This is a genomic window from Bacillus sp. 220_BSPC, assembly GCF_001054655.1.
GTDB classification, from domain to species: Bacteria; Bacillota; Bacilli; order Bacillales; family DSM-1321; genus Peribacillus; species Peribacillus frigoritolerans.
Genome location: NZ_JVPL01000166.1, coordinates 1 through 55866 on the forward strand (window position 1 = coordinate 1; position 55866 = coordinate 55866).

Consider the following 55866-nt stretch of genomic DNA (forward strand, 5'->3'; position numbering starts at 1 on the left):
TAAACTGTACCCTATAGAGTAGACACCTAAAAAAGTCTCCTATAGGGTACTTTTTTGTATAATTAAGAAACACAACGAGAAAACACAACATGGGACTGGAGAAGGTTATGAGTAAAAAGCTTTTTACAGAGAAAGAAATCAAACTACTATCATCTAATAATTATGTTAAATCTGTAAGTTCAAAAGGAATTACTTATACTGATGAATTTAAGCATATATTTATAGCGGAAAAACAGAAAGGCAAGTTCGTAAGGCAAATATTTGAAGAATTTGGGTTTGATGTAGAGGTTTTGGGGACGGAAAGAATTAAATCAGCGAGTAAGAGATGGCAAGCAGTTTACGAGAAGAACGGGATTATTGGTTTATGTGACACTAGAGCAGGAAATTCAGGGCGCCAAAAGGAAAGAAAACTTACCCTAGAGGAGAAAAATGCTCGCTTAGAAGCACAAATCAACTTACTAAAGGCAGAAAACGAACTGTTAAAAAAGATTCGTTTTGCAGAAAGGGGGATGAAGAAGTAGTTCTTCCTCCTTTCCAAAAATATATCCTAATTCGCTCCGTGATTGAAAAATATCAACTAAAACATATGGTGAAATACCTTTGTAAAATAGTCGGTGTTTCAAGAAGTGGTTATTATAATTACTTCTCAGTGAAATCACAGGAAAAAAGAATTCGAAAAGATGAAAAGGATGAGGTAGTGAAAGAAATCATCATAAAAGCATTCCATTTCAAAAATCGTAAGAAAGGGGCTCGTCAGATCAAAATGACTTTGGCGGGTCAATTTAATGTTGTCTATAATTTGAAGCGTATCCGGCGAATCATGAAGAAGTACAGCATTATATGCCCTATTCGGAAGGCAAATCCGTACAGACGAATGATGAAAGCCACTCACGAGCACCGTGTGGTGCCGAATCTTTTGAAGAGGGAATTCAAACAGGAAGTTCCAGGTAAAATACTACTGACAGATATCACATATTTGTTCTATGGCCAAGGAAAGAAAGCTTATCTATCAACGATTAAGGATGCTTCGACCAATGAAATTGTGGCTTACCATGTATCAGATCGCATTACCATGGACCTGGCTACGGAAACCCTCCTCAAGTTAAAGAAAAATCGAAGATTTCACAAAGCAAAGAATGCCTTTATCCACTCTGATCAGGGAACTCATTATACCCATCCGGACTTTCAGAAATTAGTAAAAAAACTGGGATTAGGCCAGTCGATGTCAAGGCGCGGGAACTGCTGGGATAATGCACCTCAAGAATCTTTTTTTGGCCATTTTAAAGATGAAGCCTCTATTAAAGCATGTTCAACTTTAGATGAATTAAAAAAAGAAATTAAGCAATATATGACGTATTACAATCACTACAGATACCAATGGAATTTAAAAAAGATGACTCCTGTTCAATACAGAAATCATCTTTTTCAAGCTGCCTAGGCTTTTTTTAAACTGTCCTTTACAAAGGGTACATTTCATAAGGGAGACGGATCATTTTAATTCAGCAAAGACCATTCGATCTTTTTCATTAATGTCATTTATGATGGATACTTCCGCGGCAGGAAAGGTTCGCTTCAATAAATCGGCAACCGCCGCACCCTGTCCTGCACCCACTTCAAAACCGATCAGTCCAGGCACCTTCATGACCAAAGGTAACTGTTCCATAAAGCGGCGGTAAAAATCCAGCCCATCGATACCGGCAAACAACGCACGATGTGGTTCATGACCAGTCACGACCACTGACATGGATTTATGATCATCTTCTGGTATATATGGCGGATTCGATAAAAGAATGTCCACCTTCTCGTTCATATTCATGAACGGCGAAAGCAAATCACCTTGCATGAACTCCACTTCGGCACCAAGTGATTCGGCATTTTTCCTCGCCACCTCAAGCGATGGTTCCGCTATGTCCGTGGCCGTCACCATCAGGTTTGATTTTTCAAGTTTCATCGTTATGGCAATTGCGCCGCTGCCAGTCCCAATATCAGCTAAACGGAGCTTCCGTCCCTCCATAAAAATGGCCGGGAGTTTACGTAATGTATAATAAATCAATTCTTCTGTTTCCGGTCTCGGTATGAGCACTTCTTCATTCACAAAAAAGGTCCGTCCATAAAATTCTTCACTGCCGATTATATATTGGATGGGCGTCCCCTCAGCATGCAGCTCAATAGCGTCCTTAAATTGCCCAAAATCCGCTTCACTAAGCTCATCATGGAGGTTGGCCAGCATTTGGGAGCGAGTTTGTTTTAAAAAGTGCTGTAACAGGATTTCCCCAGCATTGGCATCACGATCATTTTCCTTTAAAAAAGAAGAAGCCCATTTAAGGGCTTCAAACACTTTCACGGCAGAATTACTCATCTGCATTTTCCAGCCTTGAAGATTGGTCTTCCATGATTAATGCATCAACGACTTCATCCAGTTTACCTTCCATGATTTGATCCAGTTTTTGAATCGTTAAACCAATGCGGTGGTCGGTAACGCGGTTTTGCGGGAAGTTATAAGTGCGAATCCTTTCAGATCGATCGCCCGTTCCAACGGCCAGCTTCCTATTTTGATCATATTCCGCCTGTATTTCGCGATTGATTTTATCGAAGACCCTGGCACGCAAAACCTTCATTGCTTTTTCTTTGTTCTTGATTTGTGATTTTTCATCTTGACAGGATACAACCGTATTAGTCGGAATATGAGTCAAGCGCACCGCTGACATTGTCGTATTGACACTTTGCCCTCCAGGACCGCTTGATGCAAAGGTATCGACACGAATATCCTTATCATGGATTTCAACTTCCACTTCCTCAGCTTCAGGTAAAACGGCAACCGTGGCTGTGGATGTATGAATCCGCCCGCCTGATTCCGTTTCAGGTACTCGCTGAACGCGATGAGCTCCATTTTCGAATTTCAACTTTGAATAAGCGCCATTGCCATTAATCATGAATATGATTTCCTTGTAGCCTCCAAGACCAGTAGGATTAGCTTCAATTACTTCAGTCCGCCAGCCCTGCACCTCGGCAAAACGGCTATACATCCGGTATAGACTGCCTGCAAATAAGGCCGCCTCATCTCCGCCAGCCGCTCCGCGGATCTCCATGATTACGTTTTTATCATCGTTGGGGTCTTTCGGAATAAGCAATATTTTCAGCTTATCCTCAAGTCCTTGTATGGTCTCATCAAGTTCATTGATCTCTTCTTTTACCATTTCACGCATTTCCGCATCAAGTTTCTCCTCCAGCATCGCCTTTGCTTCCTGAAGTTGCTCACGAACCGCTTTATATTCTTTATAAGTCGATGCGGTCTCTTGAATGCTGGATTGCTCCTTGGAATATTCCCTTAGCTTCTTGGAGTCATTAATGATCTCCGGGTCACTTAATAGTTCATTCAATCTTTCATATCTATCTTCTACTGCTTGCAAACGATCAAACAAATTATTCACCTCATAAATTTTCCAAAACATCTGAAACGAATTGGAAGTAATCCATCTTTTATTACTATAAATAAGTAGCTCAGTGCCCCAGCTCAGTTCACTTCTAGGTTAATTATAGTATAGGTGAATAATCAACGTCAAAGAGATTCAAAAATGTCGTGCCGTTACTTGTTTAATTCGACATCTACATTATATTGAGGCACAACCCTGTTTATCATGCCTTGTATTCGCTGCATTTCCTTATTTCTTTCTTTTTCGGTCTTGATTTTGCCTTTATCATGGACCGTAACGTGTATGGTATTTCCATTAAACCAAACGGAACCGGCCTCATAATCAGTTTCCGATTCGATCACCCCGCGGATTTCATCAATTTGCTGCCCCATGGATGGAGAATTATTGGATGTATGATGCGGTGTGTTGAGAACCTGATCTGATGGTCGTTCCGCTTCATTATCCCAATCATTATTGGATACTTGATTTAAACCATTGCCAACCCTGCCATCCCGGGATTGATCCCCATATTCCGAATCATTATTTATTGCATTGTCATTTTGACCGCATGCCGTTAGTGAAGCAAGCAAAAAGGCCGTCATAATAAGCAGTTTTGATTTCATATTTTTTCCCTCCATTTTGACTGGTTAAGAAGAACATTTCCTCGTTAGCCTACCCAAAATGGGGCAATATTTATCTTTTATTTCCCTTCCATGTATTGGTCAGGCCACCTAATAACTCGATAGTCTTTTCCACTTTTCCGCATAAAAAAAGCACCCAGTGATCTCATTGGATCATAGGGCACCATCATTCAAATATGTTCTTTAATCCCGACAGCCTGCTTACCCGGAACTTCGTGATGATGGCGGCAGCGGGGCTCGTACGATTCCGATGCACCCACAAGGATGATCGGCTCATCATAGGAGGCCGGCTCTCCATCTATCAAGCGCTGTGTCCTGCTCGCAGGTGATCCGCATACTTCACACACTGCCTGCAGCTTAGTCACCGATTCTGCAAGCGATAATAGAACAGGCATAGGACCGAATGGTTCACCTCTGAAATCTTGATCGAGTCCAGCCATAATCACTCGATAACCGCTGTCCGCAAGATGCTGGGCAACCCCGATAATTTCATGATCAAAAAATTGCACTTCATCTATTGCAATGATATCCAGGGGCTTGTCCAAATACTTAAAAATATCCGTTGAATGGGCAATCGGTTTTGCCATCACAGAAGAGCCATTGTGTGATACGACAGCCTCTTCCGCATAGCGATTATCAATAGCTGGTTTAAATACAGCTATCTGCTCTTTAGCAAATTGAGCACGGCTGACTCGTTTAATCAATTCTTCAGATTTACCTGAAAACATGCTTCCGCAAATAAGCTCGATCCAGCCTGTTTGTTTCATTACATACATGGAAACAGCTACTCCCTTCCACCTGTCGATCCATTGGCCATAATTGAAGTCGACCTGGCTTTGTATAAATTCTTACTTGTTTATGGAAAAGAAAAAACAGGCAAGAAAAATACTTGCCTGTTTTTTAAAAAGTCCGGCTTATTTAATACCGTATTTTTTGTTGAAACGATCAACACGTCCGCCAGCTTCAGCGAATTTTTGACGACCAGTATAGAATGGATGGCACTCTGAACAAGTCTCAACTTTGATCTCTTCTTTAACTGAACCAGTTTCAAAAGTGTTTCCGCAAGAGCAAATTACTTTTGAAAGCTTATAATTTGGATGAATTCCAGTTTTCATTCTTTTCAGCTCCTTATGCCCTGAATCATTCGAAACAGAGTTATATACTTCAAGTTGAGGGAAAAGCACCCTCACATTTATTGTAAAAACACATGAACTCATTATAACAACTTAAAACTAGTTGTGCAACTGTTTGTTTCTTACAGGGTTTAAGAACGTTTTACGCTCGCTGGACCCTTTTTCATTTCTGACATCTCTTCATCCAGCTTACTGAAAAATTCTTCATTGCCTTTTGTCTGTTTTAGACGGCGAAGGAATTTCTCCGAGAAATCAGGCGAATCTGACATCGTTTTCCTAATGGCCCATAGTTTATCCAGGCGATCTTTCGGAATTAGCAATTCTTCTTTACGTGTACCTGAGCGACGAATATCGATTGCCGGGAAGATCCGTCTTTCGGCAAGGGCACGATCTAGATGCAGCTCCATATTGCCCGTACCTTTAAATTCTTCATAAATGACATCGTCCATTCTTGAACCAGTATCTACCAAGGCTGTAGCAAGGATCGTCAGGCTGCCGCCTTCCTCGATATTCCTCGCCGCACCGAAAAAGCGTTTCGGACGATGGAATGCAGCAGGGTCAATCCCCCCTGATAGTGTACGCCCGCTCGGCGGAATGACAAGGTTGTAAGCGCGGGCTAGGCGAGTGATGCTGTCCATTAAAATGATGACATCCCGTTTATGCTCCACAAGTCGCATGGCTCGTTCTAACACCAGCTCAGCCACCTTGATATGGTTTTCCGGCACTTCATCGAAAGTTGAACTTACCACGTCTCCTGCGACGGAACGTTCAATGTCTGTCACTTCTTCCGGGCGTTCATCGATCAACAGCACAATCAATTCCGATTCGGGATGGTTTGTGGTTATCGCATTGGCAATTTCCTTGATTAGCATCGTTTTACCGGCTTTTGGAGGTGCAACAATCAGACCACGCTGTCCGAAACCGACCGGTGCCAGGACATCCATAATCCTGGTCGATAAGTTCTTCGGTGTCGTTTCCAGTTTAATTTGCCTGTTAGGATACAGCGGTGTTAAACCTGGAAAGTGGACACGCTCTTTAGCTGATTCCGGATTATCGCCATTGACCGCTTCAACATGCAGCAATCCATAATAGCGCTCGTTTTCTTTTGGAGGCCTTACCTTACCGGACACTTTATCTCCATTTCGCAAATCGAATCTGCGAATCTGTGAAGCCGAAATATAAATATCCTCCGAGCTTGGAGAATAATTAATTGGACGCAGGAAACCGAAGCCCTCGGAAGGGATGATCTCTAAAACGCCCTCCATGAATAGGAGACCATCCTGCTCAGCTTGCGCTTTCAGGATAGCGAAAATAAGTTCCTTTTTGGAAAGTTTGCTGTAATAGGAAACTTTATATTCACGAGCGTGCTCATAGAGATCCTTAAGTTTCATGTTTTCTAAATTAGAAATAGTTAAATTCATTATGACACCACACTTTTATTAATTAAACGTTTTCACCCATACTGAAAAAGAATTGGTTTGTTAGATGGAAGAAAAACCGCAATCCATGTACCCGACCAGAGTTTTCTTAGAAAGGATGATACATTTTTACATGTAAAGAAGAAAATTATTTGAAGGCTTCTTGAAGTTTGGAGTGAAAGGGCAGATTTTAAATTATTAATAGTAGACCAAGCTTTATTTTACTTTTTTTATTTTAATTATTCAACTTAAATTTTTTTAAAGAGAAAGCGAGCGATGAAACCGCTCGCTTTTTAAAAGTGATTTTTCTAAAAAACGCTATCAGTCAATCAAACCATTCGGTTTAATCTTAAGACTGTGACGCCCATCAATGAATCGAACGGTACCAGATTTAGCACGCATGACTACGGATTGCGTTTCGCCGTAATGCCCTTTAAATTGTACACCGCGTAAAAGTTCTCCGTCAGTCACACCTGTTGCAGCAAAAATTGCGTCATCTCCGCGAACAAGATCTTCCATTCTGAGGACTTTTCCTAATTCAAGGCCCATTTTCCCACACCGTTCCACTTCTTCATCAGTATGAGGAACGAGCTTACCTTGAATTTCCCCTCCAAGGCATTTCAAGGCAACGGCTGCAATGACTCCCTCTGGAGCTCCGCCAGATCCGAATAAGATGTCAACACCGGTAAGATCGAAGGCCGTATTTATCGCTCCTGCGACATCTCCATCGTTGATCAATTTGATACGTGCCCCTGCCTCACGAAGTTCATGAATGATCTTCGAATGACGATCGCGGTTCAATACTGTTGCAACCACGTCTTGGATATCTTTATTTTTTGCCTTGGCTACCGCTTTCAGGTTGTCCAACACGGAAGCATTGATATCAATCTGACCAACCGCCTCGGGTCCGACAGCTATTTTATCCATATACATATCCGGGGCATGAAGCAAGTTCCCCTTATCGGCTATCGCCAATACAGCCAATGCATTCCAGCCGCCAGATGCAACGATGTTCGTTCCTTCTAATGGATCAACCGCAACATCCACTAGCGGCCCAAGACCAGTGCCAAGTTTTTCGCCAATATAAAGCATTGGCGCCTCATCCATTTCCCCTTCACCGATTACAACCGTTCCTTGCATGGGAATGGTATTGAAAACATCCCGCATCGCAGTTGTTGCTGCATCATCCGCTTCGTCTTTCTTTCCTCTTCCCATCCAACGAGCTGAATTTAGGGCCGCCGCCTCTGTTACGCGGACTAGCTCCATCGATAAACTTCTTTCCATTTCCGGTTCCCCCTCATGTACACTAGCATGATTTATTTATATATTAGTATAACACATTATATCATATATAGTAACACAATGAGGTAACAAGAAAAGGGATCAGCTTTTAAGCTGCTCCACTTCTTCTTGCGTCATTTCTTCACGCCAAATCGTCGCTCCCAAACCTGAAAGTTTTTCAACAAGATGGCTATATCCGCGATCTATATGTTCAAGCCCGGTCACTTCTGTAATCCCTTCAGCCATTAAACCGGCAATTACCAGAGCTGCTCCGGCACGTAAATCGCTTGCCTTCACTTTTGCCCCGTGAAGTTGGACAGGACCATCGACGATGCCTGCTCTGCCCTCGACTTTGATCTTCGCATTCATGCGTCGCAGTTCATCAATATGCTTAAATCGTGCCCCGTATATCGTATCGGTCACCATGCTAGAACCGCTTGCTTTTGTTAAAAGGGAAGTGAAAGGTTGCTGAAGATCTGTTGGGAATCCAGGGTAAACCAACGTCTTGATATCAACGGATTTATAATTTTCTCCCGGTGAGACAAATATCTGGTCATCACCCGCTTCAATATTAATCCCCATTTCCCTTAATTTGGAAGTCAATGACTCCAAATGCTGGGGAATGACATTATCGATCAGAATCCCTTCACCGACAGCAGCGGCTAAAATCATGAAAGTACCGGCTTCAATCCGATCCGGTATGATCGTATGCTTGCAACCATGCAAACTTTCCACACCATCAATACGAATGATATCCGTTCCAGCACCCTTGATTTTTGCTCCCATATTGGTCAACAATGTGGCGACATCGATGATTTCCGGTTCTTTCGCAGCGTTTTCAATCACAGTGCGGCCTTTGGCCAAAACAGCGGCAAGCATGATGTTGATCGTTGCCCCTACACTAACGACATCCAAATATATGCGTGCTCCCCGGAGCTCGTCCGCCCTAAGGTAAATGGCTCCTTGTTCATTCGTCACTTGTGCGCCAAGTGCTTCGAACCCCTTAATATGCTGATCTATCGGACGGGGTCCCAAATGGCAGCCTCCAGGCAAGCCGATCACTGCCTTTTTGAATTTACCAAGCATTGCCCCCATTAAATAATACGAAGCACGTAACTTCTTGACCCTGCCATTCGGAAGAGGCATTGAAATCATCCTGCTGGGGTTGACTGTCATCTGCCCTTCATCAAAGGACACCTCACCGCCGATTTCCTCCATTAACTCTTTCAGCATCTGTACATCCGAGATATCCGGCAGGCCTTCAATCGTTACGGGAGAGTCCGCTAAAATTGTTGCCGGAATAAGGGCAACCGCACTATTTTTTGCTCCGCTGACACGAATGCTTCCCTTCAGAGGATAGCCACCGGCAATTTTAAGTTTTTCCATAATATACTCCCTTCCACGCTAAGCACTTAGAAGCTACTTCCAAAAAGTAATATTTTACCACAAGAAAATTGCATAATCCGACAACATTTACTATCTAGTTCTTTAGTTTACACAAAAGTAGAAAATTCATGTAAAAAAAGATAAAAATTTCTAATTTATGTTAATTTTATTAAAACAGTGCAATCTATAGCGACTTAGCGGCAAGGCATTATGCTTCTGTACGTGAATTCCAATCATTCAAGAAAGCTTCAATCCCTTTATCCGTTAATGGGTGGTGGAATAATTGCATTAAAACTTTATAAGGGATCGTTGCAATATGTGCTCCTTTAAGAGCCGCTTCTGTAATATGCATCGGATGGCGGATGGAAGCTGCAATGATCTCAGCATTGATATCATGGATTGCAAATATGTCAGCAATATCCGAAATTAAATCCAAACCATTTTGGCCGATATCGTCCAAGCGTCCTAAAAATGGCGATACATAAGTTGCTCCTGCCCTAGCTGCCAATAATGCTTGGTTGGCACTGAAAATAAGCGTGACATTTGTTTTGACACCTTGTTTTGTAAGTGCTGAAACAGCCTTCAAGCCATCTGGAGTCATTGGCACTTTGATCGTGATATTAGGTGCAATCGCAACAAGCTCCTTGGCTTCTGCCATCATTCCTTCAAAATCAAGCGCAATGACTTCAGCAGAAACGGATTCCTTAACAAGGCTTGTGATTTCTTTTAGCCGGTCATGGAAAGAAACTCCCTTTTCCCTGGCAACAAGTGATGGGTTAGTCGTAACACCTGCTAGTACGCCAAGTTCGTGCGCTTGTTTGATTTCTTCCATATTTGCTGTATCTATAAAGAATTTCATAAAATATCCTCCGTATGTAATCGATTTTTTATTTCTCTATTGAATTCTAATTGTTCGAAAAATAGAGATCGGATTAAGCCTGCATCTAAAAGAAACCATTAGGGGGGAGCCCCCCAATGGGAATATTGCCTTACATTTAAAGGGATGGAACCCTTTTGAAATTATGCTTTGCCGTTTGAACCGAATTCACGAATTTTGCCGATGACCGTTTCTTTGATGGCTTCACGGCCAGGAACCATGTATTTACGAGGATCGTACACTTCAGAATCGTTATTCAGGATTTCACGAACCGCTTTTGTGAACACAATTTGATTTTCCGTATTCACATTGATTTTTGATGTTCCAAGAGAAATCGCTTTTTGGATATCTTTCGTAGGGATGCCTGTACCGCCATGAAGAACAAGAGGTTTGTTCGTTAAATCCCGTACTTCTTCCATTTCTTTATAGCCTAGGTTAGGTTCACCTTTGTATGGTCCGTGAACGGATCCCAAAGCTGGAGCAAAACAGTCGACATTCGTTTCTTTAACCAACTGTTCACATTCTTGAGGGTCTGCATATACGACTCCATCAGCGATTATATCATCTTCTTGTCCGCCAACCGTGCCCACTTCCGCTTCAACCGAAACATTCCGTGCATGAGCGAATTCGACAACCTTCTTGGTTGTTTCGATATTTTCTTCAATTGGATGATGTGAAGCATCGATCATTACTGAAGTGAATCCCGCTTCGATGGCTTCCTTACATTTATCATAACTTGAACCATGGTCAAGGTGAATGGCCACAGGAACAGTGATTTTCATGTCTTCCAACAAACCTTGAACCATCATGACAGTTGTTTTAAAACCACCCATATGACGGGCAGCACCTTCGGAAACACCAAGGATGACTGGAGATTTTTCTTGTTCAGCAGCAGCTAGGATAGCTTGAGTCCATTCAAGGTTATTGATATTGAATTGACCTACTGCATATTTTTCATCAAGGGCTTTATTCAGCATATCTTTCATAGAAACTAAAGGCATTTGATTTCCTCCTACTAGTGGATGTTTATTTTTAAAGTTAATTCTTTCTAGATATTCCCTAAAACCAAAGTAGCATACGCTTTATAAATCAGAATATCTCTCCTCTTTTAGCATATCAATACATCAAAAAAACAGCAACAATTACAACTGTACCATGTCTCAAATTTTATTCCAAAAAAACACGGCCCATCTAAAAAAAGATAGCCGCGGCAATTTCCCCGTCAATAATATTAAATTTTCAAGACCGTTAACTCGATTGAATCGGCAAGTATTCACGAACGGCTTTTCTAATATCATCAATATCAAACGGCTTTGCAAAGTGTGTCATTGCCCCTAAATCCTTTGCTTCTTGAATCATATCAAGTTCACCATATGCCGTCATGATTATGACCCGGATGTCCGGATCGACGACTTTCATCCTTTTCAAGATCTCAATGCCATCCATTCCCGGAATTTTCATATCCAGCAATACAAGATCGGGTGAATGATTATTTAGCACTTCCAAGGCTTGAATGCCATTAGCTGCTTGAAATGTTTCATACCCTTCTTTATGTAACACCTCGTTCAATAAAATACGAATCCCGAATTGATCATCAACAATCAATATTTTCCCTGGCATTTTATCACCTCTCCCCTTCCCGATTCATCCATTAAATATATTAGCCTATTCGGCCTATTACCCGAAAAAGGGTAGTTACATAGATTGCGTTAAATTACTTGAGCAACGCATTTATTCATTCATGATATCTATGTTCATATTCGATAATTGTAACAAAATTCCTGCTGTATGGCTAAAAGGAATTTTAATTTTTTTGTTTTTTCGACCGATTTAGTCAATTCAGCCCTTTGGACCAAAAACCCTGAAACCTGTCAATGCAAAGGAAAGTCCTTTATAATAAGTATATTATTTTTTAAAGGAGTCCCTGATCATGTTAAAAATTTTCTCGACACAGATAAGCGGTTTATTTAAAAAAATGATTGAAAATGAAGCCTTTGAAATGGAGGATGCCGGACGCCTGCTGGCTCAGGCTGTGGTTGGGGACGGTTCTGTGTTCATTCACGGTTTTGGTGAAATGCAGGGCGTCACTGCCGAGGCATTGAATGGGGAAGAACCCTTTCCTAAGGCAAAAAGCTATGATTTAAGTGAAACAATTTCCAAGGAAGATCGATTTCTTATATTCAGCCGCCATTCGGACGATTCAGAAGCATTGATGCTGGCAAGACAACTCAAGGAAAAGGATATCCCATTTGTTGCGGTTTCTACATCCGTCCCTTCCGAAGAAGATTCTCTTTTGGAGTTGGCTGACGTACATATTGATTTACGCATCCAACGGGGATTGATTCCCGATGAAACCGGAAATCGATATGGGTACCCTACCCTCCTTACCGCTCTTTTCGCTTATCATGGAATTAAATTCACTCTTGAAGAAATCATAAAAGAATATGAAGATGAAGAATGATGAATTCATCTAAAAAAGGTTCGGAAAAATATATCTTTCATCAAATGATGTTCCCGAACCCACTGACCACTCTCTAAATGTTAAAACAAACTTGATTGGAGCGGGTGTGCGGGACTCATGCGGGAAAGCGCGTCTAAGAGGTGCTTGGAGTGGCCATCAACCTCCCAAAGTACAAACCACAAAAAAAACTGTAGGCAAACTCGATTTTCTTCAAGTTTGCCTACAGTCTGAAACAGCCACAGGGGCTGTTTTTTTGTTTATTAACGATTTTCGCCGTTCTTTAATGACATACCGACAAAGTCGCGGAATAGCGGCTGTGGACGGTTAGGACGTGACGTGAATTCCGGATGGAATTGGGAAGCCACAAACCAAGGATGATCTTTCAGTTCAATGATTTCGACTAGACGGCCATCTGGACTTGTACCGGAGAACACGAATCCTGCCTCTTCCATAGCTTGACGGTAGTGGTTATTGAATTCATAACGGTGACGGTGACGTTCATAAACAACCTCGTCATTATAAGCTTCGTATGCTTTAGTACCTTCGATAAGCTTACATGGATACAGACCAAGACGCAGTGTTCCGCCCAAATCTTCTACATCCTTCTGCTCAGGAAGAAGATCGATGATTGGATCAGGAGTATCCTCCTTAATTTCAGCTGAATGTGCTTCTGGCAATCCCAGGACGTTGCGTGCATACTCAATGGACGCCAACTGCATGCCTAAGCAAATTCCGAAGAAAGGTTTTTTTGTCGTGCGGGCAAATTCAGTCGCTGCAATTTTCCCTTCGATTCCACGATCTCCAAAACCTCCAGGTACAAGGATTCCATCTGCATCTTGAAGAAGTTCTGCAACATTTTCTTTAGTTACATCTTCGGAATTCACCCAGTCGATTTCAACATCTGCATCAAATGCGTAACCAGCATGCTTAAGTGCTTCCACTACAGAAAGATAAGCATCTTGCAATTCAACATATTTTCCGACTAAGGCGATTTTCGTTTTCTTTGATAAAGAAGTAACCTTTTTGACTAGTTCCTTCCAATCTTCCATATCCGCTTCGCCACAGTCCAATTGCAAGTGATCACAAACGATTTGGTCCATATTTTGTGCTTGAAGCGCTAGAGGGATCGAGTAAAGTGTATCCGCATCAAGACATTCGATAACAGAATTTTTATCGATATCGCAGAATAAAGCGATTTTATCCTTCATATCTTGTGAAATCGGGCTTTCTGTACGTGCAACGATGATATTTGGCTGAATGCCAAGACTGCGTAATTCTTTTACACTATGCTGTGTCGGTTTTGTTTTCATTTCACCTGCAGCTTTGATGTAAGGAACCAATGTACAGTGGATATACATAACATTATTGATGCCGATATCACTCTTGATTTGGCGAATCGCTTCAAGGAATGGAAGAGACTCGATATCCCCTACAGTACCGCCAATTTCAGTGATGACTATGTCGGCATTCGTTTCATTGCCTGAACGGAAAACCCGTTCTTTAATTTCATTCGTGATATGGGGAATGACTTGAACCGTTCCACCTAGATAATCTCCGCGGCGTTCTTTTCTCAGGACGGTTGAATAAATTCTGCCTGTAGTCACATTGCTGTGTTTACCAAGGTTGATATCGATGAAACGCTCATAGTGCCCCAAATCCAAATCCGTTTCAGCACCATCATCCGTTACAAACACTTCACCATGTTGATATGGACTCATCGTACCAGGATCCAAGTTGATATAAGGGTCAAACTTCTGGATCGTAACATTCAATCCCCTATTTTTTAATAATCTTCCTAAAGAAGCGGCCGTAATCCCTTTTCCCAAGGAAGAAACTACTCCACCTGTCACAAAAATATATTTTGTCATCTTATATCCTCCTAATAGAATGATTTCTTCCAATTCAGTTCTTCCCATCATTAGATCGGAACCTGAATCAAATCTTCCGCCAAAAGGGCGGTTAAAAGCTAAAAACCGTAACCAGTACAAACCATTAATCACTTAAAGGTCTTTAGTGAGAGTCATGCAGGATACATGAACAAGAATAAATTTCCTTAAATGACAGTTAACATAAATATGTTCTCTATAGTTTTTACAATTCTACGAGAAATCATTTTTAAAAATAAAAAAATGATGTCATTTATTCATTCCATCATTAAAAACAAAAACGCTCCGCTTACAAAAAAGTAAGGGAGCGATATAATTTAATCATTGTGTCCTTTTTTAAGGAGCCCAAAAATGATTCTACAAATTTCGCCTTAAAAAGTCAAGGGCGATTATTTATTTCTCATCCTCTTCATTCAAGTCATCCAAGTCATCTTCGTCTTCATCTTCGTCCTCATCATCTTCCAGGACAAATGCATCATCTTCGATTATTTCTTCTTCCAGATCGTCGTCATCATCCACGTCATCATCCAAAAGCACTTCGTCGATGACTGGAGTACCTAGAATATCATCATCGTCGTCATCTTCATCCTCGTCCAGATCATCGATATCTTCTTCAAAGTCAAGGTCTTCGTCTTCAAGTTCATCGAAATCATCGATGACGACAGCAGCCTTTTTGGCTTTCTTTTTCTTTTTAGGTTTTACAACATGTACGACTTCTTCCTCGATTTGGTCAACCGGGTACCAAGTTTTCAATCCCCAGCGGTTGTCTCCAAGTGAAGTGAAACGGCCATCCACATTTAAATCCGTATAGAATTGGGCAATTTTCTTTTCCACTTCCGCTTTGGATAAATGGTGCAGCGAAGCTAATTCACTAATTAAGTCTTTAAATGGAATCGGTTCATTTCTTTCAACTAACAAATCATATGCCATCTCTATTAAGGACATTTCCAATAATTGCTCTTTTGAGTATTGTTTTAAACTCAAATTCCGCACTTCCCTTCTCTATTCAAACACTGAATTCCGTGTTTTTTCACATAAAAAAATAATCTAAAACAGTAGTTCGATAAAATAACGACAATTCCTGCTAGACATATACTCCATTATAAACAATCTAAATGGGTTTATGCTAGTTCTATATGATACTTTCACAGATTTACCTTATTGTCTATCATTCACAGGAAACCAAAAGCTAAAGATCATTCCTTTTTTTTCTTTTTCGATTTCTGACGATAGGCTGCCGTAAAAAAGACAACAGTCAGGATAAAAAAAGAAATGGCACCCAGTTGATGCTCATACAGCTCAAATAAAAAAATGATGGCAAGAATGTAACCTATGATCAACCCAATCATTTTCAGGTTCATTTTCTCAACTCCAATAGGGCTGATTCTTCATTTTTGCCCCTTTTCCAAATAATTATAAGGTAAAATCTTCATTTTGTTAAAAAAGACGGGAATTATTAAAAAAAAGGGCCCCTAAACGTTCGGAGCCCCCTTCTTTAGTTTACATATTTCTTCGGTATTGACCGCCGACATCATATAACGCCCTCGTTATCTGACCCAGACTGGCCACCCTCACGCAGTTCATGAGCTCAGCAAAGATATTTTCCCCATTCATGGCTGCCAATTTCAGTTTAGTTAACGCTTCATCCGTGAACTCCTTATTTCTTTCCTGGAATGCCCGGAGATTTATGATTTGCCCTTCCTTTTCTTCCTTGGTTGCACGGGCAATTTCCATGCTGTTCACCGCTTCTTCGGAAGGAGGATTTGGATTCAAATACGTATTGACACCGATGATCGGCAATTCTCCCGTATGCTTTTTCATTTCGTAATGCATCGATTCATCCTGGATTTTCCCGCGCTGATACTGCGTCTCCATTGCACCCAGCACACCGCCTCGATCATTGATGCGATCGAACTCCTGCAGGACGGCCTCTTCGACCAGATCCGTCAATTCCTCCACGATGAAGGCACCTTGCATCGGGTTTTCATTTTTTGAGAGACCATGTTCCTTCGTAATGATCATTTGGATGGCCATTGCCCGGCGAACGGATTCTTCAGTAGGCGTCGTGATGGCTTCATCATACGCATTAGTATGCAGGGAATTACAGTTGTCCTGCAGTGCCATTAAAGCTTGAAGTGTCGTTCTGATATCATTAAAATCAATTTCTTGGGCATGAAGCGAGCGCCCGGAGGTCTGTATATGATATTTGAGCTTCTGGCTGCGGTCGTTCGCACCATATTTATCCCGCATGACTGTCGCCCAGATCCTTCTTGCCACCCTCCCGATCACCGTATATTCCGGGTCGAGCCCATTTGAGAAGAAGAACGACAAATTCGGGGCAAAGTCATCAATATTCATTCCGCGGCTTAAATAATATTCGATGTAAGTAAAGCCATTCGCTAATGTAAAAGCCAGCTGTGAAATTGGGTTGGCACCCGCTTCTGCAATGTGATAGCCAGAAATGGATACAGAGTAATAGTTCCTGACTTTGCGATCGATGAAATAGGCTTGAATGTCGCCCATTAACCTTAAAGCAAATTCCGTAGAGAAGATGCATGTATTCTGGCCTTGGTCCTCTTTCAGAATATCCGCCTGAACAGTACCGCGTACCGTCTGAAGCGTATAAGCCTGCACTTCTTCAGCTTCGGCATCTGTAAGGGGACGGCCTAGCTCTTCTTCTTTCCGTTGAATCTGCTGATCGACTGCCGTATTCATATACATGGCCAAAATGATTGGTGCCGGTCCATTGATGGTCATGGATACAGAGGTTGAGGGGTGGCAAAGATCAAAACCTGCATACAGCTTTTTCATGTCATCCAACGTGCAGATGCTGACTCCGCTTTCCCCTACCTTTCCATAGATATCAGGCCGGTGATCAGGGTCCTCGCCATATAAAGTTACAGAGTCGAAAGCCGTGCTAAGCCGTTTAGCAGTATCATCCTTTGATAAATAATGAAAACGCCTGTTGGTACGGTCGGGCGATCCTTCACCGGCAAATTGCCGCTTCGGGTCTTCCCCTTCACGCTTGAACGGAAAAACTCCCGCTGTGTAAGGAAAGAAGCCCGGAACGTTCTCACGGAATACCCATCCCAAAATCTCTCCATAATCCACATATTTCGGCAGTGATACTCTCGGGATCATTAAACCTGATAAACTTTTCGTTTTCAGCTTTGTGACGATTTCTTTATCCCTGACTTTCGTTACAAACTGCTCTCCTGCATACTTTTCTTTTAAATCCATCCATCCAGAAAGGATTTTTTTAGATTCAGGTGATAAATTCGAAGCGGTTTCCTTTTTCAGTTTTTCTAAAGAAGCCACCATATCGCCGTCGTTATCATGTTCCTTAACTGCATCAATGGCTCCTTCAAGCTGGAAAAGCCTCCGGGCAATACGCACTTGTTCAGCGGCACGCTTATGATACGATCTGACCGTATCACTGATTTCACGTAAATAATACCGGCGGTCAGTGGGAATGATGACATTTTGTTTGTAAACATCCGCTTCTTTCGAAAAGGCCGTACTCCAAGCCGTTCCTGATTTTTCATTAAGCCTTTCAATCAGTGCGGCAAATAATGCATTGGTGCCTGGGTCATTGAATTGGGAAGCGATTGTACCGTATACTGGCATTTCAGATGGATCTTGATCAAAAAGCGTACGGCTTCTTTGGTATTGCTTTTGAACTTGGTTTTTTGCATCCTCGGAACCTTTGCGCTCGTATTTGTTAATGACTATCAAGTCTGCATAATCAATCATATCGATTTTTTCAAGTTGCGAAGGAGCACCGAATTCACTCGTCATTACATACATGGAAACATCGCATATTTCGGCAATTTCTGCATCACCCTGACCGATCCCGCTCGTTTCAACGATGATTAAATCGAAGCCTGCTGCCTTCACGACGGAAATGGCATCCTTTATCGCCAAAGACAGCTCACTTTTTGAATGGCGCGTGGCTAGGCTCCGCATATAAACACGATCTGAAAAGATCGAGTTCATTCTGATCCTGTCACCAAGAAGGGCACCGCCCGTTTTCTGTTTGGTCGGGTCTACAGATAGAATGGCGACTCTCTCGTCCGGAATTTCGTTAATGAACCTTCGTATCAATTCATCAGTCAATGAACTTTTTCCAGCTCCGCCAGTCCCCGTGATTCCCAGAACAGGAACCTTCTTTTCGGAAGTCTTGATCTGCTCAAAAAGACTCTCCACCGCTGCCGCTGATTCCTGTGAAACATCGAGTCTATTTTCGGCAAAGGTAATGAATTGGGCAATGGCATTCGTTCCCCCGGCAATCAATTCATCAAAACGTTCCTGTAAAGATGGTTTGACTGTCGAGAAATCACACTCCTCCATCAAAACGTTTATCATTCCTTGAAGCCCATATTCCCTCCCTTCATCAGGCGAAAAGATACGGGCAATTCCATAATCATGGAGTTCTTTAATTTCCCTAGGGATGATGACCCCGCCACCGCCGGCAAAAATCCGAATGTGCCCGGCTCCCTTTTCCATCAGCAGGTCATACATATATTTAAAATATTCCACATGTCCGCCTTGGTAAGATGACATGGCTATGCCTTGGACATCTTCCTGGATGGCCGCATTCACGATTTCTTCCACCGAACGATTATGACCTAGGTGAATAACTTCCGCCCCGCTGGACTGAAGGATTCTCCTCATTATATTGATGGATGCATCATGTCCATCAAATAAACTCGAAGCTGTAACGAATCTAATATGGTTCTTCGGTTTATACACCTCAACTGTACTCATGTAGCTCCCCCTTATTGAAACTTATTTATATCAGTGCACTTTGGAACCCGATACATTTTGAATCAATAATTGCGTCTGCAGTTCAACATACTCTTGAAGCGTGTACTGTTTATGCAAAGCCCATCTTCTAAAACTCCACATCTGTCCCTGTACGAAAATGTTATGTGAAACAAGGCTTATTTGTTTTTCCGTTAATGATAGCTCCCCATTCTCAACACATTTCGTTATCACTTTTTCGAACATGCCCACCATCCGAAGTTCTTTATTCAGAACATATGGTAAAGCATCTTTCGTCAGGGCCTTCACTTCCTGATACATGACAAGCACTTCGTCCTGCATATCATCCATCACTTTATAAAAATAGGCGATCGTCAGCTTCAAGCTTTCAAGTGTCCCATCACTCTGTTCTATTTCCTTCTGAAGCTTTTCCTGGACTTCATCATAGATAAAGTCACAAACGAGATATAATATATCTTCCTTGGTCCGGATATACTCGTATAATGTGCCGATGCTAAAGCCTGCAGCTTTGGCAATTTCCCTGGTAGTCGTACGATGAAATCCCTTTTCTTTAAAAAGGGTTACAGCTCCTTTAATCATTTGCGTACGCCTTTTTTCAACCAGCCGCTCATCCTTTACAGATGCAAGAACCTCTCTTTTTTCCATTTCCAAACTCCTTTTGAAAGCCCATTATTCATTAATCAAAGACATTCTGAAGAAATTGAAAAGGGAATTCCGGTAAAGGCAGAGCCTCATCGGAAAACCGCAGTTTCAACCCTATTTAGTAACCATCCGTGAGATGACCAGCTTTTGAATTTCCTGTGTCCCTTCGTAAATCTGGGTTATTTTCGCATCGCGCATATACCGCTCCACTGGATAATCTTTTGTATATCCATAGCCCCCGAAAACCTGCACGGCCTCCGTCGTCACTTTCATTGCTGTATCTCCAGCAAAGAGTTTGGACATGGCCGACTCTTTCCCATAAGGAAGGCCCACTGATTCCAACCAGGCAGCCTGATAGGTTAATAGCCTTGAAGCCTCGACACCCGTTGCCATATCCGCCAATTTAAAACCGATTCCTTGCTGTGCAGAAATTGGCTTGCCGAATTGGACGCGCTCTTTTGCATAATCAACCGCGGCATCCAATGCACCTTGGGCTATCCCTACAGCCTGGGCTGCAATTCCATTACGGCCGCCATCAAGCGTCATCATCGCGATTTTAAAGCCTTCCCCTTCTTTTCCAAGGAGATTTTCTTTAGGAACACGGCACTCATCAAAGATGATTTCCGTAGTCGGTGATGAACGGATTCCAAGCTTCTTCTCTTTTTTACCAACACTGAAGCCCGGGAAGTCCTTTTCAATGATAAAAGCACTCGTTCCTTTTTGCTTCGATTCAGGATCTGTCAAGGCAAAGACGACATATGTATCCGCAATCCCGCCGTTCGTAATGAAGATTTTGGAACCGCTGATAACATATTCATCACCCACAAGCTTTGCAGTCGTTCTCATCCCGCCAGCGTCTGAGCCTGAGCTAGGCTCAGTCAGGCCATATGCACCGATTTTTTCACCCTGTGCCATCGGGCGAAGGTATTTTTGTTTTTGTTCTTCAGTGCCAAACTTATATATTGGCCATCCTGCGAGTGAAGTATGGGCTGATAATGTCACCCCAGTAGAAGCGCAAACGCGGGAAAGTTCCTCAATCGCTATGCAATACGCTAAGTAATCACTTCCGATTCCGCCGTATTCCTCAGGCCACGGAATCCCTGTCAATCCAAGTTCAGCCATTTTATCGAAGATTTCACGGTCGAATCGTTCTTCTTCATCCCTCTCGGCAGCAGTCGGAGCCACTTCATTCTGGGCAAAGTCGCGCACCATTTTCCTGATCATTTCATGTTCTTCCGTTAGTTTAAATTGCATGACAATGCCTCCTAAATATCTCGTAATTATAGATTTTTACTGATGACCATTCTCTGTATTTCGCTTGTACCCTCATAAATTTCAGTTACCTTCGCATCCCTGAAATATCGTTCGACCGGATAATCCGTTGTATATCCATAGCCTCCGAACACCTGGACTGCTTCTATCGCCACCTCAACGGCCGTCCTCGAAGCGAATAGCTTAGCCATTGCAGCCTCTTTACCGCAATTCAACCCCTGCGAGCGTAAATATGCCGCCCGATAGACGAGTAGCCTCGAAGCTTCTATGCCCGTTGCCATTTCGGCCAGTTTGAAACCAATCCCTTGCTGTTCTGCAATGGGTTTTCCGAATTGCTCCCTGCTTTTTGCATATCGGACAGCATGTTCCATGGCACCCTCAGCAATTCCCAGCGCTTGAGCGGCAATCCCGATCCTTCCAGCATCCAAGTTGGCCATGGCGATCTTAAAGCCTTCACCTTCTTTGCCAAGGAGATTGGCTGCAGGGACTTTCATATCCTCGAATGTTACCTGCACGGTGCTCGAGCCATGAAGGCCCATTTTACGTTCGTCTTTTCCGATGATTAAACCTGGCGTCCCTTTTTCCACGACAAAAGCAGAGATTCCCTTGCTTCCCTTTTGAGGGTCGGTCGAGGCAAAAACAATGAACACATCCGCTTCCCCGCCATTGGTGATAAAAACCTTGGACCCATTTATTCGATATTGTCCGCCTTCCTTTACTGCCACTGCCTTCGATTTCAAACTCGCAGCATCAGAACCTGAGCTTTGCTCAGTCAAACAAAAGGCCCCTAAATTTTTACCAGCGGCTAACTTAGGCACATACTTTCGCTTCTGCTCTTCCGTTCCAAAATAAACGATTGGATTTGTGCCAACAGATGTATGAACGGACAGTATGACACCGAGAGTGGGACTTACTTTGGAAATCTCATTGATGGCAATGATATAAGACATGAAGTCCATACCCGCGCCACCGTATTCTTCTGAAATCGGAATTCCCATCAAACCAAGCTCACCCATTTTTTGAAGAATCGTTTTTGGAAACACGCCTGTTTCCATTGCCTCGATATGAGGAGTGATCTCTTTCTCCGCAAAAGCGCTTACCATTTTCCGCATCATTTCATGTTCTTCGGTAAACTTGAAATCCATCCTTCATCCCCCCTGGCTGCACATCTTTCCATGATTAGTTATATTCATAAAAGCCCCGTCCTGATTTCTTGCCTAACCACCCAGCCTTTACATATTTCCTTAACAGCGGACACGGTCGGTATTTATCGTCTCCCAGTCCTTGGTGAAGGGTTTCCATTATATACAAGCATGTATCCAGGCCGATGAAGTCAGCTAGCGTAAGCGGGCCCATCGGATGGTTCATGCCCAGTTTCATTACGTCATCGATCGCTTCTTTAGTAGCGACGCCCTCATAAAGTGTATAGATGGCCTCATTGATCATCGGCATCAAGATCCGATTCGCTACAAAACCTGGAAAATCATTGACTTCCACCGGTACCTTATTCAAGGATTCAGCCATCTTTTCAACCTCTTGATAAACTTCATCCGCTGTAGCAAGGCCGCGGATGACCTCAACCAGCTTCATGACTGGAACCGGGTTCATAAAGTGCATGCCAATTACCTTTTCCGGCCTTTTCGTGGCAGCGGCTATCTCGGTAATCGGTAGCGAAGAAGTATTGGATGCAAGAATGACGTGCCGGGGCGTGATTTCATCCAACTCGGCGAATATTCTTGTTTTTATTTCCATGTTTTCCACTGCCGCTTCAATCACCAAATCTACTGCAGCTGCATTTTTCAAATTCGTTGAGGAAGTAAGCCGGGAAAGGATTGCATCCTTCTCCTCGGATTCCATTTTCCCTTTTTCAACCTGCCGCGATAGGTTTTTGGCAATAGTCCCTAAACCCTTTTCTACATACTCATCTTTTAAATCGTGTAAAAGAACTTCATAACCGCTCATTGCACAGACCTGGGCAATGCCAGATCCCATCTGTCCCGCACCAATGACCATCACTTTTTGAATGCCCATGGGAATATCCCTCCTCATTTATCTATGAAACTATTATCCTTGCTTAGGCACTTCTATTAAAATGGCATCTCCCTGACCGCCGCCACTGCAGATCGCTGCGATGCCCAATCCCCCTCCGCGGCGTTTCAGTTCATGCATCAGCGTAATGATGATGCGGGCACCACTTGCCCCGATCGGGTGACCTAATGCTACAGCCCCTCCGTTTACATTCACTTTTCCCGGCTCGATGTTGGCAATTTTCCCGCTGGCCAATGCAACCGCAGCAAATGCTTCATTCACTTCAAATAAATCAATTTCCTCTATCGATTTACCTGTCTTCTTCAGAAGTTCATTTATGACCAGACCTGGCGTTTTAGGGAAGTCCTTTGCTTCCACTGCCACTTCTGCATGAGCTAAAATATAGGCAAAAGGCGTTTTCCCTTCTTTTTCAGCACGTTCCTCACTCATCAATACGAGTGCACCTGCCCCGTCATTGACACCGGGTGCATTACCAGCCGTAATGGTCCCCGCATTATTGAAAGCTGGACCTAGTTTAGCCAACTTTCCGGCAGATGTATCTTTTCTTGGGGCTTCATCATGTTCGATGGTAATTGGTTCGCCTTTTCGGACCGGCACCTGTACGGAAATGATTTCTTCTGCGAGAATTCCGCCATCGATTGCTTTTATCGCTTTTTGGTGACTCTCATAAGCCCAGTTATCTTGTTCCTCACGGGTGATTTCAAGATCCTCGGCTGTACTGTTACCGTAGGTCCCCATATGGACGCCCGTAAAACTGCAGCTAAGTCCATCCGATATCATCGTATCCTTCAGTTCCCCATCACCCATCCTTAGGCCCCACCTTGCTTTCGGTAGGATATAAGGTGCATTGCTCATCGATTCCATTCCGCCGGCAACAATGATTTCTTCTTCACCTAAGCGAATGATCTGATCAGCCAATGTGACACTGCGAAGTCCTGATGCGCATACTTTATTAATGGTTTCCGTTTTCACTTCCCAAGGCAATCCAGCATGACGGGCTGCCTGGCGGGACGGTATTTGGCCTTGGCCTGCTTGAAGCACATTCCCCATGATGACCTCGTCCACTTGGCTTCCTTCAATCCCTGCCCGAACAAGTGCCTCTTTGATTGCTATTCCACCAAGTTGTGATGCCGTCAAACTGCTAAGACCACCGCCGAATTTACCAAAAGGTGTTCTCACACCGCTAATAATCACTGTTTTCGCCATCATTATTTCCCCCTATAAGTAACATTGATTGAACGCTCGCTCAATTTGGAGTTAAAAAAATAGTGTTGTAAGCGCTTAATATTATATTATATTACACATTTTTCTCAAAAATGAAAATATTCAGCTTATAAATATTGAAAATATTGCCTGCTCCCATTTGAATCTCATTTAGAGGAAGCAGGCTATTCCATTTAAAATTAAGAGGCAATCGATTTATTTTCACCAATGACCGCTTTTTCGAGTAGTTCAGCTACATCATACGTTTTAACATTTTCCTCAACTTCTTTTGCTTTCGTCCCATCAGATAGCATGGTCAGGCAATAAGGACATCCTGAGCTGATCACTGTTGGACTGACGGCCAGCGCTTGTTCGGTACGGGCCACATTAATGCGGTTTCCAGTTTCTTCTTCCATCCACATCAAACCGCCTCCAGCCCCGCAGCACATACCCTTCTCACGGTTACGCTCCATCTCAATAAGTTTCACTCCATCAATGGATTGTAAGATTTCACGCGGCGGGCTGTAAACTTCATTGTACCTTCCCAAGTAACAGGAATCGTGGAATGTAATCGTCTCATTCACCGGATACTGCGGTACCAGCCTGCCTTCACTGACAAGTTTTGCCAACAGCTCAGTATGGTGATACACTTCCGCTTCCAAGCCAAAATCCGGATATTCATTCTTAAAGATATTGTATGCATGCGGATCGATCGTCACGATTTTCGTTATTTCATTCTTCTGGAATTCTTCTATATTTTTCATGGCAAGTTCCTGAAAAACAAACTCATTACCCAATCGACGTGGAGTATCCCCTGAGTTTTTCTCCTTATTTCCGAGAATTGCAAATGTGACGCCCGCTTCATTCAATAATTTAGCAAAGGAAAGGGCAATCTTCTGGCTTCGGTTATCGTACGACCCCATTGACCCCACCCAAAATAAATACTCGAATTCTTCGTCTGCCTTTTTTAATTCCTTCACGGTTGGGACGCTGACATCTTCCCGAAGGCTTCGCCAATCTTCTCTCTCTTTACGATTCAATCCCCACGGGTTCCCTTGACGCTCGATATTGGTCATGGCACGCTGTGCATCGGGATCAAGTCTGCCCTCAGTAAGCACTAGATAACGGCGCATATCAATGATTTTGTCGACATGTTCATTCATTACCGGGCATTGATCTTCACAGTTCCGGCATGTGGTGCAAGCCCAAAGTTCTTCTTCCGTAATGACTTCGCCAATCAGGCTCGGACTGTATGCTTCTGTTGCTGCAGCTGATTCCTGCGCCCCCTGCGCGGCACCAGCCAAAGCGATCTTATTTCCCTTCGTATTTCCAAAAACAAAAGATGGAACCCATGGCTGCTTCGTTGTAACGGCAGCGCCTGTATTTGTTAAATGGTCACGCATCTTGATTATGATATCCATCGGGGACAGCATTTTCCCGGTACCTGTAGCCGGGCACATATTCGTACAGCGACCGCACTCCACACAGGCATAGAGGTCCACCATTTGATATTGCGTCAAGTCCTCGATATATTTGGCACCGTAATATTGATTGCCTTCTTTGTCGAGAATCTCTTCTTCCAAATCAACCGGTTTCAATTTCCCCGGATTGTCCAGGCGATTAAGGAATACATTTATCGGACCGGCAATCAAATGAGCGTGCTTAGATTGCGGGATATAAACAAGGAAAGATAATATGATCAGTAAATGCAGCCACCAAGCTACATAAAAAACGACGGTTGCCGCTGTTGTCCCCATCCAGCCGAATAGAAATGCGATGCTCGATGCGACTGGCTCTGACCAGGTTGCATCGTGTCCATGCCAGATCATTCCCATACCATTCCCCAGTAATACGGTGATCATGATACCGGTAATGAAGATGACAACCAAACCTGCTTTGAAATCCCTTTTCAAGCGAACGAGCTTTTCGACATAACGGCGGTATGCCGCCCATAGGATTGCAACAAGAACGGTAAGCGTCACAATTTCCTGGAAGAAAGTAAAGGCCGGATAAACAGGGCCGAACGGTAAATGCCACCCCGGCCTTAAGCCTTTAACGAAAAAATCAAGTGCGCCAAATTGCACTAATATGAAACCATAAAATAACAAGGCATGAATGATCCCGCTCTTTTTATCTTTAAAGAGTTTCTTCTGTCCAAATACATAAATCCCTATTTTGACAAGACGGTCTTTCACACGGTTATCGAATTCCACTTTTTTGCCAAGTTTTATATAAGCAATACGAGTCTTTATCAAATAGACAAACAAACCGGCGGCGTAAGCGGTTACAAGCAGGAATGCAACTAAGTTGATCCACAGTAAACCATTCATTTCCATGCAGTCTTTCCCCCTCTTTAGTAAATTGCAAAATGCCAGGTACCATTATGGGAAATTTGGCATTTTTCTGAAATTTGATTAATTCCATTATATAATGAATGAGCATTCAGTCAACTTTTTTCTTTTAAAAACCATTTAATTTTTCTGCCCCTTAATTATATAATTCGACAAATCCATGCATTACCCTTCTGCATTCAAAAAAAATGAAGACCCTTTCCCCCTTTTTAATGGTTACTGACAGGGAATTAGAGCCAAACTAAATATAATCATTTAGGGGGGATTTTTTTTGAAGATAATCACTACGATTGCCTCTATATTTTTATTGATCTTCTCTTGGTGCTGGGTTGATCTTAGGGTAGGGCATAAGCGTTATTTGAAGCACGCAACCAACATTAAATATCCGCCTCGGAATAGCGAAATGACTGTATTCACATCAGGGAAAATCCTGTTTGAAGATTATATCAAGGAAGTCAGGCAAGCTCAGGATTCCATCCATATCCTTTTTTATATAGTAAAAAATGATAAATTCAGCAAGGACTTTTTGAAGTTACTGCAGTCAAAAGCGGAAGAGGGCGTGGAAGTGCGGCTTTTAGTCGATTGGATAGGGAGTAAAAAGATGTCCCGCCAAACCATTCAGGAGCTGACTGAAAGCGGCGTTCATTTTTCTTTCAGCTTTAAACCGAAACTCCCCTTCCTTTTCTATACCATACAAAAAAGAAATCACCGTAAGATCTCGGTGATAGATGGAAAAATCGGCTATCTTGGCGGCTTTAATATCGGTAAGGAGTATATAAACCAAGGGGAGAAGCTGAACCCATGGAGGGATTACCATTTAAAAATGACCGGGGAAGGTGTAAAGGACCTTCAGGAAGTCTTCCTCTCGGATTGGCTCTATGATACAAACGAGGATTACAGAGGAACGCCTGCCTATTTTCCGACATTGACTCCCGGGACGCAGGCCCATCAGTTTGTCGTCACGAATGGCAGTGATCTTGAACAGTCACTGACACACATGATTCGTCAAGCGACTAAAAAAATCATTATCGGGACTCCATACTTCATTCCCAGTGAAACTTTATTTCAGGAATTAAGGGATGCCCTTGCACGCAATGTTTCCGTTACGGTCATCGTACCTGAAATTTCAGACCACGCCCTTGTAAAGGAAGCTTCTTTTCCCTATTTTCGGGTACTATTAAAAGACGGGGCGGAAATCATGCAATTTCAAAGAGGGTTCTACCATTCTAAAGTGATATTGATCGATGATATAATGTGTGATATCGGTACGGCTAATTTTGATAAACGCAGTTGTTTTTTAAATAGTGAAATGAACTGCATCGTATTTGACCGGACATTTATAAAAGATGTAGAAAAGGAATTGGCAGTGGACCTGGCCGAATCCAAGCCGCTGAACGGGGACGCTCTTTCCAGTATGAATGTAGTCCGTTCAGCAAAAGAATCGCTGGCTTCCATCCTTTCTCCTTTTCTTTGACAACCCTTTGCTCAAGGAGAAAAATATAATGAAAATAAGATTTGGGTTCGTATCCAATGCCACCTGTTTATGGGAGGCTTCTCCGGCTAAGACACTTACTTTCAAGCGATATAGCACACTTGGCGCAGAAAAAGGAATGGAAAAGCTCCTGGATGTGACAAGGCAGAACATTGAAAATACCTTAAGGGTCCTTCAATATAACACGGCACACCAAATAGAAGTATACCGGATGTCCAGTTCCATTGTTCCTTTAGCCACACATCCCGAAATAGAATGGGATTTCGTTACTCCTTTTAAGAAAGAGTGGAAACAGCTTGGCGATTGGGCCACTGCACACAAGATGAGGCTCAGCTTTCATCCCAATCAGTTTACGCTGTTCACCAGCCCTAAGCCCGAGATCACACAAAATGCAGTGAAAGATATGGAGTTCCATTATAAAATGCTTGATGCAATGGGCATTGCGGACACCTCTTTCATCAATATCCATGTCGGTGGGGCCTATGGTGATAAAGAGTCCGCCCTTGTAAGGGTTCATGACAACCTTAAATCGCTGCCTATGCACATCAAGGAAAGAATGACTTTGGAGAATGATGATAAAACCTATACAGCATCTGAAACCCTCGGCGTATGTAAAAGGGAGGGCATCCCGCTTGTATTCGATTATCACCATCATCTCGCAAACCTTTCGGATGAGTCGCTTAACGAGCTGCTCACCGAGGTGTTCACCACTTGGAATCAAGCAGGGGCGGTACCAAAGGTCCATATTTCATCCCCAAAATCGGCAGGTGAATTTCGCTCGCATGCAGATTATATCGATTTGGACTTCATCATGCCCCTTTTTAAAGTGCTTAAGGATCTTGGACAGGACGCGGATTTCATGATCGAGGCCAAGATGAAGGATCGGGCAATGTTACAGCTGATTGAAGATATGGCTAAAATTCGAGGTGTAAAAAGGGTGAGCGGCGGAGCCATTGAGTGCTAAATAACCTAAAAAAACGGCTGTTTCGCTCGAAACAGCCGCTTTTTCCATTACATTTTTTCCGGTGCCGAAACCCCGATGATGGCCAATGCATTCTTTAACGTAATTTGGACGGATTTGACCAGTCCAAGACGCGCCTTACTTCTTTCCATTTCTTCCACATCCAGAACCTTATCTGCATTGTAGAAACTGTGGAATGTAGAGGCCAGGTCGAATATATAGTTCGTCATACGGTGAGGCATCCGTTTTTCGGCTGCTTCCGCTATTGCCTGCGGGAATTCTCCTAATTTCTTCAAAAGCTCCACTTCTTTTTCAGTAGATAGGGCAGAGAAATCATTGACTCCTTCATAGCTGATCCCTTGTTCCACACCTTGGCGTAAAATGCTGGAAATACGGGCGTGGGCATACTGTGCATAATAAACCGGGTTTTCATTGGACTGTGATACTGCAAGATCCAAATCGAAATCCATATGAGTATCCGCACTTCTCATTGCAAAGAAATAACGTGTTGCATCCAGACCCACTTCATCAATCAGGTCACGCATCGTAACTGCTTTACCGGTACGTTTACTCATCTTCATTTTCTCGCCATCCTTGTACAGGTGAACAAGCTGGATGATTTCCACTTCAAGCTGCTCGCGGTTGTACCCTAATGCTTCGATCGCCGCTTTCATGCGCGGTATATACCCGTGGTGGTCTGCACCCCAGATATTGATCAGCGTTTCAAAGCCGCGCTCCAATTTATTACGGTGATAGGCAATATCCGGTGTCAAATATGTGTAAGACCCATCCTGCTTAATAAGCACCCGGTCTTTATCATCGCCTAATTCCGTAGAGCGGAACCATGTAGCCCCATCTTCCTCGTAAACATGGCCCCTTTCCCTCAACACTTTAAGTGCTTCATCAATTTTACCGTCTTGATAAAGGGATGTTTCGGAGTACCATACATCAAATCCGACACGGAAATTACCCAAGTCCGTTTTCAGTTTTTCCATTTCATATTTCAAGCCGTACTCACGGAAAAATTCAAAACGTTCCTTCTCATCGACATTTACATATTTATCCCCATACTCACTTGCAAGTGTCTTACCGATGCCAATGATATCTTCGCCATGATAACCGCCCTCAGGCATATCCTTTTCGAGGCCAAGTGCCTGGAAATAACGGGCTTCTATGGAAATGGCCAAATTATTGATTTGATTTCCGGCATCATTGATATAGTATTCACGTGAAACATCGTAACCGGCTTTAGAGAGGATATTACATAACGTATCACCTACTGCTGCACCACGGGCATGACCAAGATGGAGATCACCGGTCGGGTTTGCGGAAACGAACTCCACTTGGATTTTTTCGCCTTTACCAAAGTCACTTTCCCCATATGCTTCATCCACTTTCAAAATGACAGGAACCAATTCTGTCAAATAAGCATTATTCATGTAGAAGTTGATGAAACCCGGTCCTGCTATTTCAATTTTTTCGATGGATGCTTTTGAGTTGTCAAAGTTTTCGATGATTGCCTCTGCTATCACCTTTGGCGCTTTCTTTGCAATCTTCGTTAATTGCATGGCCATATTCGTGGAATAATCTCCGTGTGTCTTATCTCTTGGCAGTTCCAATACAACATTTGGAATTTGCTCTTCCGTTGCTAAACCAGCTTTAATGACTGCCGCTTTAATCTCTTCTTTCAGTTTTTCCTGTACCTCTTTTACTATATTCATGCGTTATGCTTCCTCCTTGTAGGAAATCGTCATCTCATATTGACCAGGTTCGCTTCCCTGCATATGTAACGTATATTTAAGGACAAGTTTCCCTTGCTTGGCCTGCTCATCCCATTGATGATGGATCTTCTTCGCGGTCGTCCGTAATCCTAACCTGCCATATATACTTTCGTAATGCCCATTTGTCGCTTCCTGCAGGCGGAAAAGCTGCCTCATTTTAATGGCACCATTTCTAAGCAGGATCGTTTCATCCGGTTTGTGTTTGATGGTCGTTTGTGTTTGACCGGTTTCATTTTCCTCTTTATATTGCAAATATAAATCTGCACCTTTATACATTTTTGTACCAAATGTGACCAGCTCATACGTTTCCGTTTCTGAACCGTGCTTGATTTTTGTCTGTAAAGTCACTTTAATAGCATGCTTATCTATATCATGAAGAGTCAAAGCTACACTTCCTTCATCATGTCGTTCTTAACTTTATAAGTATAAATATTCTTCAAGGAAGTTTCAACTTGGAGCGGAAAATAATGTGTTAATCCAAAAGTGTGAGGATAAACTGTCGAAATCATGTTGTTGCAATCCATTTGATATTAACGCAATAATGACTCATTGGGCGGAATTATTCAAAAAGAGCCATTAATTCTTATCCATGGATAAAAAAAGACCATTCCCGCTACAAAAACAGGAACAGTCATGTCTTCCATCATTAACCTTTTTGAACCCATCCTAGAATCATTTCGCGAATCAGCTTGCTCGCCGTATTCGCAGTTTGCTCGGATGGATCATAGATCGGTGCCACTTCTACTAAATCGCAGCCGACCACATTAATTTCAGACCGTGCTATCTCATGAATCGAAGCTAAAAGCTCTTTGGAAGTGATGCCTCCACAATCTACGGTGCCTGTACCCGGCGCGTGCGCAGGGTCAAGAACATCGATGTCGATCGTCACATATACAGGACGGCCAGCTAACTGCGGCAATACTTCTTTCAAAGGTTCAAGAACTTCAAATTTAGAGATGTGCATGCCATTTTCTCTTGCCCATTGGAACTCTTCCTTCAAACCTGAACGAATGCCGAAAGAGTATACATTTTTCGGGCCGATAAGTTCTGCGGATTTACGGATGATGGACGCATGGGAAAGCGGCTCTCCCTCATAATCCTCACGTAAATCTGTATGGGCATCCATATGGATGATGGCCATATCGGGATACTTTTTGAACATGGCTTTGATGACAGGCCATGTGACAAGATGTTCCCCTCCCATACCCATTGGGAACTTACCTGCATCCAACAAGCTGTCGACAAAGTTTTCAATCATATCGATACTGCGCTGCGGATTGCCGAATGGTAATGGAATATCCCCGGCATCAAAGAATTTAACTTCCTCTAATTCACGATCTAAATACGGGCTGTACTCTTCCAAACCAATCGAAACTTCACGAATCCGGGTAGGGCCGAAGCGGGAACCCGGACGGAAACTTACCGTCCAGTCCATCGGCATGCCGTATAGCACAGCTTCAGATTCCTCAAAAACAGGGTGGCTTTTAATGAATACATTGCCTGAATAGGCTTCATCGAATTTCATGGTCCATGCCTCCCTTATTTCACTAAATCTTGAACGAATTTAGGCAGAACGAATGCTGCTTTATGAAGTTCTTTTGTATAATATTTCGTTTCCATTTCATGGAAACGATCTTCAGTCACTTCTAATGGATTATATTTTTTCGATCCGATCGTGAACGCCCAAAGGCCGCTTGGATACGTCGGGATATTCGCTAAATACAGGCTCGTGATTGGGAATATCTCTTTCACATCACGTTGTACATCGCGAATTAAGTCCGCTTTAAACCAAGGGTTGTCGGATTGTGCCACAAAAATCCCGTCTTCTTTCAAAGCCTTGGAAATCCCGGCATAAAAACCTTTTGTGAATAAATTGACAGCAGGTCCGACAGGTTCAGTTGAGTCAACCATGATCACGTCATATTCATTTTCACTTTTGGCGATGTGCATGAAGCCATCCCCAACTTGTACGTCTACACGCGGATCTTCAAGCATGCCAGCAATTTCCGGCAGGTATTTCTTTGAGTATTCGATGACTTTCCCATCGATATCCACCAATGTAGCTTTTTTTACGCTTGGGTGTTTAAGGATTTCACGGATAACTCCTCCGTCCCCTCCACCTACAACCAAAACGTTTTCTGGATTAGGATGGGTAAATAAAGGAACATGGGCTACCATTTCATGGTAAACGAATTCATCGCGCTGTGAAGTCATTACCATGTCATCCAGCAATAGCATATTGCCCCACTCTTCCGTTTCAATCATATCAAGCTTTTGAAACTCAGTTTGCTCCGTATGTAAAGTACGATTCACTTTCATCGTAATACCAAAGTTCTCTGTTTGTTTTTCAGTAAACCAAATGCTCATTTATTAACGCTCCTTTTCCATTTCATATTGTCAGTCACCTTATAGGTTCCCCAAAATCGGTATAGTCATTAGCTAGAAAAATTATAGACGAATCTAGCAGAATTGCAAGATAAATTTCTTAAATGCAGTTCTTATGTTTAAAATTTTCTTTTTTTTCCATAATAGTAATAGATACTAGATTCTTACCTGATAAGAGAGGTGAAAGCAATGGAATTGATTCCAAGCGAACGATTTAAAAGGACAACTAAATATGTACGGGCCTTCATCATCCTTGCCACAATCTGGCTGACAATACTCTTTGTATTGCTTCTCTCTTTACTGATTTATGCAAAAATATTAGGTCCGCCTCCTTTGGTCGTGCCGCAGTCCACTCTCTATTACAGTGATGATGGAAATGTGATCGGTGAAACAGATAATGGCCAGAAGCGTTATTGGGCCGGAATGGAGTCGATTTCACCACAGCTCATCAAAGCGACTGTCGCCGTTGAGGACCGCCAATTTTACACTCATTATGGATTTGATATAAAGCGGATCGGCGGTGCCATCCTTGCCGATATTAAGGCAATGTCCAAGGTCCAGGGTGCAAGCACCATTACCCAGCAGTATGCCCGGAACCTGTTTCTTGGGCATGACAAAACGTGGTCGCGTAAACTTAATGAGGCCTTTTATACGATACGTTTAGAAATGAACTACTCCAAAAAGGAAATTCTAGAAGGCTATTTAAATACGATTTACTATGGCCATGGTGCATATGGAGCCCAAGCTGCAAGTCAATATTACTTTGGCAAGGATGCCAAGGATTTGACTCTTCCTGAAGCGAGCATGCTGGCCGGAATACCAAAAGGGCCGTCAAACTATTCTCCATTGGATAACTTTGAAAAAGCGAAATCAAGGCAGAAAGTTGTCCTGCAATCCATGAAAAGCAAAAACTACGTTTCAGAAAAGGATATCGCGGAAGCGCTGCGAACATCCCTTACATTAAAAGGGGAACACGGAACGGTCACCAAGAAGACCGCTCCTTATTTCCAGGATGCCGTCAAGCAGGCTTTAAAATCCCAGCTTCATTTAGATGACCGGACGATCGAGCTCGGCGGCCTTAAGGTGTATACGACACTGGACGAAACCCAACAGGATGCTGCTGAAGAGGTCCTTTCCAATACCATACCCAAGTCTTCAGGCATTCAAGCCTCGATAGTGGCAATGGATCCGGATACCGGGGAGGTCCGTGCGCTGGTCGGCGGTAAAGATTATTCCGAGTCTCCATTCAATCGGGCCACACAGGCCGTTCGCCAGCCTGGTTCAACCATGAAGCCATTGCTATACTATTCAGCGCTGGAGAATGGTTTCACACCGTCCACCACCTTGAAAAGCGAGACAACTACATTTTCTTTCGATGATGGTCACTCATCTTACACACCGCATAATTACAACCATCAATATGCGGAAGGCGAAATCACGATGGCTCAGGCCATTGCTCTTTCCGATAATATCTTCGCCGTAAAAACACATTTGTTCCTTGGGGAACAGTCATTGGTCGATACGGCGCGTCGATTCGGAATCACGGCAAAGATGGATGCGGTCCCTTCCCTGGCACTCGGTACGTCAGGTGTTAGGGCGATTGAAATGGTGAACGCATACAGCATTCTGGCTAACGGCGGCAAGAAGGTTGAACCCGTGTTTATCAAAAAGGTGGAAAATCAAAAAGGTGAAGTGATTTTTGATGAAAAGGAGAAACCGGAACAGATTCTGGATAAGGACAAGGCATTTGTCATGACCCAGATGCTTACAGGTGTTTTCGATGAAACGTTAAATGGCTATACGAAAGTGACCGGCAGCACCATCAGTTCCCGGCTGACCCGCCCATATGCCGGCAAATCAGGATCCACCCCGACGGATAGCTGGATGATCGGTTACACACCGGAGCTTGTAGCAGGAGTATGGACTGGATATGACCAAGGCAAAAAGATCGAGATCCCTGCTGAAAAAGGCTATGCAAAGAAAATCTGGGCTTCCTATATGGAAAAGGGGCTAAAAGGTAAACCAGCAAAATCATTTAAGGAAACCGAAAACGTAATCGGGGTAAACGTGAATCCCGTAAGCGGAAAATTGGCCACAAAGGATTGTCCCGTCTCAAGAATGACTTATTATGTTAAAGGAACCGAGCCTGTCGAATACTGTGCCGAGCACTTTAAGGGTGAGAATCCGAAACATGCCCCAAAAGAAGAAGAACATAAAAAGGCCCCGTGGTACAAGAAAGTCTTAAAACCTTGGGGATAACGAAAAACCCCCGAAGCCTGCAGCGGCTTCGGGGGTTTTTCTGTCCTAGTTCCACAGTGACTAAACTGCTGTCTTTAAGTTTACTGATTTTATCGCTTTCCTACAAGTGCATTTTTCACTAAACTTAACATTTCATCCATTAAACGAGATTCAAACCGTCAATGACTCCTTCAGCTGATCTGAAGAACGCTCCCACATTCCCGCATCATGGTTTTTCAGGAAGTCTGCAAGCACACGTTTTGATTTATCGTCCATGTCCTCAACGATGATTTTTCGTTTTAGCGATTTATCCAACCGGTTAACATGCTCCGGGAGCGATTTGTAACCGCGTCTAATTGACCTGTCGACCATCATTTCACATGCTGTCACACCTGCATAGTGCGGACCATTTTGAGTGGCTTCAATGGTCACCCAAACAAGCCAGTAAGGTTTGGCATTCGGGACTTCCTCTTTAGTCTTTAAAAACTTGATCCCTTTTTCCACTGCACTCCTTGCATGCATCGCACCGATATCGACCTCTGCTTCACCCGCATCCACATCGATGATGACCGGGGAAATATTATCGAGCGTCAATACCCCTGCCCCATATCCGCCATGACCTTCTGTTGGGTCGTTTTTTATAATATTGAAGCCTACCTTTTTCTTTGGTTGTTCTTCCATGTTCATATCCCCCTATCGTTTGTCATTCCTTATTATTGGTTAAAAAAACAAAAGTGAAAAAAATTGACTCAAGGTGTCTCCCACAAACTTGGTACCAGTATCCAAAACCGGTCTAATTGTATATTGACTCAGCGGTGTGATGATCAGGATCAAAAAAATAAGGGAACCATATTGTTCATACTGGGTCATTTTTGCCCGCAAGTCTGCGGAAACAAGATCCTGAACGATCCTATAACCATCGAGAGGCGGCAGCGGTAACAGATTAAATACAAATAAAAGGACATTTAAATTTATGAGTATACTTAAGAAAGGCTCGACGAAAAACGGTAAATCAGGTCCAACGCCTGCGGCAATCAATCCGTAAAAAATCAAGTACCCCAAAATTGCAACAAGCAAATTACTGAACGGACCGGCAAAAGAGACGAGCACTCCTGCCAATTTTGGATTCTTGAAATGAAAACGATTGACCGGAACAGGTCTCGCCCAACCAAATCCGGCTATTAATATCAACAGAGTTCCGATCGGATCCAAATGAGAAATCGGATTCAATGTGACTCTTCCTTCATTCTTGGCAGTCGGGTCACCGAACTTATAGGCCACATAAGCATGGGAAAATTCATGAACCGTAAATGCGATCAACAGTGACACAATGACATATGGAAGCTTTTCCAAAGGATAAACCAAAAACCGTTCTATTTGATCAATGAATTCCATCGATAGCTTCTCCCCCAATGTTTATTACCGTTAGTATACATCAAAAACTCAAGAAGTGAAAAAACTCTGACTTCCGTGTCTTGCAATTCTTTTTCCATTGTGAAACACTACAAGATAAGAGAGGAAGGGGGGGAAAAGAGATGCCATATGTAACAGTCAAAATGCTTGAAGGCCGTACAGACGAACAAAAAAGGGCTTTAGTCGAAAAGGTGACTGCAGCCGTGACGGAAACAACTGGAGCACCAGCTGAAGCCGTGACGATTTTCATTGAAGAAATGTCAAAAAATCATTTAGCAGTAGCCGGTGTCCGTAAAAGCGATCTATAAGATTTACATAATGGGGAAAAGCTAAGCCATCAATTCGGCTTAGCTTTTGTTTTTAACTGCTCAATATATTCATATGCCTCATCAATTTCTTCAAGGGTATATTTTTGTTTGCTTTTCAGCGTAAAAATTTTCTCGGTGACTTCCTCTTTTTCAAGCGTGTCGAAGTATAGCACCGTTGAAACCAGCTCCAAAAACCTGGCATTCTGTTCGTTCATATCCTGTAAGCATGCCTCAAGTGCCGGCATCTCCACTTCCTGTATGGATAGGAAATCCTGGCCGGCATCCGTTATCGAATAACAATATTGATAATAGCCTGCTTTTTTTTCCCTTACTTCATTCAAGTAGCCCATTTCGCAGAGCTCTTCAATCCGTAAGGTCAACTCCTCCGAATACGGTCCATAAAAGTGAAACTGAAACTTTTCATGAAATGGGAAGGACAGCTTCTTCGCGATATAAACGATTTTTTGTAATTTTTTCCGACCCGAGATTTCACCGGCAGTAGAAATTGCATTGATAATGTTTGCATGATCCTTAAACAAGGCTCGTCACTCCTCACCAAAAATGTACCACTTTAATCCGATAGCTCCAAAAGCTTGCGGATCTGTTTTTTAATATTTTTCTTCGTAGATTCATCACGCAATAAATCCGCTGGATAATACAACTTATGATCCGTTCTTCTTTTCCCTGAAATTGCATCGACAATTTCGGATTCACGTGATAATTCACGAATTTCGCCATTATTTTTAAGCAAGTGAATCGGAAGTCTCTCCTCTTCCTCACCTGGCCGGTAAAAATCATACGGCAGATCTGATGAGGAATCGACGACAAGATAATAATCGGGATCGATGCCTGCCTTCTTGAATAGCGTCCTTAATTCCATCAATCTGTTCATTTGACTGTTCGACGGATGGAATTCCACATATTTAAATAGTTTACGGTTAACGAAGCGAGTGCATAAATCTTTTAAAATCGCATCGTTTTCCTCTTCCCATGCTTCGAAATAATAGAGCATCACCGATTCATCCATTTTCAAATAGTCCGTTAAAGTCACTTCTCCCTTGAACAATGAATAAAAATGGTGCGGTTCTTGAGCAAACTCATAACCGGATTCATATAAATGTTTCGCCCTATGTAGGATCTTGGTAAGTATGACCTCCGCACTTCTCGTAACTGGATGGAAATAAACCTGCCAATACATTTGGTAGCGACTCATGATATAATCCTCAACCGCATGCATCCCGCTCTGCTTTATGACGGCATGTTCTTCCCTTGGCCTCATCACACGCAAAAGCCTTTCCATATCGAAATGTCCATAACTCACGCCAGTGAAATAAGCATCACGCTGTAAATAGTCCATTCTATCAGCATCGATCTGACTTGAAATCAGGCTGACTACTAATTTGCCTTTATAGGTTTTCGCGATGACTTCTGCCACTTTTTTTGGAAAATCACGTCCAACTCTAAGGAGGATCTTATTCACTTCCGTATCGCCGACGATTATCTGCTGCGTGAATTGCTCATGATCCAGATCAAACACTTTTTCAAAAGAATGAGAGAAAGGACCATGACCCAAATCATGCAGGAGGGCTGCGCACAAGGATAGTAACCGCTCCTCTGGTTTCCATTCCGGTCTGCCCTCGAAAACATCATCCACGATTCTCCGGACAATCTCGTATACTCCAAGCGAATGGCTAAGCCGACTATGTTCCGCACCATGAAAGGTTAAATAAGTCGTTCCCAGCTGTTTGATCCTACGAAGCCGCTGGAATTCCTTCGTCCCTATTAAATCCCATATAACCCGGTCACGAACATGTATATATCGGTGCACCGGATCCTTGAATACTTTTTCTTCTTGTAATTTTTCGCCGGAATATCCCATGAACTACCCTCTTTTTCATAATCTCGATGCACTCATTATAGCGTGTTTTGACAAAAAACCCTAACTTCCACCTTGCTAGTAAGAGGGGGCATTTTGTAAGAAAGCGGAAGTTTCAGTCTGGTTTTGTCTCGAAAATAAGGAAATAAAAAATCACCGCAGTGTGTCGAATCTGGGTGATGATTACTGGTTCCATATATCATTAAGAAATAATCCACTCTACCTATATATCATGGATCCTACTTTAGTTTTTTATTGATTTTATCTAGTAACTCGTCTTCTGTCGGTGCAGCAACCGGACGGTTATTGACAAAGGCAAAAGACTTCTTTCTGCCAGGACCGCAGTAGGATTGGCAGCCCACTTCAATTTTCGCGTCGGGATCAAGCTTTTCAAGACGCGGGATCAAAGTTTTTATGTTTACCGCCAAGCAGTCATCGCACACTCTGAATTCATTGGACATCCTCCGGTCACCATCCTTTCCATGACAAACTGTATTTCATCCATTTATATGACTAAAGGGTATTTTACCGTTTCTACTTATGAATATCAAGAGGGCTGAATGATGTGAAAAATGATGTAATTAATCAAAAAACTAGTATCCTTTTAACCTTTTTGTATAAAAAATCCATATTTTGTCCAAAATGCTAGTAGAACACTCCATAAATCACTGCCACACGATATTTTATATAGTTATTTATTTTAAAAGTTACCAGAAAGGGAGTATGTAGAAATGAAGGTTCGTCAAGACGCCTGGACAGAAGAAGATGATTTGCTTTTGGCAGAAACGGTATTGCGCCATGTGCGGGAAGGCAGCACTCAGCTTAATGCTTTTGAAGAGGTAGGAGATAAGTTGAATCGCACCTCTGCAGCATGCGGATTCCGCTGGAATGCAGTCGTCCGCCATAATTATGATAAAGCGCTATCCCTTGCCAAGAAACAGCGTAAGCAGCGGCAAAGGATCCTTGGAAAAGATCAAGGAGGAAAAAAACGGCTTCTTTATACACCGCCGTCCCCAACGATTTCCGACATAATGGTTCCCCATGTACAAGAAGAGGAACTAGAGTTGAAATCCGAAGTCGATACTACCAATTATGAAGCAGCAGAGGAATTCGTTGTGGCAGAATCCCTCGCTCCTAAGGCACAGCACACACCAGTTACTTTGGAAACGGCCATGAGCCTTGATGCCGTCATCGCCTATTTGGAATCCATGAACGGCCGCATGCTTCAAGCCGAAGTATTAAAAACCGAAAATGAAAGATTGAAGCTTGAAATTAAAGGGCTGAAAAAGCGAAACGAAGATTTGGAGAATAAAATCAGCCACCTAGAACAAAACAGCGGGTTGATGCAGGAAGATTATGAAACTTTGATGAATATCATGAATCGAGCAAGAAAGCTGGTCTTGTTAGAGGAAGAGGAACGTCCGGCAACTAAGTTCAAGATGGACCGGAATGGCAATTTGGAAAAAATGGCCGAGTAATAAGATAATGTGGGGTTCTGTTATATAGATCAACCACATGCCAGAGGCCGTTTCACCCCTATTTATCCGAAAAAGGGAGCCAACAAGGCTCTTTTTTTCATTGTTTCAAGAAAGAAGGAATACTATCTCCGCCTATCATACAGTCCTTTTACAGTTTCAGTGAATGCTAAAGTCGTATTAAATGAAAGAAGCCATTCCTGACTTAATGGAACGACCTCTTTCATATCAATCCTTTAATGCATCGAATACTTTATCATTGCGTTCGACCACTCTCGTCAAGTACGCCTCATACAGCGGCCATTCCTCAGCGGAAAGTGTGTCAGAGAATATCTTTTCGCTATGTTCCTTCAATACTTGAAGGAATCTGAGCATCACGTCTTGAACACTCAATTGCACACCCAACAATTCGGTTAGGGACGCCATTACCGAAGGGACGATATCAGGATAAGCGAATTTGGTTTCTGCATTTCCTTTAGCTGCATCATAAAAACCCTTCACGAGACTGGCACGTTCAGACCCGCTTCCATTAACACACAAATAGATTTGCACCGCTACGCCATTGCGGATCCTGCGTTGGGATATACCCGCAAACTTTTGCCCATTTATACTTAAATCATAACTGCCAGGACAATAGGAACCGACGATTTCCCGCGCCTCCAGCTTGACTGGGAAATCGGAAAACATCAATTGGACAAGCTTCCACATCGCATCATATCCACGATTGATTTCAATTTTCTGCTCGTTTTCAGGAAAAATGAGCGAAAAATTAAGGACCCCCTCATCCAGGACGACTGCCAGCCCTCCCGAATTCCTCACGATGGCCCGGAAACCATGTTCTTCCAAATGGTCCAAACCCTTTTTAAGAAAAGGCAACTTCGTATCCTGTATACCCATGACGATGGTTCGGTGGTGTACCCACGCCCTGGCTACGGCCGCTGATTTACCTGACCCAACGGAAGCGCAAAATGTATCATCCATCGCAAAGGACTCCAGAGCAGGAAACTGAGGTCCAACGGAAGATTGATCAATAACCCTCCACTCTTGCTGCATTAATAATGAATCTGTCTCACCCATACGAATCTCCCTCTACATTTAATCCTCAAGCTGCCTATTGATACTGCGCCACAAACCCCTGTGCCGCTGTAATGACAGCCAGTTTATACACATCCTCTTCACTGCATCCCCTCGAAAGGTCATTCACCGGACGATTCAGCCCCTGAAGGATCGGACCGACCGCTTCGAAGCCACCCAAGCGCTGGACCATCTTATAGCTAATGTTCCCTGCTTCGAGACTTGGGAAAATAAAAACATTCGCATCCCCCTGAATAAGGGAATCCGGTGCTTTTTTCCTTGCCACAGAAGGAACGAAGGCCGCGTCAAACTGAAATTCCCCATCAAGAATGACTTCAGGGTCCATTTCTTTTGCCAAATCGACCGCATCAACCACTTTTAAGGTCTCGGGGGATGTTGCCGATCCCTTTGTCGAAAAGCTCAGCATCGCCACACGCGGTTCGATATCGAACATTAATGCAGTCTTCGCACTTTCTATAGCAATTTCAGCCAGGTCCTGGGAACTGGGGTTTATATTGATTGCACAATCCGCGAATACATATTTCTCTTCCTCCCGGACCATGATGAACACTCCCGAGGTTTTTTGGACGCCCGGCTTTGTTTTAATGATCTTTAAGGCTGGACGAACCGTATCGGCAGTCGAATGCGTTGCGCCACTAACCATTCCATGTGCCAGTTTCATATGGACGAGCATGGTTCCAAAATAGTTCTCATCCGTTAAGATTTCACGTGCTTGCAGATCGGTCGCTTTACCATCACGGACCTTCACGAACGCTTCAACCATTTCATCCATCATGATATAATTCTTCGGGTCATATATTTCGATTGCATCAAGGGAGATCTTTAAGTCTTTTGCCTTCTCTTGTATCAATCCGATATCCCCGATCAATACCGGTGTCACCAGTTTAGCTTGGGCAAGCCTGCCTGCAGCTCCCAAAATCCGTTCATCCAACCCTTCCGGAAAAACGATCTTTAAATTATGCCCCATAATTTTCGATTCCAATATTTCAAATAAATCACTCATTGGCTCTTCCTCCTCTTTAGATACGTTTCCCCCATTTTTTCTATATTTAACCATCCGGTAAAATCCATTGTCGTCTTCTTTTAAGAATACTCCAGCAGCCAGGTAAATTCCAGCCATCCGCAAATTTGAAAATTTCAGAAACACCGAAAAACAGTGATGGTGTTTGCGGGTTGATATAAATTTCCTTATACTGAAACTATGCTATATTAAAGTTATAATAAGACTTAGGAGTGATTGTAATGAGTGAAGCAGCACAAACATTGGACGGCTGGTATTGTTTACATGATTTCCGCCTGATCGACTGGGCTTCTTGGAAAACGTTATCAAGTGACGAACGCCAATTGGCCATCTCGGAATTCCAAGGTTTACTGGATAAATGGAATATGACACAAAGCGACAATGAAGGCAGCCATGCCCTATATTCCATCGTTGGTCAGAAAGCGGACTTCATGCTTATGTTTGCCCGCCCAACCATGGAAGAATTGAATGCAATCGAAAATGAATTCAACAAAACGAAGCTTGCCGAATATACAATTCCCGCTTATTCATACGTTTCCGTCGTGGAATTAAGCAATTACTTAGCTAGCGGAGATGGTGAGGACCCATACCAGAACCCTCATGTTCGTTCCAGACTGTATCCAATACTGCCAAAAGCGAAACATGTATGCTTCTACCCTATGGACAAGCGTCGTGATGGCGATGATAACTGGTATATGCTTTCCATGGAAGAGCGCAAAGGCTTAATGCGTTCCCACGGCTTGATTGGCCGCAGTTATGCCGGTAAAGTAAAACAAATCATTTCGGGTTCTGTCGGATTTGACGATTATGAATGGGGCGTGACTCTATTCGCAGATGATGTCCTTCAGTTCAAAAAATTAATCTATGAAATGCGTTTTGATGAAGTGAGTGCACGTTACGCTGCATTTGGTTCTTTCTTTGTGGGAAATATCCTGCCTGAAGAAAATGTATCTTCATTCCTATACGTTTAAGACGAATGGCTTCCGGTTTCCGGAAGCTTTTTTTGCGTCCGCTCCTTTTTATTTTTCCCCGGCTGAGGAATAAATCCAATCCACATCCCATACATTTTCAATAGTGATGAATTTATTTTTTCACAGTCCCATTCAGCTTCAGGAAAATTGATCAAGGCAATTCCTGACTCCAGCGAGGTGAAGGAACGTTACTTCTATTCATTAGCCGGCAAGAGGATATGGCTTATATCATGAACGGCAGCAGCCGTTATGCATCGCTTAACATTCATTGTGGTTTTTTAAGCCACCCGGGGATTGTCCAGAACATACACAATACTACCGGTCGCTATAAATCGCACTGTTTCTCCCAGTCCACACTCTCGGATTGTCCAAATTCCACAGTATCAACTAAACCTTGAATTCAGGAGGGAATGCAATGTCACAAAATAATCCTTATGGTAATTACCCGTACGGAGGAAGCCCCTATTATCCCTATGAGAATAACGAGCCTGAACTAAGGCAGCAGAATCCTAACCCGCAGCAAGGATACCAACAGCAAGGTTACCCGCAGCAAGGATACCAACAGCCATCATACCAGCCACAACAGCCCACTATGGCAGGCACGCCACAACAAATGCCGGTGACGATGGGTCAACCCCCTTCCGGACCACAGATACCTGGGATGCTTCCGGTCGAAGCGTCGTATATCGAGAACATCTTGCGTTTGAATAAAGGGAAGTTAGCCACTGTTTATACCACGTTTGAAAACAACCAGGAATGGAATGCCATGATCTTCAAAGGAATCATCGAGGCTGCAGGACGCGATCATCTAATCATAAGCGATCCTCAAACGGGAAAACGATACTTAATCCCGATGGTATACTTAGATTATATAACGTTTGATGAAGAAATCGAATATGACTATCCATTTGGAGGCGCTGGGCTTACCACCTATTCGCCAAGGTAAAAAATCCAATAAAGAAAAGAGCCTCAGAATCCATTTGATTTTGAGGCTCTTCTTATATTGGGATGACTTTTCTCCAAAAAAAGCTGACCTAAAAAGATCAGCTCAGTTTGTAGACAAAAGAGGTTCGGAAAACATTCCACCATCAACTCATCAGGTAGGGTTTCTATCTATATGTAACAACAAAGTTGATTGGAGAAAAAGGTGCGGGCCCGCCTCTGGATAAGCAAGTGCCTACAGCGGTAATGTACGTCCAAATTGTACAATCCATAAAAAAACTGCAGGCAAACTCGATTTCTTCGAATTTGTCTACAGCCTCAGCTGACCTTACAAGTATTTATACGCAGCAATGATCATTAAGACCCAAGCAACCAAGAAAGAAACTCCGCCAAGCGGTGTGATGGCACCAAGGACTTTGATTTGGGTAACGCTTAGAATGAATAGGCTTCCGGAAAACAGGATAATTCCTATTAGCATAAGCCAGCCGGACCAGTTGATCAGCGGACTGGAAATTTTCCCAGCCAATAAACCGAGTACCAATAAACCCACCGCGTGGAACATTTGATATTGAACAGCGGTTTGCCAAGTTTCCAAATATTTATCAGGAATTTTTCCTTCCAGTCCGTGGGCACCGAATGCACCAAGTGCCACAGCAATAAACCCATTCAATGCACCTAAAATGATGAATAGTTTCAATTATTTCGCTCCCCTTCCCTAATTTAAAAATCGAACAAGGACTCCCCATTGGCCTCATCCATTTTAACCGGTTCTACATTCGGTGTAGCCGACATGACGGGCTGGGTCAATGTGATTGGCTTCTGTATGCTGATGTTCGAAGCTTTTTCATCAACCATCACTTCACAAAGGGATTTTATGGCCATTACATACCCTTGCACCTTATCCTCTGAATTTACCTGTTTCGCTTTTAAAACAAGCTCTTCGATTTTATCTAACATTTGTCTTGATGAAATTTCCAAATTTACCACCTCGTCTATATACAGGTCAAAACTATCATAACTAGCATAGCAAAAATCAGAGAAGAAAACACCTTGCATATTTCCTACCTTTTAATTGGCTTGGCTTGAAATTTCAAGCATGGCTCCCCTGAAGAATGAAAGACATCAAGAGAAGGCTGGTTTGATGTTTTGAATTGAAAAGCACGGCAGCCTTTTGGAAAACTGAGATCCCAAGTTATATAGAAATGACGGCACGCCATACAATTCACCCGTTTCGTTTTCTTGCTGATATCATCGGTTTGGGATTTTCCAATCAATTGGAGATTCCCCCATTTCCATCAGCAATTGATTTGTTTTGGAAAATGGTTTGGTGCCAAAGAAACCACGGGACGCCGACAGCGGACTTGGATGTACGGACTTAATGATTTTATGGCGGGCTTCATCAATCAAAGGGATTTTGGTTTGAGCGGGTTTCCCCCACAGGATGAATACAACCGGTTTCGAACGCTCATTCATTAGGCGAATAACTTGATTCGTAAAGATTTCCCATCCTTTTCCGCGGTGTGAGTGCGCCTCTCCCTCACGGACAGTCAAGACGGTATTCAATAGAAGCACTCCCTGTTTTGCCCATTCGACCAGGTAACCATTATCCGGAACCTCATAGCCAAGATCGGTGTGTAACTCTTTAAAGATATTTCTTAAAGAGGGCGGGATGCGAACCTCCGGCTTGACTGAAAAACTAAGGCCATGCGCCTGACCCTGGCCATGGTAAGGGTCCTGTCCAAGGATGACAACCTTTACATCTTCAAAAGGAGTATAATGAAGCGCGTTGAAAATATCGTCCTGATCCGGATGAATGACTTGCTGACTGTACTCTTGCTTTATAAATCCCCATAGCTCCTGGTAATATTCTTTTTTGAATTCCTCTTTCAATAGAGGCCACCAATCATTTGTTAAAAACTGCTTTTCCATTTGCCACAGCCCCTCTCCGCTTTTTGAAACTATATTATATCAAACTTCATCGCCTTGCCTTTTTCCATAGATTACGATTTATGTTTCTATATACCCCAAAACGGGGAAAATAGAAAGTTAGCAAGCAATTTAACCATGTTGGAGGCTTTCCTATGAAAAAGTGGTACAAAAGAAAACGATTTTATCTGCTTGTCAGCATTTTGATCGTCATTGCAATCGTCATTGCCTATAACAGCTACAAGCCACTTCCCGATGGCATTTCTTATGAAGGGAAGGTTCATCATGTCGAGGATATCGATTTCATCTATGACCTTTCCTATCACGATGAACAAGGGAATCTGCAACATGAACAGCGAATTTTCCAAACCATAAATCAAGCCATAGAAGAGGCTGATTCTTATATCGTAATCGATATGTTTTTGTTTAATGCTTTTTATGATGAAAAGATAAACTTCCCGAAGTTAACCGAGACGCTGAAGGATAATCTGGTTGAACAGAAGAAAAAGAAACCTGACCTCCAGATTATATTCATTACTGATGAAGTGAATACTTCCTATAATGCCTACCAGTTAGAGGCATTGGAAACGATGAAGAAAAATGGAATTGATGTCATTGTTACCAACTTAGACCGCCTCCGGGATCCGAATCCTCTCTATTCAGGTGTGTATCGGACCTTTTTCCAATGGTTCGGTGAAAGCGGGAAAGGCTGGATTGTCAATCCAATGGCTAAAAGCGCACCAAAGGTCACCTTGCGTTCTTATCTTAGACTGATGAATATCAAAGCCAATCACAGAAAAGTGGTCGCGACTGAAAAAACGGCCATCATCTCATCTGCCAATCCTCATGACGCAAGTGGCTTCCATTCCAATATTGCCTTCCAGATGGACGGGAATATCATCGGCGATTTCGTTAAAGCCGAAGAAGCCGCTTCGAAATTCTCGGGAGGTCCAAAGTCATTTCCTGAGTTCAAGGAGAAATCAGCAGATAAAGGGCAGATATCGGTACAACTGCTAACGGAAGGAAAAATCAATAAACATGTCCTAAAGGCAATTAAGGATGCTGAAAATGGTGACAAGATCCATCTTGCCATGTTCTACATTGCCGATCGCGAGGTTGTCGAGGCATTAACGGATGCAGCTAAACGGGGTGTGAAGATTGAAATGATATTGGATCCGAATCAAAACGCATTCGGAAGTGAAAAAATCGGGCTGCCCAATCTTCCGGTTGCCGCCGAATTCGAAAAACTGGGGGATGAAAACATCTCGATCCGCTGGTATAAAACAGATAAAGAACAGTTCCATACAAAATTGATGATGATCCAAAAGGCTGATGAAACGGTCATTCTTGGAGGATCGGCTAATTATACTTCACGAAATCTAGATGACTATAACCTTGAAGCGAATGTTGAAATCCATGCTCCAAATGATGCGGACGTTTCCAAGGATGTCGACAGCTATTTCCATAGACTCTGGACAAATCAAAACGGAACATACACGGTGGATTACAGTGAATACCAAAAGAAATTGCCTGTCTTCAAATACTTGACCTACCGCATACAGAAGGTATTCCGCTTCACCACTTACTAAATATTCTTTGAGATAAATGTTTAACAGGGCCCAAATGAGGTTATATACTACTATAGCCAATCAGAAACTGTAATAAGCAAGATTCGATTTACCTATTTCCAAGAGAACCTTAATGAAATTCAAGGAGGAGTTTATATGTATCAAGTACATGTAGTAGAAAACGGTTTACAAGCAAAGGAAAAAATCGATGAATTAGTTATATCAGGTTATACGAAAGATGATGTATATTTGTTTGCCCATGATAAAACCCGTTCTAAACACCTTACCGAGAATACAAATACAGAAGGTGTAGGCATGAAGGAACAAGGTTTCCTTGATACCGTCGGAAATCTCTTTAAATCTCGCGGAGATGAACTTCGTAATCGAATGAGCAACCTTGGCCTTAGTGATATGGAGGCAGAACGTTACGAGGAAGTTCTTGACGAAGGAAAAGTAGTCATCGTTGCTTCCAAACAAGATAATAAAGACGGGGTCACACACTAAAACCCATACCCCATTACCCTATATGGATTCATAAAAAACGAGGCCCCAAAACTTGGGGCCTCGTTTTTTTATGATCATTATCCCAGGATGCTTTGGTACGCGGCCTTTGCATGGACCATATCCTTCGTACCGTGGATCAACGCCCGGCCATCCTTGAAAATGACGATACGTTCCCCAGCTTTTTCACAGGAGAGAAGAAATGGATTGAATTTCACCAAATAACCGCTGCCGTCCAGATCTTTGGCTAATTTTTCGAGTTGCAGTTCCAGAGGTTTTGGCGGTCTTACCTGTACAGTGTCCCTCCCGCAAAGAACAGCCGTTTTCGTTGCATTTTCCATTGTTAAAAAGGGGTATGTCCTCTGCTCTCCGCATGAGAGACAATCTTTCTTTTTCGCTTTTGTCAATTTAACGGTTTGGTATTGATTTCTCCACAGATCAAAAGAAACAAGTGCAGGCCGCACCGATTCCCAATCTTCAACAAGGATTTTCAAAGCCTCGGCAGTTTGGTGTGCCACGACCATCGTAACAGCTGGTGATATGATCCCTCCTGTGTCACAGGTCATTCCTTGTATCGGGATCGCTTTAAGCAAACAGTGCAAACATGGAGTCTGCCCGGGAAGGATCGTCAAAGTCATGCCCACGCTCCCCACACATGCCCCATAAATCCACGGTATATGAAGCTTTTGTGATAAATCATTAATAATCATCCGTGTCTCAAAATTGTCGGTTGCATCCAATATCAAATCAACATCACCAAGCAGCTGTTCGAGATTCTGGGCAGTTGCGTCCATGATGATGGCATTCACTTCAACTTCATGGTTGATATCCAATAAATGACGCTTTGCCGCCTCTGCTTTTGGCAGTTTCTCCTCGACATCCCGTTCCGTATACATTTGTTGGCGCTGTAAATTACTGGTCTCGACATAATCCCTGTCGACAATGGTAAGCTTCCCTACTCCTGCACGAGTAAGGGCCTCGGCATTAGCAGATCCCAAAGCCCCTGCACCAAGAAGCAAGACATGCTTCTTCATAATTTTCAATTGGCCCCCTTCACCAACGGGGGCGAATAAAGTCTGCCTTGAATATCGCTCTTTCACCGTGATCCCTCCCTTCCGGACGCTTCACCCTCCACTTACTGGCGGAATGAAAGCAACTGTATCTCCATCAGATAAAATCGTGTCATCATCGGCAAATTCCTCATTGACCGCTGTCATCACGGTTTCAAGACCTTCCAATTGAAAATCCACCTTCATCTTTCCTTTTAGCTGGGCAACACTCATTCCATTTCCTTCTATTGAAACAGTCTCTTTGCCTAGCTCATCTTTCAATTGGGCAAATAAAAGTACATTAATCATCAATATCCCCCTCTTCCGGTTTCCCTGATGGATATGGAACGGTTTCCAACTGGTTTCCTACCCATGTCTCCCCATCTTCCCAGTGTTCTTTTTTCCAAATCGGGACGATTTCTTTAATTCTTTCGATCGCATACCTGTTCGCCTCATATGCATCATTTCGGTGGGGCGTACTAACGGCAATAACCACTGCGATATCCGTGATTTCAAGTTTACCTACACGATGGGTGATCGCCGTTTCTGCATCAGGCCAACGCTCCTTGATCTCAGATCCGATTTGCTCCAATTTCTTGATGGCCATCGGTTCATACGCTTCGTATACTAAGAAGAGAGTCTTTTTTCCTTTCGTCATTTCCCTCACCGTACCAATAAAGGTCGTGACGGCACCTGCATTTCGACTGACTACTTTATCAATCACTTCCTGGATGACAATCGGCTCTTTTGAAATATTATAATTCATGTCTACCATCCTTTATATATAATTCAGTTTGATCAATATAATCTGCCTCTTGATAATCTTCCCTCGTATTCATATTGAAAAAAAGGTAGTGAAAATGTTCAGGATTCTCGCGATATAACGTAAAGTCGGTTTCTTTCATGACTTTCACCGAGATTTTTTCCAAGAATAGACTCATTTTTAATTCATGTTTTAATAAACACTCCGTCAGTACAGGAAGACACCTTTTATGGTAAACAGCAAAAAGCGGCTGGAGCCTGCCATTTATTTCTGGAATGACAGCATCGAATCCAGGTTCATAATGGGCAATGATATCCTTTATGGCATCTGCACTCACAAACGGCATATCGCACGCTACAAGGAACTGAAGCTCCGTTTTCGATGAGGTCAGCCCTGCATGCAATCCGCCAAGAGGTCCTTGATCTTTATGTAAATCCGGAATGAGCGGAAGTTGCAGAAAATGATATTCTTCAAATGTATTCGTAATGACCATAATGTTTTCTGACACCTTTTTCAATTCGGATGCCACTCTTGAAATGTTCACAACGCCGCCTACGGTCAAAAGTGCCTTATTCACTCCCATACGGCTTGATTTCCCGCCAGCTAAAAGCAACATGGTCCATTCCATAGAAATCAACCTCCCTTTTTTGGGTTTAATCCAGCATCGAACGGAAAAGCTATACTAATGTGTCTCCACTATATTTAAATATTTTAAATCAACTTTGAAAATAATGACACTTTCACAACCTTTGCTTTGTCCATCAAAAGATGGAAGTAGGGTCCAAAGCTAAAAGTGCATGCTGCACATCCATCCAATTTCTTTAATTACAGGTTCGAAAAATGACTTATGCGAGGCGATTGCCCTTCCTTCGAAAAGACACTCATATTAGGCTGAAAACTAAGTTTTACATAAAAGAAATTTTGGTATATTCTAAAAATAGGATATTAACTGGTATGCTGATAATATCGATATCTAATTCTCCTGAGGAGGTCACATAATGACTATGAAAAGAGCTATGACAGTTGCCGGATCTGATTCGAGCGGCGGCGCGGGTCTTCAAGCAGATTTAAAGACATTCCAAGAATTCGGCGTTTACGGTATGTCCGCTTTAACGACAATCGTAACGATGGATCCGAAGAATGGCTGGGCCCATAACGTATTCCCTACACCGGTCGAAGTCCTGGAAGCCCAAATCGAAACGATTCTATCAATCGGCATTGATGCCATGAAAACGGGAATGCTTGGATCAGTGGAAATCATTGAACTTGTTGCCCGTAAAATAGATGAGTTGAAGCTGGACAAAGTCGTAATCGATCCAGTTATGGTATGTAAAGGTGAAGATGAAGTATTGCACCCTGAAACGGCTGTAGCTCTGCGCGAACTGCTTGTTCCACGTGCAACTGTAGTCACGCCTAACCTGTTCGAGGCCGCTCAGTTAGCGGGAACTGCTCCTATCAAGACGATTGATGATATGAGGGCTGCAGCTGAAAAGATTCATGCACTTGGTGCAAAATATGTCTTGATCAAAGGCGGTAATAAGCTGGATCATGATAAAGCCATCGACCTTTTATATGATGGAACTGAATTTGAAATCCTTGAATCGGAAAAAATCGAAACGACCAATACACATGGTGCCGGCTGTTCATCTTCAGCAGCCATTGCAGCTCAATTGGCTGAAGGGAAAAGCCCGCGTGAGGCTATCCTCATTGCTAAAGACTTCATCACCGAGGCAGTTCGCCATTCTTGGAAGATGAATGACTATGTCGGACCTGTCAATCATGGTGCATACCATAAATATGGAATCGCTGAAAAAACACAAAAATAAAACATCAAGTTTAATGGCCGCTCAAATTCATCGAGCGGCCTTTTTCGCTTTTTTTGTTTTTATTTAGTAAAATAGAAAGAAGGAAAAGCTTATCTAGCCGCCCAGTTAAGGAGGAAATTATCGAATGAAACCAATAGACCGTACAGAGGTGCAAAATGCCATTGATTCTTTCGCCGGACAAGATGTATATCTTCACCTTGAAACGACAAATGGCGCCTATGCCACTCATGTAGATGAAGCTTTCTTCTCGGCAGGTGCTTATATTCGTAACGCATTTATACAGTATGAACATGGCAAGATAGTTGGGGATGGACCCTATCGCGTCGGCTTGAAGCTCAATATTGGCTGGGTATATGCAGAAGGCGTTAACCACTTCGAAATGGATGAACAGGGGAGATTGCTATTGGCAGGCCTTGATTTTTCCGGAAAGCTTGCTGTCTCCATGCAGCTCAGTCCCACTCCCTTTGAATGATGACAACTTGCTTCATATATATATCATATGATGATTCCGATGAAAACTCCCATTCACCGATAAACATACTTACTGTAAGTAGAACGGAAGGAGAAATATACCTTGGAAAAAGAACGCCATGTATTAGTTATATTCCCACACCCAGATGATGAAGCCTTCTCGGTCTCCGGAACGCTTGCCCTTCATAGAGAAGCGGGCACTCCTGTCACCTATTTATGCTTAACTTTAGGAGAAATGGGACGTAATTTAGGAAACCCTCCATTCGCAACAAGGGAATCGCTTCCCAAAATTCGGAAAAAGGAATTAATCGATGCAGCAAATGCGATTGGCATCCAAGATTTACGCATGCTTGGATTGCGTGATAAGACAATTGAATTCGAAGATGATGAAAAGCTGACTTCATTATTTACCGATGCCATCAATGAATTGAATCCTTCATTGATCATTACGTTTTACCCAGGATACAGTGTCCATCCGGACCATGAAGCGACAGCACGGGCTGTAGTTCGGGCCGTGGAAAGAATGGAAGATAAAGAGAGACCTAAACTTCATTGTGTCGCCTTCTCGAATAACTGCATTGACGAATTGGGGCAGCCCGACATCGTCCATGATATCACTGCCGTCGAAGAAAAAAAGGTAGCCACATTCACTGCCCACCGTTCGCAAACGGAAGCAATGGTTATCGATTGGAAAGAGAAATTCGAAAATCAGGATGCAGATTTCCTAGACTGGATCCGCAAAGAAAGATTATGGACCTATAAATTTTAAGGAAACCGCCAATAAGGCGGTTTTCTTTGTTGTTTAGGCATAAAAAAAACGCCTGTGGATTACAGGCGGTGAAAAGGGGGATACTTTGGAAAATCAATCATAATATAAGCATCCCCAAAATTCTTCTTTTTATACAATCCTATTGAAAAAATTTAGGCAGACAAGCGTTCCTCATGCTGCATTTTCACTCTTGCCGAGGCTTTTTTTCCATGTGCAAAGTAATAAATGCCAATAAGTACGAATGCAAAAACCGACATTCCTATGAATAACCCTTTGAACCCTGTAAATGGAATAAGGAATCCCAATAGGAATGGGCCAACACCAATACCGAAGTCATACATTGTAAAAAACGTGGATGTGGCTAATCCCATTCGATTTGATGGGGCTTCCTTGATGGAAATCGCTTGACTGCTTGATTGGAACGTACCATACCCCACTCCGATAAAGGCGCCGGCAATCAGAAGCGTAATACCATGATGGGATTGGCTCAGGATGACCATTCCGACGGCAAATAGTAAGAGCGATGGGTAAATAACTGCATTTTCTCCCTTCACATCAAACATCCGCCCCGTAAACGGACGGGACGCCAAAAGGAAAACGGCAAAAACGACAAAGAAAAAGCTCGCCGCATCCATTAAATCCATTTCCTTTGCAAAAGACGTTAAATAGGACAAGATGCTCGAATAGGTAAATCCGGCAAACCCGATAAAAATGGAAATGGGCAGTGCCCTTTTTTCAAAATAGTCGCTGATCTTAAATCCTTTTTGTGGCGAAGCTCCGCCCTTATCCCCTTCAGGCACATTCATGAATAATGATGCAACTAAAGAAAATGCGGCAAATAAGGAGGCTGCATAGAAAATGATGGAATAACTGAAATGCTGTGTAATCAGCAAGCCAATGAACGGTCCGAATGCCATTGCCAAGTTTGTACTCATGGCAAAGTAACCTGTACCTTCACCGCGCCTTTCATTCGGAATGATATCTGCAGCAATCGTTCCAGTTGCCGTAGTGGCAAGTCCAAAAGCAAAACCGTGAATAAGCCGATCTATCAATAAGAGGGATAAACTATTCACCAGGAAATAGCCGATGGATGCGATCAGGAATAGAACCAACGAGCCAAGCAACATCTTTCTGCGGCCGATCTTGTCAATTTTTTTCCCTGCAATCGGCCTGACAAGCACAGCCCCAAGAACAAAAATACTTGAAGCAAGCCCTGCTTGTGCTTGCGAAGCATGAAAATTATCCATCGTATAAATGGTCAATGTCACCATCAGGACATAAAAAGTTAAAAATAGAAAAAAGTTCGCAGACGAAACAATCAAAAAGTCTTTCGTCCACAATTTCGGTTTGTGATTCATTTCAATCCTTCTTCCTTACTATTGTTTTAATTTTTCCTTCAGGAAAGTCAACGTTCGTAACGTTGCCTCCCGGTCTTCTTCAGCCAAACCGCTCATTAATTGAAGTTCAAATTCCTCAACTACCTTTTTGGCCTCTTGATAAGTCCTTAAACCTGACTCCGTTAACTGTATTCTCCGTTCCCGTTTATCTTTTCCTGGAACTTGTTCAATCAACTCAAGCTCTTCCAGCCGGTTTACCGTCCTGGTTACCGTCGGTTTCTCCACATCTAAATAAGTGCTTATTTCAACAAGCGTAGAACAGCCGAACTGACTCAGATAATATACAATCGACCATTGGGAATGGTAAAGATCAACCTTGGCCAATTGTTCATTTAACTTTTTCGTAAATGACCTTGAAAATTGTAAGTTATGATGAAAAAAACCATTTTGAAAGGACAAAGGTATTCCTCCTGTAAAGTAGTTACCTAGGTAACTATACACCTATTCATTAAAAATGTCTAGCCCTCAGGAAGAACGAAAACAATCGTAGGGACACTGTATCCTCAGCTTCTCCACCACTTCCGAGACAAAAAAATCCCTTTTCAAGAGATTCACGATTTTACTCGTGAGTTTCATGCTTTTACTCTTTGGGCGTTACTCGTGAATTTCACGCTTTTACTCGTGAATTTAGGCGTTACCCGTGAGTTTCACACTTTTACTCGTCAATTTCATGCTTTTACTCGTGATTTTCATGCTTTTACTCGTGATTTTGGGCGTTACTCGTGAATTTCATGCTTTTACTCGTGAGTTTCACACCTTTACTCGTGAATTCCATGCTTTTACTCGTGAGTTTGGGCGTTACTCGTCAATTTCGCGCTTTTACTCGTGAATTTCACGCTT

Annotated in this window: 55 protein-coding genes; 14 read left to right on the forward strand and 41 right to left on the reverse strand. The window is 42.8% G+C overall.

Features of this window, described 5'->3' with window-relative positions; genetic code table 11:
- Positions 1 to 107: 107 nt before the first annotated feature.
- Positions 108 to 1438 (forward strand): IS3 family transposase gene (locus tag ADA55_RS28425; protein WP_226990452.1). Its coding sequence is split into 2 segments (ribosomal slippage): positions 108 to 480 and positions 480 to 1438, totalling 1332 coding nucleotides; the frame shifts between segments, so codons are not numbered across the junction.
- A 51-nt stretch (positions 1439 to 1489) separates the two neighbouring features.
- Here ADA55_RS28425 and prmC read toward each other — a convergent pair.
- The 11 genes from prmC to ADA55_RS11085 form a co-directional block, all read right to left on the reverse strand.
- Positions 1490 to 2359: a peptide chain release factor N(5)-glutamine methyltransferase gene (gene prmC / locus ADA55_RS11035; RefSeq protein ID WP_250697570.1), complete on the reverse strand. Its 870-nt coding sequence runs from the start codon at positions 2357 to 2359 to the stop codon at positions 1490 to 1492.
- Positions 2352 to 3422, reverse strand: coding sequence for a peptide chain release factor 1 (prfA, locus tag ADA55_RS11040; protein WP_048683507.1), 1071 nt, complete (start codon positions 3420 to 3422; stop codon positions 2352 to 2354). Before prfA ends, prmC begins: the two co-directional genes overlap by 8 nt.
- A 164-nt stretch (positions 3423 to 3586) precedes the next feature.
- On the reverse strand, positions 3587 to 4036 hold the full coding sequence (locus tag ADA55_RS11045) for a hypothetical protein (RefSeq protein WP_048683510.1): 450 nt from the start codon (positions 4034 to 4036) through the stop codon (positions 3587 to 3589).
- A 188-nt stretch (positions 4037 to 4224) separates the two neighbouring features.
- A complete protein-coding gene (locus ADA55_RS11050; RefSeq protein ID WP_034315845.1) occupies positions 4225 to 4830 on the reverse strand; it encodes a thymidine kinase in 606 nt (201 codons plus the stop codon).
- A 138-nt stretch (positions 4831 to 4968) separates the two neighbouring features.
- Positions 4969 to 5169: a 50S ribosomal protein L31 gene (gene rpmE / locus ADA55_RS11055; protein ID WP_034315847.1), complete on the reverse strand. Its 201-nt coding sequence runs from the start codon at positions 5167 to 5169 to the stop codon at positions 4969 to 4971.
- A 149-nt stretch (positions 5170 to 5318) separates the two neighbouring features.
- Positions 5319 to 6608 (reverse strand): transcription termination factor Rho, encoded by a 1290-nt coding sequence (gene rho, locus ADA55_RS11060; RefSeq protein WP_034315849.1) that lies wholly within the window; start codon positions 6606 to 6608, stop codon positions 5319 to 5321.
- A gap of 318 nt (positions 6609 to 6926) precedes the next feature.
- Positions 6927 to 7889 carry a class II fructose-bisphosphatase gene (gene glpX, locus ADA55_RS11065; RefSeq protein ID WP_034315852.1) on the reverse strand — a complete coding sequence of 321 codons (963 nt, stop codon included), beginning with the start codon at positions 7887 to 7889 and terminating at the stop codon, positions 6927 to 6929.
- Between the two features lie 99 nt (positions 7890 to 7988).
- Positions 7989 to 9272 (reverse strand): UDP-N-acetylglucosamine 1-carboxyvinyltransferase, encoded by a 1284-nt coding sequence (locus ADA55_RS11070; RefSeq protein WP_048683515.1) that lies wholly within the window; start codon positions 9270 to 9272, stop codon positions 7989 to 7991.
- A gap of 208 nt (positions 9273 to 9480) precedes the next feature.
- A complete protein-coding gene (fsa, locus tag ADA55_RS11075) occupies positions 9481 to 10131 on the reverse strand; it encodes a fructose-6-phosphate aldolase (protein WP_034315855.1) in 651 nt (216 codons plus the stop codon).
- A gap of 161 nt (positions 10132 to 10292) precedes the next feature.
- A complete protein-coding gene (locus ADA55_RS11080) occupies positions 10293 to 11150 on the reverse strand; it encodes a class II fructose-bisphosphate aldolase (RefSeq protein ID WP_048683519.1) in 858 nt (285 codons plus the stop codon).
- A gap of 247 nt (positions 11151 to 11397) precedes the next feature.
- The gene (locus ADA55_RS11085) at positions 11398 to 11769 is read right to left on the reverse strand and encodes a response regulator (RefSeq protein WP_034315860.1); all 372 of its coding nucleotides are present in this window, start codon (positions 11767 to 11769) and stop codon (positions 11398 to 11400) included.
- Between the two features lie 310 nt (positions 11770 to 12079).
- Between ADA55_RS11085 and ADA55_RS11090 the strand changes: the two genes are divergently transcribed.
- Positions 12080 to 12610, forward strand: a complete 531-nt coding sequence (locus ADA55_RS11090; RefSeq protein ID WP_048683523.1) for a DUF2529 domain-containing protein — start codon at positions 12080 to 12082, stop codon at positions 12608 to 12610.
- 260 nt (positions 12611 to 12870) lie between these two features.
- On the opposite strand, the gene ADA55_RS11095 is transcribed toward ADA55_RS11090, so the two are convergent.
- The 10 genes from ADA55_RS11095 to ADA55_RS11135 all read right to left on the reverse strand — a co-directional run bounded on the left by ADA55_RS11095 (position 12871) and on the right by ADA55_RS11135 (position 26777).
- Positions 12871 to 14478 (reverse strand): CTP synthase, encoded by a 1608-nt coding sequence (locus ADA55_RS11095; protein ID WP_048683527.1) that lies wholly within the window; start codon positions 14476 to 14478, stop codon positions 12871 to 12873.
- Between the two features lie 411 nt (positions 14479 to 14889).
- Positions 14890 to 15480: a DNA-directed RNA polymerase subunit delta gene (rpoE, locus tag ADA55_RS11100; protein WP_048683530.1), complete on the reverse strand. Its 591-nt coding sequence runs from the start codon at positions 15478 to 15480 to the stop codon at positions 14890 to 14892.
- Between the two features lie 212 nt (positions 15481 to 15692).
- Positions 15693 to 15857, reverse strand: coding sequence for a hypothetical protein (locus ADA55_RS29320; RefSeq protein WP_153246117.1), 165 nt, complete (start codon positions 15855 to 15857; stop codon positions 15693 to 15695).
- A 139-nt stretch (positions 15858 to 15996) separates the two neighbouring features.
- Positions 15997 to 19263 (reverse strand): fused isobutyryl-CoA mutase/GTPase IcmF, encoded by a 3267-nt coding sequence (icmF, locus tag ADA55_RS11105; RefSeq protein WP_048683533.1) that lies wholly within the window; start codon positions 19261 to 19263, stop codon positions 15997 to 15999.
- A 30-nt stretch (positions 19264 to 19293) separates the two neighbouring features.
- Positions 19294 to 19926 (reverse strand): TetR/AcrR family transcriptional regulator, encoded by a 633-nt coding sequence (locus tag ADA55_RS11110; RefSeq protein WP_034315867.1) that lies wholly within the window; start codon positions 19924 to 19926, stop codon positions 19294 to 19296.
- A gap of 111 nt (positions 19927 to 20037) precedes the next feature.
- A complete protein-coding gene (locus tag ADA55_RS11115; protein WP_048683536.1) occupies positions 20038 to 21177 on the reverse strand; it encodes an acyl-CoA dehydrogenase in 1140 nt (379 codons plus the stop codon).
- 26 nt (positions 21178 to 21203) lie between these two features.
- A complete protein-coding gene (locus ADA55_RS11120; RefSeq protein ID WP_048683539.1) occupies positions 21204 to 22340 on the reverse strand; it encodes an acyl-CoA dehydrogenase in 1137 nt (378 codons plus the stop codon).
- A gap of 34 nt (positions 22341 to 22374) precedes the next feature.
- A complete protein-coding gene (locus ADA55_RS11125) occupies positions 22375 to 23226 on the reverse strand; it encodes a 3-hydroxybutyryl-CoA dehydrogenase (RefSeq protein ID WP_048683542.1) in 852 nt (283 codons plus the stop codon).
- A 33-nt stretch (positions 23227 to 23259) separates the two neighbouring features.
- Positions 23260 to 24450, reverse strand: coding sequence for an acetyl-CoA C-acetyltransferase (locus ADA55_RS11130; RefSeq protein WP_048683544.1), 1191 nt, complete (start codon positions 24448 to 24450; stop codon positions 23260 to 23262).
- Between the two features lie 197 nt (positions 24451 to 24647).
- Complete coding sequence (locus ADA55_RS11135) at positions 24648 to 26777, reverse strand: heterodisulfide reductase-related iron-sulfur binding cluster (protein WP_048683627.1); 2130 nt, start codon at positions 26775 to 26777, stop codon at positions 24648 to 24650.
- Positions 26778 to 27069: 292 nt separating this feature from the next.
- On the opposite strand from ADA55_RS11135, the gene cls reads away from it, so the two are divergent.
- Both cls and uvsE read left to right on the forward strand, forming a co-directional pair.
- Positions 27070 to 28272: a cardiolipin synthase gene (cls, locus tag ADA55_RS11140; protein ID WP_053087390.1), complete on the forward strand. Its 1203-nt coding sequence runs from the start codon at positions 27070 to 27072 to the stop codon at positions 28270 to 28272.
- Positions 28273 to 28300: 28 nt separating this feature from the next.
- The gene (uvsE, locus tag ADA55_RS11145) at positions 28301 to 29254 is read left to right on the forward strand and encodes a UV DNA damage repair endonuclease UvsE (protein WP_048683547.1); all 954 of its coding nucleotides are present in this window, start codon (positions 28301 to 28303) and stop codon (positions 29252 to 29254) included.
- Between the two features lie 47 nt (positions 29255 to 29301).
- Here the strand turns inward: uvsE and argS are convergent, their stop codons facing one another.
- From argS to speE, 4 genes are all read right to left on the reverse strand, one after another.
- A complete protein-coding gene (gene argS, locus ADA55_RS11150; protein WP_048683550.1) occupies positions 29302 to 30972 on the reverse strand; it encodes an arginine--tRNA ligase in 1671 nt (556 codons plus the stop codon).
- A gap of 3 nt (positions 30973 to 30975) precedes the next feature.
- A complete protein-coding gene (locus ADA55_RS11155; protein ID WP_048683553.1) occupies positions 30976 to 31416 on the reverse strand; it encodes a DUF1934 domain-containing protein in 441 nt (146 codons plus the stop codon).
- Between the two features lie 262 nt (positions 31417 to 31678).
- Positions 31679 to 32557 carry an agmatinase gene (gene speB / locus ADA55_RS11160; RefSeq protein ID WP_048683555.1) on the reverse strand — a complete coding sequence of 293 codons (879 nt, stop codon included), beginning with the start codon at positions 32555 to 32557 and terminating at the stop codon, positions 31679 to 31681.
- Positions 32558 to 32571: 14 nt separating this feature from the next.
- A complete protein-coding gene (speE, locus tag ADA55_RS11165) occupies positions 32572 to 33399 on the reverse strand; it encodes a spermidine synthase (protein ID WP_034315891.1) in 828 nt (275 codons plus the stop codon).
- Between the two features lie 207 nt (positions 33400 to 33606).
- Here speE and ADA55_RS11170 point away from each other — a divergent pair, with 207 nt between their 5' ends.
- On the forward strand, positions 33607 to 35676 hold the full coding sequence (locus tag ADA55_RS11170) for a transglycosylase domain-containing protein (protein ID WP_048683558.1): 2070 nt from the start codon (positions 33607 to 33609) through the stop codon (positions 35674 to 35676).
- A 150-nt stretch (positions 35677 to 35826) separates the two neighbouring features.
- On the opposite strand, the gene ADA55_RS11175 is transcribed toward ADA55_RS11170, so the two are convergent.
- On the reverse strand, positions 35827 to 36336 hold the full coding sequence (locus ADA55_RS11175; RefSeq protein WP_048683561.1) for a YwhD family protein: 510 nt from the start codon (positions 36334 to 36336) through the stop codon (positions 35827 to 35829).
- A gap of 39 nt (positions 36337 to 36375) precedes the next feature.
- Positions 36376 to 37032, reverse strand: coding sequence for a site-2 protease family protein (locus ADA55_RS11180; protein ID WP_048683633.1), 657 nt, complete (start codon positions 37030 to 37032; stop codon positions 36376 to 36378).
- Between the two features lie 158 nt (positions 37033 to 37190).
- On the opposite strand from ADA55_RS11180, the gene ADA55_RS11185 reads away from it, so the two are divergent.
- On the forward strand, positions 37191 to 37376 hold the full coding sequence (locus ADA55_RS11185) for a 2-hydroxymuconate tautomerase (RefSeq protein WP_048683562.1): 186 nt from the start codon (positions 37191 to 37193) through the stop codon (positions 37374 to 37376).
- 29 nt (positions 37377 to 37405) lie between these two features.
- Here the strand turns inward: ADA55_RS11185 and ADA55_RS11190 are convergent, their stop codons facing one another.
- The 3 genes from ADA55_RS11190 to ADA55_RS11200 all read right to left on the reverse strand — a co-directional run bounded on the left by ADA55_RS11190 (position 37406) and on the right by ADA55_RS11200 (position 39713).
- Complete coding sequence (locus tag ADA55_RS11190) at positions 37406 to 37915, reverse strand: YwgA family protein (RefSeq protein ID WP_034315899.1); 510 nt, start codon at positions 37913 to 37915, stop codon at positions 37406 to 37408.
- 32 nt (positions 37916 to 37947) lie between these two features.
- A complete protein-coding gene (locus ADA55_RS11195; protein ID WP_034315900.1) occupies positions 37948 to 39255 on the reverse strand; it encodes an HD domain-containing protein in 1308 nt (435 codons plus the stop codon).
- A 236-nt stretch (positions 39256 to 39491) separates the two neighbouring features.
- Positions 39492 to 39713 carry a DUF1450 domain-containing protein gene (locus tag ADA55_RS11200; protein WP_048683566.1) on the reverse strand — a complete coding sequence of 74 codons (222 nt, stop codon included), beginning with the start codon at positions 39711 to 39713 and terminating at the stop codon, positions 39492 to 39494.
- 270 nt (positions 39714 to 39983) lie between these two features.
- Here ADA55_RS11200 and ADA55_RS11205 point away from each other — a divergent pair, with 270 nt between their 5' ends.
- The gene (locus ADA55_RS11205; protein WP_048683569.1) at positions 39984 to 40730 is read left to right on the forward strand and encodes an RsfA family transcriptional regulator; all 747 of its coding nucleotides are present in this window, start codon (positions 39984 to 39986) and stop codon (positions 40728 to 40730) included.
- Between the two features lie 225 nt (positions 40731 to 40955).
- Here ADA55_RS11205 and ADA55_RS11210 read toward each other — a convergent pair whose 3' ends face one another.
- Together ADA55_RS11210 and pta are read right to left on the reverse strand one after the other, a co-directional pair.
- Positions 40956 to 41804, reverse strand: a complete 849-nt coding sequence (locus ADA55_RS11210; RefSeq protein WP_048683573.1) for a lipoate--protein ligase family protein — start codon at positions 41802 to 41804, stop codon at positions 40956 to 40958.
- Between the two features lie 34 nt (positions 41805 to 41838).
- Positions 41839 to 42825, reverse strand: a complete 987-nt coding sequence (pta, locus tag ADA55_RS11215; RefSeq protein ID WP_048683577.1) for a phosphate acetyltransferase — start codon at positions 42823 to 42825, stop codon at positions 41839 to 41841.
- A gap of 239 nt (positions 42826 to 43064) precedes the next feature.
- Between pta and hemQ the strand changes: the two genes are divergently transcribed.
- Positions 43065 to 43814 carry a hydrogen peroxide-dependent heme synthase gene (hemQ, locus tag ADA55_RS11220; RefSeq protein ID WP_048683578.1) on the forward strand — a complete coding sequence of 250 codons (750 nt, stop codon included), beginning with the start codon at positions 43065 to 43067 and terminating at the stop codon, positions 43812 to 43814.
- A gap of 415 nt (positions 43815 to 44229) precedes the next feature.
- A complete protein-coding gene (gene gerQ, locus ADA55_RS11225) occupies positions 44230 to 44760 on the forward strand; it encodes a spore coat protein GerQ (RefSeq protein WP_048683581.1) in 531 nt (176 codons plus the stop codon).
- Positions 44761 to 45084: 324 nt separating this feature from the next.
- Here gerQ and ADA55_RS11230 read toward each other — a convergent pair whose 3' ends face one another.
- The 3 genes from ADA55_RS11230 to ADA55_RS11245 form a co-directional block, all read right to left on the reverse strand.
- The gene (locus ADA55_RS11230) at positions 45085 to 45453 is read right to left on the reverse strand and encodes a DUF423 domain-containing protein (protein WP_048683583.1); all 369 of its coding nucleotides are present in this window, start codon (positions 45451 to 45453) and stop codon (positions 45085 to 45087) included.
- Between the two features lie 23 nt (positions 45454 to 45476).
- Positions 45477 to 45734: a YwdI family protein gene (locus ADA55_RS11235; RefSeq protein ID WP_048683586.1), complete on the reverse strand. Its 258-nt coding sequence runs from the start codon at positions 45732 to 45734 to the stop codon at positions 45477 to 45479.
- 270 nt (positions 45735 to 46004) lie between these two features.
- Positions 46005 to 46685, reverse strand: coding sequence for a uracil-DNA glycosylase (locus tag ADA55_RS11245; protein WP_048683594.1), 681 nt, complete (start codon positions 46683 to 46685; stop codon positions 46005 to 46007).
- 152 nt (positions 46686 to 46837) lie between these two features.
- On the opposite strand from ADA55_RS11245, the gene ADA55_RS11250 reads away from it, so the two are divergent.
- On the forward strand, positions 46838 to 48271 hold the full coding sequence (locus ADA55_RS11250; protein ID WP_048683597.1) for a phospholipase D family protein: 1434 nt from the start codon (positions 46838 to 46840) through the stop codon (positions 48269 to 48271).
- A gap of 135 nt (positions 48272 to 48406) precedes the next feature.
- Positions 48407 to 48754, forward strand: a complete 348-nt coding sequence (locus ADA55_RS11255) for a general stress protein (RefSeq protein ID WP_048683600.1) — start codon at positions 48407 to 48409, stop codon at positions 48752 to 48754.
- Positions 48755 to 48831: 77 nt separating this feature from the next.
- Here the strand turns inward: ADA55_RS11255 and ADA55_RS11260 are convergent, their stop codons facing one another.
- The 4 genes from ADA55_RS11260 to mobA are packed head-to-tail and all read right to left on the reverse strand — an operon-like array spanning position 48832 to position 51191.
- Complete coding sequence (locus tag ADA55_RS11260) at positions 48832 to 49851, reverse strand: MoeB/ThiF family adenylyltransferase (RefSeq protein ID WP_048683603.1); 1020 nt, start codon at positions 49849 to 49851, stop codon at positions 48832 to 48834.
- A 24-nt stretch (positions 49852 to 49875) separates the two neighbouring features.
- Positions 49876 to 50109: a molybdopterin converting factor subunit 1 gene (gene moaD, locus ADA55_RS11265; RefSeq protein WP_034315925.1), complete on the reverse strand. Its 234-nt coding sequence runs from the start codon at positions 50107 to 50109 to the stop codon at positions 49876 to 49878.
- Entirely contained in the window at positions 50102 to 50566 is a 465-nt protein-coding gene (locus ADA55_RS11270; RefSeq protein WP_048683606.1) for a molybdenum cofactor biosynthesis protein MoaE, read from the reverse strand. The genes moaD and ADA55_RS11270 overlap by 8 nt, the downstream gene beginning before the upstream one ends.
- The gene (gene mobA, locus ADA55_RS11275; protein WP_048683609.1) at positions 50556 to 51191 is read right to left on the reverse strand and encodes a molybdenum cofactor guanylyltransferase; all 636 of its coding nucleotides are present in this window, start codon (positions 51189 to 51191) and stop codon (positions 50556 to 50558) included. Before mobA ends, ADA55_RS11270 begins: the two co-directional genes overlap by 11 nt.
- A 370-nt stretch (positions 51192 to 51561) precedes the next feature.
- On the opposite strand from mobA, the gene pdxK reads away from it, so the two are divergent.
- The 3 genes from pdxK to bshB2 all read left to right on the forward strand — a co-directional run bounded on the left by pdxK (position 51562) and on the right by bshB2 (position 53629).
- Positions 51562 to 52389, forward strand: a complete 828-nt coding sequence (gene pdxK, locus ADA55_RS11280; protein WP_176702811.1) for a pyridoxine/pyridoxal/pyridoxamine kinase — start codon at positions 51562 to 51564, stop codon at positions 52387 to 52389.
- Positions 52390 to 52513: 124 nt separating this feature from the next.
- On the forward strand, positions 52514 to 52861 hold the full coding sequence (locus ADA55_RS11285; protein WP_048683611.1) for a YojF family protein: 348 nt from the start codon (positions 52514 to 52516) through the stop codon (positions 52859 to 52861).
- A 102-nt stretch (positions 52862 to 52963) separates the two neighbouring features.
- The gene (bshB2, locus tag ADA55_RS11290; protein WP_048683614.1) at positions 52964 to 53629 is read left to right on the forward strand and encodes a bacillithiol biosynthesis deacetylase BshB2; all 666 of its coding nucleotides are present in this window, start codon (positions 52964 to 52966) and stop codon (positions 53627 to 53629) included.
- A gap of 152 nt (positions 53630 to 53781) precedes the next feature.
- On the opposite strand, the gene ADA55_RS11295 is transcribed toward bshB2, so the two are convergent.
- Positions 53782 to 54987 (reverse strand): MFS transporter, encoded by a 1206-nt coding sequence (locus ADA55_RS11295; protein WP_048683618.1) that lies wholly within the window; start codon positions 54985 to 54987, stop codon positions 53782 to 53784.
- Between the two features lie 18 nt (positions 54988 to 55005).
- Entirely contained in the window at positions 55006 to 55425 is a 420-nt protein-coding gene (locus tag ADA55_RS11300; RefSeq protein ID WP_048683621.1) for a MarR family winged helix-turn-helix transcriptional regulator, read from the reverse strand.
- Positions 55426 to 55866: the final 441 nt, after the last annotated feature.

Excerpts from the sequence above, each read along its gene's own strand:
- prmC (WP_250697570.1), bottom strand. The coding sequence starts at position 2,359 with ATGAGTAATTCTGCCGTGAAAGTGTTTGAAGCCCTTAAATGGGCTTCT.
- ADA55_RS11045 (WP_048683510.1), bottom strand. The coding sequence starts at position 4,036 with ATGAAATCAAAACTGCTTATTATGACGGCCTTTTTGCTTGCTTCACTA.
- ADA55_RS11050 (WP_034315845.1), bottom strand. The coding sequence starts at position 4,830 with ATGTATGTAATGAAACAAACAGGCTGGATCGAGCTTATTTGCGGAAGC.
- rpmE (WP_034315847.1), bottom strand. The coding sequence starts at position 5,169 with ATGAAAACTGGAATTCATCCAAATTATAAGCTTTCAAAAGTAATTTGC.
- rho (WP_034315849.1), bottom strand. The coding sequence starts at position 6,608 with ATGAATTTAACTATTTCTAATTTAGAAAACATGAAACTTAAGGATCTC.
- glpX (WP_034315852.1), bottom strand. The coding sequence starts at position 7,889 with ATGGAAAGAAGTTTATCGATGGAGCTAGTCCGCGTAACAGAGGCGGCG.
- ADA55_RS11070 (WP_048683515.1), bottom strand. The coding sequence starts at position 9,272 with ATGGAAAAACTTAAAATTGCCGGTGGCTATCCTCTGAAGGGAAGCATT.
- fsa (WP_034315855.1), bottom strand. The coding sequence starts at position 10,131 with ATGAAATTCTTTATAGATACAGCAAATATGGAAGAAATCAAACAAGCG.
- ADA55_RS11080 (WP_048683519.1), bottom strand. The coding sequence starts at position 11,150 with ATGCCTTTAGTTTCTATGAAAGATATGCTGAATAAAGCCCTTGATGAA.
- ADA55_RS11085 (WP_034315860.1), bottom strand. The coding sequence starts at position 11,769 with ATGCCAGGGAAAATATTGATTGTTGATGATCAATTCGGGATTCGTATT.
- ADA55_RS11090 (WP_048683523.1), top strand. The coding sequence starts at position 12,080 with ATGTTAAAAATTTTCTCGACACAGATAAGCGGTTTATTTAAAAAAATG.
- ADA55_RS11095 (WP_048683527.1), bottom strand. The coding sequence starts at position 14,478 with ATGACAAAATATATTTTTGTGACAGGTGGAGTAGTTTCTTCCTTGGGA.
- ADA55_RS29320 (WP_153246117.1), bottom strand. The coding sequence starts at position 15,857 with ATGAACCTGAAAATGATTGGGTTGATCATAGGTTACATTCTTGCCATC.
- icmF (WP_048683533.1), bottom strand. The coding sequence starts at position 19,263 with ATGAGTACAGTTGAGGTGTATAAACCGAAGAACCATATTAGATTCGTT.
- ADA55_RS11110 (WP_034315867.1), bottom strand. The coding sequence starts at position 19,926 with ATGGAAAAAAGAGAGGTTCTTGCATCTGTAAAGGATGAGCGGCTGGTT.
- ADA55_RS11115 (WP_048683536.1), bottom strand. The coding sequence starts at position 21,177 with ATGCAATTTAAACTAACGGAAGAACATGAAATGATCAGGAAAATGGTG.
- ADA55_RS11120 (WP_048683539.1), bottom strand. The coding sequence starts at position 22,340 with ATGGATTTCAAGTTTACCGAAGAACATGAAATGATGCGGAAAATGGTA.
- ADA55_RS11125 (WP_048683542.1), bottom strand. The coding sequence starts at position 23,226 with ATGGGCATTCAAAAAGTGATGGTCATTGGTGCGGGACAGATGGGATCT.
- ADA55_RS11130 (WP_048683544.1), bottom strand. The coding sequence starts at position 24,450 with ATGGCGAAAACAGTGATTATTAGCGGTGTGAGAACACCTTTTGGTAAA.
- ADA55_RS11135 (WP_048683627.1), bottom strand. The coding sequence starts at position 26,777 with ATGAATGGTTTACTGTGGATCAACTTAGTTGCATTCCTGCTTGTAACC.
- uvsE (WP_048683547.1), top strand. The coding sequence starts at position 28,301 with ATGAAAATAAGATTTGGGTTCGTATCCAATGCCACCTGTTTATGGGAG.
- argS (WP_048683550.1), bottom strand. The coding sequence starts at position 30,972 with ATGAATATAGTAAAAGAGGTACAGGAAAAACTGAAAGAAGAGATTAAA.
- speB (WP_048683555.1), bottom strand. The coding sequence starts at position 32,557 with ATGAAATTCGATGAAGCCTATTCAGGCAATGTATTCATTAAAAGCCAC.
- speE (WP_034315891.1), bottom strand. The coding sequence starts at position 33,399 with ATGAGCATTTGGTTTACTGAAAAACAAACAGAGAACTTTGGTATTACG.
- ADA55_RS11170 (WP_048683558.1), top strand. The coding sequence starts at position 33,607 with ATGGAATTGATTCCAAGCGAACGATTTAAAAGGACAACTAAATATGTA.
- ADA55_RS11175 (WP_048683561.1), bottom strand. The coding sequence starts at position 36,336 with ATGGAAGAACAACCAAAGAAAAAGGTAGGCTTCAATATTATAAAAAAC.
- ADA55_RS11185 (WP_048683562.1), top strand. The coding sequence starts at position 37,191 with ATGCCATATGTAACAGTCAAAATGCTTGAAGGCCGTACAGACGAACAA.
- ADA55_RS11195 (WP_034315900.1), bottom strand. The coding sequence starts at position 39,255 with ATGGGATATTCCGGCGAAAAATTACAAGAAGAAAAAGTATTCAAGGAT.
- ADA55_RS11200 (WP_048683566.1), bottom strand. The coding sequence starts at position 39,713 with ATGTCCAATGAATTCAGAGTGTGCGATGACTGCTTGGCGGTAAACATA.
- ADA55_RS11205 (WP_048683569.1), top strand. The coding sequence starts at position 39,984 with ATGAAGGTTCGTCAAGACGCCTGGACAGAAGAAGATGATTTGCTTTTG.
- ADA55_RS11210 (WP_048683573.1), bottom strand. The coding sequence starts at position 41,804 with ATGGGTGAGACAGATTCATTATTAATGCAGCAAGAGTGGAGGGTTATT.
- pta (WP_048683577.1), bottom strand. The coding sequence starts at position 42,825 with ATGAGTGATTTATTTGAAATATTGGAATCGAAAATTATGGGGCATAAT.
- hemQ (WP_048683578.1), top strand. The coding sequence starts at position 43,065 with ATGAGTGAAGCAGCACAAACATTGGACGGCTGGTATTGTTTACATGAT.
- gerQ (WP_048683581.1), top strand. The coding sequence starts at position 44,230 with ATGTCACAAAATAATCCTTATGGTAATTACCCGTACGGAGGAAGCCCC.
- ADA55_RS11245 (WP_048683594.1), bottom strand. The coding sequence starts at position 46,685 with ATGGAAAAGCAGTTTTTAACAAATGATTGGTGGCCTCTATTGAAAGAG.
- ADA55_RS11250 (WP_048683597.1), top strand. The coding sequence starts at position 46,838 with ATGAAAAAGTGGTACAAAAGAAAACGATTTTATCTGCTTGTCAGCATT.
- ADA55_RS11255 (WP_048683600.1), top strand. The coding sequence starts at position 48,407 with ATGTATCAAGTACATGTAGTAGAAAACGGTTTACAAGCAAAGGAAAAA.
- moaD (WP_034315925.1), bottom strand. The coding sequence starts at position 50,109 with ATGATTAATGTACTTTTATTTGCCCAATTGAAAGATGAGCTAGGCAAA.
- ADA55_RS11270 (WP_048683606.1), bottom strand. The coding sequence starts at position 50,566 with ATGAATTATAATATTTCAAAAGAGCCGATTGTCATCCAGGAAGTGATT.
- mobA (WP_048683609.1), bottom strand. The coding sequence starts at position 51,191 with ATGGAATGGACCATGTTGCTTTTAGCTGGCGGGAAATCAAGCCGTATG.
- pdxK (WP_176702811.1), top strand. The coding sequence starts at position 51,562 with ATGACTATGAAAAGAGCTATGACAGTTGCCGGATCTGATTCGAGCGGC.
- ADA55_RS11285 (WP_048683611.1), top strand. The coding sequence starts at position 52,514 with ATGAAACCAATAGACCGTACAGAGGTGCAAAATGCCATTGATTCTTTC.
- ADA55_RS11295 (WP_048683618.1), bottom strand. The coding sequence starts at position 54,987 with ATGAATCACAAACCGAAATTGTGGACGAAAGACTTTTTGATTGTTTCG.